At 59.6% G+C, this 56,229-nt stretch carries 55 protein-coding genes, 2 tRNA genes and 1 rRNA gene (1 of these 58 only partly in view); 17 read left to right on the top strand and 41 right to left on the bottom strand.

Annotated features, from left to right (window positions below; all coding sequences use genetic code 11):
• On the bottom strand, positions 1-640 hold the 5' portion of the coding sequence (locus tag GT495_RS06235; RefSeq protein ID WP_161161927.1) for a VirD4-like conjugal transfer protein, CD1115 family. The gene continues 845 nt to the left of window position 1, outside the view; only the first 640 of its 1,485 coding nucleotides appear in the window; it begins with the start codon at positions 638-640; its stop codon lies off the left edge, out of view.
• 37 nt (positions 641-677) lie between these two features.
• Positions 678-1,595, bottom strand: coding sequence for a hypothetical protein (locus tag GT495_RS06230; RefSeq protein ID WP_161161929.1), 918 nt, complete (start codon positions 1,593-1,595; stop codon positions 678-680).
• A 352-nt stretch (positions 1,596-1,947) separates the two neighbouring features.
• On the opposite strand from GT495_RS06230, the gene GT495_RS06225 reads away from it, so the two are divergent.
• Positions 1,948-3,321, top strand: coding sequence for a hypothetical protein (locus tag GT495_RS06225; RefSeq protein WP_161162690.1), 1,374 nt, complete (start codon positions 1,948-1,950; stop codon positions 3,319-3,321).
• A 68-nt stretch (positions 3,322-3,389) separates the two neighbouring features.
• Here the strand turns inward: GT495_RS06225 and GT495_RS06220 are convergent, their stop codons facing one another.
• Together GT495_RS06220 and GT495_RS06215 are read right to left on the bottom strand one after the other, a co-directional pair.
• The gene (locus GT495_RS06220) at positions 3,390-4,277 is read right to left on the bottom strand and encodes a nucleotidyl transferase AbiEii/AbiGii toxin family protein (protein ID WP_161161985.1); all 888 of its coding nucleotides are present in this window, start codon (positions 4,275-4,277) and stop codon (positions 3,390-3,392) included.
• An 18-nt stretch (positions 4,278-4,295) separates the two neighbouring features.
• On the bottom strand, positions 4,296-4,919 hold the full coding sequence (locus tag GT495_RS06215) for a type IV toxin-antitoxin system AbiEi family antitoxin domain-containing protein (RefSeq protein ID WP_161161932.1): 624 nt from the start codon (positions 4,917-4,919) through the stop codon (positions 4,296-4,298).
• Positions 4,920-5,424: 505 nt separating this feature from the next.
• Between GT495_RS06215 and GT495_RS06210 the strand changes: the two genes are divergently transcribed.
• Genes GT495_RS06210 through GT495_RS06200 form a run of 3 tightly spaced genes read left to right on the top strand, consistent with a single transcriptional unit; the run spans position 5,425 to position 8,041 of the window.
• Positions 5,425-5,967 (top strand): DUF4342 domain-containing protein, encoded by a 543-nt coding sequence (locus GT495_RS06210; protein ID WP_161161934.1) that lies wholly within the window; start codon positions 5,425-5,427, stop codon positions 5,965-5,967.
• 18 nt (positions 5,968-5,985) lie between these two features.
• Positions 5,986-6,762, top strand: a complete 777-nt coding sequence (locus GT495_RS06205) for a response regulator transcription factor (RefSeq protein WP_161161936.1) — start codon at positions 5,986-5,988, stop codon at positions 6,760-6,762.
• On the top strand, positions 6,746-8,041 hold the full coding sequence (locus GT495_RS06200) for a cell wall metabolism sensor histidine kinase WalK (RefSeq protein ID WP_161161938.1): 1,296 nt from the start codon (positions 6,746-6,748) through the stop codon (positions 8,039-8,041). Before GT495_RS06205 ends, GT495_RS06200 begins: the two co-directional genes overlap by 17 nt.
• Positions 8,042-8,335: 294 nt before the next feature.
• Here the strand turns inward: GT495_RS06200 and GT495_RS06195 are convergent, their stop codons facing one another.
• Both GT495_RS06195 and GT495_RS06190 read right to left on the bottom strand, forming a co-directional pair.
• Positions 8,336-8,710: a VOC family protein gene (locus GT495_RS06195; RefSeq protein ID WP_117799843.1), complete on the bottom strand. Its 375-nt coding sequence runs from the start codon at positions 8,708-8,710 to the stop codon at positions 8,336-8,338.
• An 11-nt stretch (positions 8,711-8,721) separates the two neighbouring features.
• Positions 8,722-9,009 carry a PTS sugar transporter subunit IIB gene (locus tag GT495_RS06190; RefSeq protein WP_152075000.1) on the bottom strand — a complete coding sequence of 96 codons (288 nt, stop codon included), beginning with the start codon at positions 9,007-9,009 and terminating at the stop codon, positions 8,722-8,724.
• A 163-nt stretch (positions 9,010-9,172) separates the two neighbouring features.
• Here GT495_RS06190 and GT495_RS06185 point away from each other — a divergent pair, with 163 nt between their 5' ends.
• The 3 genes from GT495_RS06185 to GT495_RS06175 all read left to right on the top strand — a co-directional run bounded on the left by GT495_RS06185 (position 9,173) and on the right by GT495_RS06175 (position 11,688).
• Complete coding sequence (locus tag GT495_RS06185) at positions 9,173-9,796, top strand: hypothetical protein (protein ID WP_161161940.1); 624 nt, start codon at positions 9,173-9,175, stop codon at positions 9,794-9,796.
• A 31-nt stretch (positions 9,797-9,827) separates the two neighbouring features.
• A tRNA-Leu gene (locus GT495_RS06180) sits at positions 9,828-9,912 on the top strand.
• A 474-nt stretch (positions 9,913-10,386) separates the two neighbouring features.
• A complete protein-coding gene (locus tag GT495_RS06175) occupies positions 10,387-11,688 on the top strand; it encodes an ATP-binding protein (RefSeq protein ID WP_161161942.1) in 1,302 nt (433 codons plus the stop codon).
• A 155-nt stretch (positions 11,689-11,843) separates the two neighbouring features.
• Here GT495_RS06175 and GT495_RS06170 read toward each other — a convergent pair whose 3' ends face one another.
• The 3 genes from GT495_RS06170 to eno form a co-directional block, all read right to left on the bottom strand.
• Positions 11,844-12,845, bottom strand: a complete 1,002-nt coding sequence (locus tag GT495_RS06170) for a hypothetical protein (protein WP_161161944.1) — start codon at positions 12,843-12,845, stop codon at positions 11,844-11,846.
• Between the two features lie 20 nt (positions 12,846-12,865).
• The gene (locus tag GT495_RS10860; protein WP_240128121.1) at positions 12,866-13,636 is read right to left on the bottom strand and encodes a hypothetical protein; all 771 of its coding nucleotides are present in this window, start codon (positions 13,634-13,636) and stop codon (positions 12,866-12,868) included.
• A gap of 187 nt (positions 13,637-13,823) precedes the next feature.
• On the bottom strand, positions 13,824-15,113 hold the full coding sequence (eno, locus tag GT495_RS06160; protein ID WP_161161946.1) for a phosphopyruvate hydratase: 1,290 nt from the start codon (positions 15,111-15,113) through the stop codon (positions 13,824-13,826).
• Between the two features lie 373 nt (positions 15,114-15,486).
• Here eno and GT495_RS06155 point away from each other — a divergent pair, with 373 nt between their 5' ends.
• Entirely contained in the window at positions 15,487-16,854 is a 1,368-nt protein-coding gene (locus GT495_RS06155) for an ATP-binding protein (protein WP_161161987.1), read from the top strand.
• Between the two features lie 39 nt (positions 16,855-16,893).
• Here GT495_RS06155 and mazG read toward each other — a convergent pair whose 3' ends face one another.
• The 3 genes from mazG to larC form a co-directional block, all read right to left on the bottom strand.
• The gene (gene mazG, locus GT495_RS06150; RefSeq protein ID WP_161161948.1) at positions 16,894-17,754 is read right to left on the bottom strand and encodes a nucleoside triphosphate pyrophosphohydrolase; all 861 of its coding nucleotides are present in this window, start codon (positions 17,752-17,754) and stop codon (positions 16,894-16,896) included.
• A 2-nt stretch (positions 17,755-17,756) separates the two neighbouring features.
• Entirely contained in the window at positions 17,757-18,305 is a 549-nt protein-coding gene (yfcE, locus tag GT495_RS06145) for a phosphodiesterase (protein ID WP_156598065.1), read from the bottom strand.
• Between the two features lie 70 nt (positions 18,306-18,375).
• Positions 18,376-18,861, bottom strand: a complete 486-nt coding sequence (gene larC, locus GT495_RS06140) for a nickel insertion protein (RefSeq protein WP_161161950.1) — start codon at positions 18,859-18,861, stop codon at positions 18,376-18,378.
• A 307-nt stretch (positions 18,862-19,168) separates the two neighbouring features.
• On the opposite strand from larC, the gene GT495_RS06135 reads away from it, so the two are divergent.
• Positions 19,169-20,080, top strand: coding sequence for a PHP domain-containing protein (locus tag GT495_RS06135; RefSeq protein ID WP_161161952.1), 912 nt, complete (start codon positions 19,169-19,171; stop codon positions 20,078-20,080).
• Positions 20,081-20,227: 147 nt separating this feature from the next.
• Here GT495_RS06135 and hisE read toward each other — a convergent pair whose 3' ends face one another.
• The 15 genes from hisE to GT495_RS06060 all read right to left on the bottom strand — a co-directional run bounded on the left by hisE (position 20,228) and on the right by GT495_RS06060 (position 33,322).
• Entirely contained in the window at positions 20,228-20,545 is a 318-nt protein-coding gene (gene hisE / locus GT495_RS06130) for a phosphoribosyl-ATP diphosphatase (protein WP_117757622.1), read from the bottom strand.
• 15 nt (positions 20,546-20,560) lie between these two features.
• On the bottom strand, positions 20,561-20,788 hold the full coding sequence (locus GT495_RS06125; RefSeq protein WP_161161953.1) for a hypothetical protein: 228 nt from the start codon (positions 20,786-20,788) through the stop codon (positions 20,561-20,563).
• Complete coding sequence (hisI, locus tag GT495_RS06120; RefSeq protein WP_161161955.1) at positions 20,785-21,126, bottom strand: phosphoribosyl-AMP cyclohydrolase; 342 nt, start codon at positions 21,124-21,126, stop codon at positions 20,785-20,787. The genes GT495_RS06125 and hisI overlap by 4 nt, the downstream gene beginning before the upstream one ends.
• Complete coding sequence (gene hisF / locus GT495_RS06115; protein WP_161161956.1) at positions 21,127-21,909, bottom strand: imidazole glycerol phosphate synthase subunit HisF; 783 nt, start codon at positions 21,907-21,909, stop codon at positions 21,127-21,129. It abuts the gene before it with no gap.
• A gap of 3 nt (positions 21,910-21,912) precedes the next feature.
• Positions 21,913-22,656: a HisA/HisF-related TIM barrel protein gene (locus GT495_RS06110; protein WP_161161958.1), complete on the bottom strand. Its 744-nt coding sequence runs from the start codon at positions 22,654-22,656 to the stop codon at positions 21,913-21,915.
• Positions 22,653-23,354 (bottom strand): imidazole glycerol phosphate synthase subunit HisH, encoded by a 702-nt coding sequence (hisH, locus tag GT495_RS06105; RefSeq protein ID WP_161161960.1) that lies wholly within the window; start codon positions 23,352-23,354, stop codon positions 22,653-22,655. Before hisH ends, GT495_RS06110 begins: the two co-directional genes overlap by 4 nt.
• 136 nt (positions 23,355-23,490) lie before the next feature.
• Entirely contained in the window at positions 23,491-24,078 is a 588-nt protein-coding gene (hisB, locus tag GT495_RS06100; RefSeq protein ID WP_161161962.1) for an imidazoleglycerol-phosphate dehydratase HisB, read from the bottom strand.
• On the bottom strand, positions 24,079-25,194 hold the full coding sequence (gene hisC, locus GT495_RS06095; RefSeq protein ID WP_192924150.1) for a histidinol-phosphate transaminase: 1,116 nt from the start codon (positions 25,192-25,194) through the stop codon (positions 24,079-24,081). It lies immediately after the preceding gene.
• 1 nt (position 25,195) lies between these two features.
• Positions 25,196-26,632, bottom strand: a complete 1,437-nt coding sequence (hisD, locus tag GT495_RS06090) for a histidinol dehydrogenase (RefSeq protein ID WP_161161964.1) — start codon at positions 26,630-26,632, stop codon at positions 25,196-25,198.
• A gap of 105 nt (positions 26,633-26,737) precedes the next feature.
• Positions 26,738-28,453 (bottom strand): ATP phosphoribosyltransferase, encoded by a 1,716-nt coding sequence (hisG, locus tag GT495_RS06085; RefSeq protein ID WP_161161965.1) that lies wholly within the window; start codon positions 28,451-28,453, stop codon positions 26,738-26,740.
• 262 nt (positions 28,454-28,715) lie between these two features.
• The gene (locus tag GT495_RS06080) at positions 28,716-29,777 is read right to left on the bottom strand and encodes an SIS domain-containing protein (RefSeq protein ID WP_117770657.1); all 1,062 of its coding nucleotides are present in this window, start codon (positions 29,775-29,777) and stop codon (positions 28,716-28,718) included.
• A gap of 275 nt (positions 29,778-30,052) precedes the next feature.
• Positions 30,053-30,766: a GntR family transcriptional regulator gene (locus tag GT495_RS06075; protein ID WP_006235877.1), complete on the bottom strand. Its 714-nt coding sequence runs from the start codon at positions 30,764-30,766 to the stop codon at positions 30,053-30,055.
• Positions 30,751-31,518, bottom strand: a complete 768-nt coding sequence (locus GT495_RS06070; RefSeq protein WP_161161966.1) for a GntR family transcriptional regulator — start codon at positions 31,516-31,518, stop codon at positions 30,751-30,753. Before GT495_RS06070 ends, GT495_RS06075 begins: the two co-directional genes overlap by 16 nt.
• Before the next feature lie 35 nt (positions 31,519-31,553).
• The gene (locus tag GT495_RS06065; protein ID WP_161161967.1) at positions 31,554-32,045 is read right to left on the bottom strand and encodes a hypothetical protein; all 492 of its coding nucleotides are present in this window, start codon (positions 32,043-32,045) and stop codon (positions 31,554-31,556) included.
• Between the two features lie 248 nt (positions 32,046-32,293).
• Positions 32,294-33,322, bottom strand: coding sequence for a LacI family DNA-binding transcriptional regulator (locus GT495_RS06060; RefSeq protein WP_055310491.1), 1,029 nt, complete (start codon positions 33,320-33,322; stop codon positions 32,294-32,296).
• A gap of 183 nt (positions 33,323-33,505) precedes the next feature.
• On the opposite strand from GT495_RS06060, the gene murB reads away from it, so the two are divergent.
• Positions 33,506-34,468 carry a UDP-N-acetylmuramate dehydrogenase gene (murB, locus tag GT495_RS06055; RefSeq protein ID WP_161161969.1) on the top strand — a complete coding sequence of 321 codons (963 nt, stop codon included), beginning with the start codon at positions 33,506-33,508 and terminating at the stop codon, positions 34,466-34,468.
• A 217-nt stretch (positions 34,469-34,685) separates the two neighbouring features.
• Here the strand turns inward: murB and GT495_RS06050 are convergent, their stop codons facing one another.
• Entirely contained in the window at positions 34,686-35,891 is a 1,206-nt protein-coding gene (locus GT495_RS06050) for a hypothetical protein (RefSeq protein WP_161161970.1), read from the bottom strand.
• 268 nt (positions 35,892-36,159) lie between these two features.
• Here GT495_RS06050 and galE point away from each other — a divergent pair, with 268 nt between their 5' ends.
• Entirely contained in the window at positions 36,160-37,221 is a 1,062-nt protein-coding gene (galE, locus tag GT495_RS06045) for a UDP-glucose 4-epimerase GalE (protein ID WP_161161971.1), read from the top strand.
• A 40-nt stretch (positions 37,222-37,261) separates the two neighbouring features.
• Here galE and GT495_RS06040 read toward each other — a convergent pair whose 3' ends face one another.
• From GT495_RS06040 to GT495_RS06030, 3 genes are all read right to left on the bottom strand, one after another.
• Positions 37,262-37,438, bottom strand: coding sequence for a hypothetical protein (locus tag GT495_RS06040; RefSeq protein ID WP_161161972.1), 177 nt, complete (start codon positions 37,436-37,438; stop codon positions 37,262-37,264).
• A gap of 259 nt (positions 37,439-37,697) precedes the next feature.
• Positions 37,698-38,417: a GntR family transcriptional regulator gene (locus GT495_RS06035; protein WP_156600228.1), complete on the bottom strand. Its 720-nt coding sequence runs from the start codon at positions 38,415-38,417 to the stop codon at positions 37,698-37,700.
• A gap of 113 nt (positions 38,418-38,530) precedes the next feature.
• On the bottom strand, positions 38,531-38,740 hold the full coding sequence (locus GT495_RS06030; RefSeq protein WP_161161973.1) for a hypothetical protein: 210 nt from the start codon (positions 38,738-38,740) through the stop codon (positions 38,531-38,533).
• An 85-nt stretch (positions 38,741-38,825) separates the two neighbouring features.
• Here GT495_RS06030 and GT495_RS06025 point away from each other — a divergent pair, with 85 nt between their 5' ends.
• The 4 genes from GT495_RS06025 (at position 38,826) to GT495_RS06010 (ending at position 41,465) form a co-directional block, all read left to right on the top strand.
• On the top strand, positions 38,826-39,338 hold the full coding sequence (locus tag GT495_RS06025; RefSeq protein WP_161161974.1) for an HAD hydrolase family protein: 513 nt from the start codon (positions 38,826-38,828) through the stop codon (positions 39,336-39,338).
• Positions 39,298-40,311, top strand: a complete 1,014-nt coding sequence (locus tag GT495_RS06020) for a polyprenyl synthetase family protein (protein WP_161161975.1) — start codon at positions 39,298-39,300, stop codon at positions 40,309-40,311. The genes GT495_RS06025 and GT495_RS06020 overlap by 41 nt, the downstream gene beginning before the upstream one ends.
• A 139-nt stretch (positions 40,312-40,450) precedes the next feature.
• On the top strand, positions 40,451-41,356 hold the full coding sequence (locus tag GT495_RS06015; protein ID WP_192924148.1) for a peptidoglycan-binding protein: 906 nt from the start codon (positions 40,451-40,453) through the stop codon (positions 41,354-41,356).
• A 37-nt stretch (positions 41,357-41,393) separates the two neighbouring features.
• Positions 41,394-41,465: transfer RNA gene (locus GT495_RS06010), tRNA-Gln, on the top strand.
• Between the two features lie 222 nt (positions 41,466-41,687).
• Here GT495_RS06010 and GT495_RS06005 read toward each other — a convergent pair.
• From GT495_RS06005 to GT495_RS05995, 3 genes are all read right to left on the bottom strand, one after another.
• Entirely contained in the window at positions 41,688-43,058 is a 1,371-nt protein-coding gene (locus tag GT495_RS06005) for an ATP-binding protein (RefSeq protein ID WP_161161976.1), read from the bottom strand.
• Positions 43,059-43,520: 462 nt separating this feature from the next.
• Positions 43,521-45,650 (bottom strand): hypothetical protein, encoded by a 2,130-nt coding sequence (locus GT495_RS06000; protein ID WP_161161977.1) that lies wholly within the window; start codon positions 45,648-45,650, stop codon positions 43,521-43,523.
• A 179-nt stretch (positions 45,651-45,829) separates the two neighbouring features.
• Positions 45,830-47,695 carry a carbon starvation protein A gene (locus GT495_RS05995; RefSeq protein ID WP_161161978.1) on the bottom strand — a complete coding sequence of 622 codons (1,866 nt, stop codon included), beginning with the start codon at positions 47,693-47,695 and terminating at the stop codon, positions 45,830-45,832.
• A 586-nt stretch (positions 47,696-48,281) separates the two neighbouring features.
• Between GT495_RS05995 and GT495_RS05990 the strand changes: the two genes are divergently transcribed.
• Together GT495_RS05990 and GT495_RS11105 are read left to right on the top strand one after the other, a co-directional pair.
• Positions 48,282-48,557: a type II toxin-antitoxin system Phd/YefM family antitoxin gene (locus GT495_RS05990; protein WP_161161979.1), complete on the top strand. Its 276-nt coding sequence runs from the start codon at positions 48,282-48,284 to the stop codon at positions 48,555-48,557.
• The gene (locus GT495_RS11105) at positions 48,448-48,855 is read left to right on the top strand and encodes a type II toxin-antitoxin system RelE/ParE family toxin (protein WP_204987062.1); all 408 of its coding nucleotides are present in this window, start codon (positions 48,448-48,450) and stop codon (positions 48,853-48,855) included. Before GT495_RS05990 ends, GT495_RS11105 begins: the two co-directional genes overlap by 110 nt.
• A 271-nt stretch (positions 48,856-49,126) precedes the next feature.
• Here GT495_RS11105 and tsaD read toward each other — a convergent pair whose 3' ends face one another.
• From tsaD to rrf, 7 genes are all read right to left on the bottom strand, one after another.
• On the bottom strand, positions 49,127-51,511 hold the full coding sequence (tsaD, locus tag GT495_RS05980; RefSeq protein ID WP_161161981.1) for a tRNA (adenosine(37)-N6)-threonylcarbamoyltransferase complex transferase subunit TsaD: 2,385 nt from the start codon (positions 51,509-51,511) through the stop codon (positions 49,127-49,129).
• Positions 51,498-52,004: a tRNA (adenosine(37)-N6)-threonylcarbamoyltransferase complex ATPase subunit type 1 TsaE gene (tsaE, locus tag GT495_RS05975; RefSeq protein ID WP_156600211.1), complete on the bottom strand. Its 507-nt coding sequence runs from the start codon at positions 52,002-52,004 to the stop codon at positions 51,498-51,500. Before tsaE ends, tsaD begins: the two co-directional genes overlap by 14 nt.
• Before the next feature lie 12 nt (positions 52,005-52,016).
• Positions 52,017-52,637, bottom strand: a complete 621-nt coding sequence (locus tag GT495_RS05970) for a uracil-DNA glycosylase (RefSeq protein ID WP_161161982.1) — start codon at positions 52,635-52,637, stop codon at positions 52,017-52,019.
• An 8-nt stretch (positions 52,638-52,645) separates the two neighbouring features.
• Positions 52,646-53,791, bottom strand: coding sequence for an alanine racemase (gene alr / locus GT495_RS05965; protein ID WP_161161983.1), 1,146 nt, complete (start codon positions 53,789-53,791; stop codon positions 52,646-52,648).
• A gap of 2 nt (positions 53,792-53,793) precedes the next feature.
• Positions 53,794-55,410: an NAD(P)H-hydrate dehydratase gene (locus GT495_RS05960; RefSeq protein ID WP_152073284.1), complete on the bottom strand. Its 1,617-nt coding sequence runs from the start codon at positions 55,408-55,410 to the stop codon at positions 53,794-53,796.
• Positions 55,411-55,950, bottom strand: coding sequence for a holo-ACP synthase (gene acpS, locus GT495_RS05955; protein ID WP_161161984.1), 540 nt, complete (start codon positions 55,948-55,950; stop codon positions 55,411-55,413).
• A 170-nt stretch (positions 55,951-56,120) separates the two neighbouring features.
• Positions 56,121-56,229: ribosomal RNA gene (gene rrf, locus GT495_RS05950) — 5S ribosomal RNA — on the bottom strand; the annotation flags it as partial.

Here is a 56,229-nt window from a genome sequence, read left to right as displayed (position 1 = left end):
CAGCCAGTTTAAAGACGTTGTTCATCTTAAGGTAGCGGCGCGGGGCATTGGGGTCCTCACCCGGCGTAAGGGTGCCGGCAAGGGTCTCCAGGAGGAACAGGATTCCAACAATCGCTCGAAGCAGCAGGTCGCTCGCGTTATTCCAGAACGGATCATACCTAAGGCTACGGCCGTCAGGATCGACCCCCTCCATGATTGCCGCCACTGTGGTGGGGATATCCTCGACATCCATCACGTAACGCAGAGGGTCGTATCCGGCCGACTGCTCGGGATTAACAGTATCGAGAACCGTTACCTCGTAGCCGTCCTCTTCAAAGCCTTTCCCCGTACGGCGCAGCAGCTCACCCTTGGTGTCTGTGACCACATAACAGCATTCGTGGTGATTGAGCAGGTTGGGCAAAATGAAACTCGCCGTTTTGCCGCTGCCGGTACCTCCAAAGGCAAAAACATTGTTGGACACACTCGTCTCCCAATGCTTGTCGTCCTCGTAGAACGCCACCGTGGCACCCTGCGCCAGGATCACGTCGCGCTGCTCATCGCCGGGCGACAGCGCCCGCATCTCCTCCTTAGTCGCCCACTTCTTGGTCTGATACTCCGTTTGCTGCGCGGCCTCGTAGCCGTACATCTTGATGACTGGCATGGCGTGACCCCTTTCTTGTCCGTAGTGTTGGTGGTTGTTAGGCAATGCGATCGACGTCTACACCCTCCCCGAGGCTCGTCGCATGCGGAAACTTGCCCGCGCCGTCGATCAGACGCTCGGTCTGCGACAAATAGCTCTCGCGCGCAGCAACTGAGGCCGTTTCATCTCGCAAATACGCAAGCAATGCATTAATCATCAACTTGTCGAGCAGGTCGTACCCTTTCGCCTGAGCGAGGTTGAGGGTGTAGCGCTCCTGGAGTCTCCGCACCTTAGTTGCCAAATCGATTTCCATCTTTTCCTCCATGTAATAAAAAGTGTGTCGTTCGTTCAAAAGTGCCTCAAACGGGCGTTTGACGCATAGCTCAAAGTTGAAACGCGGACTCGTATCGAACACGCGTCGTTGCACCTTGAGGTAGCGCTTGTAAAACATGACGGCATCATCTTCATCCGCCGTAAAGCCACGCGATCCATCGCGGTGCAGCCGGTCGTAAGGCTTTTTGCTATCGATATGGCGCACGAATGGGGACGGAATATAGACATCCTTCTTGACGATGTACTTCATCCCTGTCGCCACCTGCTCAAACAAGAGAACGCCAGTTGATTTAAAAGCCGCATTACATCCATGCCTAAACATGTTCACCACGGCTGCCACGCTGCCCATGCAGCTATCGCGCGGGGAGAAATACAGCGAAAGCAAAGCGAGCGTCGCAGCAGTCAAAAGCTCGCGGGCCTCGTGTACATCGGCTCGATACTGCTCGGGCACCAGCCCGGGAATATCGGGCGAGCGCTCTTCCAGCACGCCAACGAGCGATTTAGCCAGGCGCTCGACGTTCTTCTCGCCGCAGTACGGACACGGCAGTGGCAGCTCTGCCTTCCTGTTCACTTCGCACATGCCGCGAAGATCTTCATCGATTGCATCGAGAAATGCCTCATAGATGTTGTCCCGTTTCTTCATGAATGCTTCTTTCTATCCGGTTCCGGATGTTTGGTGTAAGTCTGTTCTATGTTTTAGAATTCTCTGACGATAGAGCGATGATTGTCGATCTATCCTGTAGTTTCATAAGTAAAATCATCCTGCTCGATTGCTTAGTTTGTCTAAAGACTACAAAGCGGATGCATCAAGCAGTTGGTATTGAGTTGGCTTTGGATTGCTTCGAGGATAGCACAGCATGCTGTTCTCGTCATTAGAAATTTTCAAATTAATCTGCTAATATGTAACCCACTAAGAAGAAAGGGCCCTATACATGCGCGAAACTACCTCATCGTTGCCACGTCTCACCGCCGCCGCCCTCTCGCGCGCGCTTAATTTGGAGCAGGGCAGCCGTCTGCTCACCGTGCGCCTGCCCGGCGCCATTGACTGCGAGGCACTTCGTGAATGCTTCAGCCTGAACGGCAACGGCATACCTAATATTTGCGAACTTGAGCCCGGCAAGCAGAACACGGACAGCGGCGACGCGGCGCCGGTATTTATCGATGCCACAGCTTGCGTTCGCAAACGTTTTCGCGAAATCAACAGCGCATGTGAGGCGCTCATTAATGATCTGGAGCCTGGCTACCTGGGCTTCTGCGATTGGGAGGCCTATCTCTGGTGCCTGTATGCACTAGCCCTCTCCGGTCGAACTCGAGCTGCCGTACTGCTGCCGTTCGAGTCTTTGGACAACGCCGAGCAGGCACGCGCGATTCTGTTGCGCGAGGGGCTCGTCGAAAGCGTCCTATATCACCCGCTCGCCGAATCTCCGATGCACGGCATGTACGCACTTATTGTATTGTCGACGGGAAATCGCAGCGTTTCATTCCGCAATGCCGCCACGCCCATGCCACGTCTTCGGTTTGCCGACGGGGCTCGCCACCCCAATCTTCCCTTGGCTTTCTCCCCTGACTGGAGCGGCATCGAGTGCGACTCACGCAAAACGGTTTCCATTGAAACCATCGCGCTCGAAACGCGCAAGCTACTCCAACACCACGCCGCGCTCTCCAAAGGCAGGGTTGGCCTGATCTCCGTAGCTCAAAACTACAGCGCAACGCTCGGCGACAGCTTTATGCGTGTAGTGCCGTTTATGCCCCGAGAGAGCACCATATCGAATGATATAGAAGCGGTCGAGGTGCGCCGCATTTCGTCCCAGGACTTCCGGAACGGCAACTTGCTGCCCAGGGATGTTGCGGAAAACGCGACGGAGCCAGATTCCGAACCCGTAAAAGTTGATCCGGAGCTCCTGAAGCGTTATGAGCTTCGCCCCGGCGACATTATCATGCCACGCATGCTTGGCCGTTATGGCGCATCCAACCTGCTTGTGGTCGGCGTCGACGACGCAAAGCAACATCTGGTTGCCTCGCACAACACCACCGCCATTCGTCCGGCGATTCAAACGATGACAGACGAGGAACGCACGGTGTATTCGGAAATGGTTGCAGCGTATCTCACCAGTGGCCACGGAGCCAAGATTATGCAAGTTCTTTTTGAAAACCAACTCAGTCGCGCTATTCGTCCTTCCGACCTGTTCGAGATTGAAGTCCCGCCGGCGCTCGACCCGCGCACGCGCGAGTACAGCAAGTCCATCAATCACTTTGCTGAGGTCGTAAGGGCAAAGAAACAAGCCGAGGCTGCTGTCGCCCAAGCCCAGCGCGACCTCAAAGCCGCAAAAAAGGCCGTCACCCAGGTGGTCGACCAAGCCTGCGAGTAGCGCATAGGCGGTAGAAACGACTTAAGCCGGCGACAGGAACAATCCTGCCGCCGGCTTAACTATCTAGACTATTCCCATCCCGTGGTCTGAGGATTCCATTTGCGCAAATTCGCCGAATGATTAAAGCACGGTGCATACAACCGATTGACGATATCTTCTGCTCCAGCAATGTTTCCCGCGAGATCAAGTACCCCCGCCTGCCTCGCCATCTTTACGAACTGCGCAGAACCATTTTGTTTCCACCAGAGAGGCGCCACGAACTCTTCCGGCATTGCCACCTTGCGGGCAGATGCTTCTTTCTCGATCCTCTCGACAAGCGTAGCCCCATCGACGAAGCAAGTTCTCGCGTACACCAAGATGTCGACTATATCCTTGATTCGCGAAGAGGCACGGCCCTCATGCATCTCTATCATCGCGAGCAATTTATCTGCAAGGGCGCTCTCCACTCGGCATACTCGATAGTCGCAGACTGGGAGCCCCTCGATATTCAAACGATCGATCGGCGCAAGAACCTCAGGCTCAAGGCCCCGCACTTCATAAATTACCAAGTCAATTGAAATTGGCTGTAGCTTCTTGGTTCCCATAAAGGGGGTGAACCACACCTTAGCACCGCACCGATACTCATCTTCTTCTTTGATCTGCTCTGCACGATCAAAGACAAACGAAACGAAATCCTCCAGATCAATCGAAGCCGCCTGCACCAGATCGGCAATAGCCTCTTCGAGACTTTCCTCTTGAGCAACCAAGTCAATATCTCTTGTGACACGTGCATCGAGTGTTCGCGCCAGGACGCTTTGGCCACCCTTGAGCACAAAGCTGCCGTCATCTTCTGAAAAAACGCGACATAGGAAGCGATGAAAGTAGAAACCGACGATCGCCCGATTAGTATCCATCGGCGATTCTCTTGCGGCATTCCTAACAGCCATCTCCAATGCGGCAGGCGTTTTGTACTTCACCATGTCCTCCGTTTCGCATTACCCGCTCAGTACCATCAGCAAAGGCCTCATTAGTTCGCGTCGTTTGGCGGTTTTAGAGTTCTCTTCTACAAGATCTTTCAGCCGCTGTATATCGAGCCCTCGCCCAAGCGCGTCGTTATAGGCATCGATAATTAATGAGGGGTCCTCGCAACCGAGGCAAAGATCAACAAGCGTGCGCTCGGGTTTGGTTACCGGCAGGCCGTCGAGCCAAACGATATCCCGCCCGGCAATCTCGCGCTTTACAAAAGAAAGGGATTCGTTTCTTGTATTGATACGCGTAGGCGCGGTCATCCTGTAGGGGGACAGGTAGAAATCGCCCATTTGCTGCAGGTTCGCCGCTGTCGTACCGCTCACTGCAATGCCGTCCCACTGGCCTTTTCTCTCCCACGCGCAAAGGGAGGGATTGGTGAGCTTCCAAAAAGCGTTGAGCTCGTCGGTGTCTCGGCGCTGCGTTCCGGACATCCGGTAGGCGCCGTGGCATATCCGTTCGAGACGCCCCACACGGCATGAGTGTGCCAGTGCATCTCGAGAGATATCCATGCGAGCCGCCTGGGCTGTGGTGAACACGCCCTCACTCTCGGAAAGCTCGCTTATCGCCGTTATGTTGCTAAAGTACTTCATGTTGCAATTGTAGGATATTTTCATACTTTTGCAACGTGATTATGATTTCCGGTAATCCGTTCGCTTTGTTTATCACATTTCTGCCGACGGCTTGTTACCGGCTCAACATCAACCGCTATCGATCTCTAGTACTTTTCCGCAAAGTGAACGGCTGTTTTTGCACCCCTGGAACATCCGCATCTTTCGACGGCAAAAACGCAGGATTCCAGGGTCAAAACCGCAGGAAACGGCGCCCTCAAAGTGTCGATGCTTCGGGAGTCCGATTTAGCTCATTCACTTCTCAGAAAAGTAATAGACCTCGCCGTGGGCCACTAATAATAACCCCCTATACACACCCAAAAACTCATCCAACATTAATCTTGGCTCAAGAATCGCTTAATCTATAACCTGCACTATAGAGTTCGACCAAGGGCGGGGCGGCGCCGCGCAACGCAGGCCGCTGAACGCAACGCTCGCGCCCGGGCAGATCGCCCGGCGTCGCGCCCATCGAACGAAAGGACAGGTCATGGACGACCTCGAAAAAGTTGAAACCATCCGCACCAAGTGCGACGTGAGCTACACCGATGCCAAGGCCGCGCTCGACGCCACCGACGGCAACGTTCTGGATGCCATCATTTGGCTCGAGTCGCAGGGCAAGACCCAGACCACGTCGGCGCACGCCGCCACCGAGTCCGCGCCGGCCGACGAACCCTCGGCCGAGATGGTCGCCGCGCAGGCTGCCTACGAAAAGTCGAGCGAAAAGACCGACTTCTCCAAGAAGATGGACAGTGTGTGGGAGTACCTCAAAAAGCTCTTCCGCCTGAGCCTGGACACCAAGTTTATCGCCACGCGCCGCGACGCCATCATCCTCAACATCCCCATCCTGATCCCCATCATCGCCCTGTTTGCCTGGGGTGCCACGATCTGGCTGATGCTGATTGGCCTGTTCTTTGGCATGCGCTACCGCATCGACAGCGACGGCGACGTGCCCGGCAGCATCAACAACTTGATGGACAGCGCTGCCAATGCCGCGGACGACATCAAGCAAAATCTGAACGACGACAAGTAATCGCAGACGGGGGCACGCATGGCACGGATCCTTATCGTAGAGGACGAGGAGAAAATCGCCCGCTTTGTGACGCTCGAGCTGGAGCACGAGGGTTACCAGGTGGAGCACGCCGCCGACGGCCGCACCGCCGTGGACCTGGCGTTGGAGCGCGACTACGACTTGATTCTGCTCGATGTACTGCTGCCGCAGCTCAACGGCATGGAGGTCCTGCGGCGCGTCCGCAAGCACAAGGGTGTGCCGGTGATTATGGTCACCGCACGCGATGCCGTGATGGACAAGGTGGCAGGGCTCGACGCCGGCGCCGACGACTACCTGACCAAGCCATTTGCGATTGAGGAGCTGTTCGCACGGATCCGCGTGGCGTTGAAGCGAGCGGAGGCCGCGCGGGCGGCTTCTGGCGTTGGCGGCGTTGAGGCCGGGGAGGGCGCTACGGGTGCCGGTACCGCCGCGACGTCCCCGGCTAGTGACTCGGCCAAGACCTCTGCCGTGCCCTCCCCCGCCACGCTCACCGTGGGCTCGGTCGCGCTCGATCCCGACCGCCGCGAAGTCACGGTCGGCGGCTCGCCCATCGTGCTGACCGCCCGCGAGTTCGATGTCCTCGCCTTGCTTATGGCACATGCCGGCACTGTGCTCACGCGCGAGCGCATCGCGCACGAGGCGCTGGGCTACGAATACGTGGGCGACACCAACAACGTCGACGTGCACATCGCGCACCTGCGTGCCAAGATCGAAGACGCCGGCGGCGCCCGCATCATCCAGACCGTGCGCGGGGTGGGCTATGTCTGCCGCGCGTAACGACGAGGCCAAGCGCGTCACCTCCATCGCCCGCGCCATCAACTGGAGCTATATGTGGCGCCGCTTGGTGAGCTACGTCTGGCTGGATCTGTTACTGCTACTTGTTGCGGCGGCAATCCTCGTCTATGGCTACAACCAGACGCTGCCCGACGGCGCGTTTACCGCGGGATGGATCCCCGGCGCCGCCGTTCACGGCATGTCGCTGGCGCCCGCGCGCGGCTGGGACCCGACCACGCTCACCTATACCGTCGAGCTTGCGCGTAGCACCAAGACCTTCCCCTTCGCACAGGACCTCGTCACGCTATGGCCCCTCTACCTTGTCGTTGCGGGCTGGCAGGTTATCAGCGTGCTCGATATGCTCGGCGGCGCCCGCCGCGTGCGCCGCACTATGGCGCCGCTCAACGACCTGGCCCTGCGCGTTGACGAGCTCGGCCGCATGCAGCTCGCCGGCGGCAAGATGGAAACATTGGAACAGGCCATCGAACGCGCGAGCGTCGACTCGCCGAGCGTCACCACCGGCGACGCCGATCTGGCGAGTATCGAGGTCGCGCTCAACCGCCTGCTGCGCCAGATGCAAGAGGCCAAGCTGCAGCAGATGCGCTTTGTCAACGATGCGAGTCACGAGCTACGCACGCCCATCGCGGTGATTCAGGGCTATGTGAACATGCTTGACCGCTGGGGCAAAGACGACCCGGACGTGCTGGCAGAGTCCATCGCATCGCTCAAGGCCGAAAGCGAGCATATGCAAGAGCTCGTGGAGCAGCTGCTGTTTTTGGCGCGTGGCGATGCCGGACGCACGGTCCTGCGGCGTGCGTATGCCAACCTGGCAGCACTGGTCGGCGAGGTGTGCGAGGAATCGCAGATGATTGATACCGCGCACGCGTATCGGCTGGCTTTTGACCCTGCGTTTGCCAGCGATCCGCGCTGCGACGCATCTGTCGACGTGGCGCTTGTGAAGCAGGCCCTGCGCGTGATCGTGCAAAACGCCGCCAAGTACTCGGATGCGGGAACGACCGTCACGTTTGGTATAACGCCCGATGCGGGCACGGGCACCATCGAGATAGCCGTTGAGGACGAGGGTATCGGCATGAACCAGGAATCCGCAGCTCACGCGTTTGAACGGTTCTACCGTGCCGACAACGCGCGCGATGCCGGCGCGCAGGGCTCGGGCCTGGGGCTCGCTATCGCCAAGTGGATCGTCGACAACCACGGCGGCGTCATCGGTGTGACCTCAGTCGAGGGCGTCGGCAGCCGCTTTACGATTCGCCTGCCGCGGTAGGGGCGTCTCTCATAAATCGAAGGTGAATGCTTTTCCGCGAAGTGAACGACCTATTTTGGGCGCCCGAAGCATCCGCACTTTTTGGCGCCAAAACCGCAGGAAACACCTGACAAAACCGCAGGAAACAGTGCCTACAAAGTGTCGATGCTCCAGGGGTTCGATTTCACTCGTTCACTTCGCAAAAAGTCATTCACCTTCGATTTACGGCAGCCCGTCAGTCACCCTCTTGGTATTAAAAATGGGGCAAGGCCACACGCCTTACCCCATTTTTTGCTAACTATAGCAACTTGTGCGCTACTCGCGGCACAGGTGCACAGCAAAGCCGGCGAACTCGCGCTTAAAGTACACGAGCTTGGTGCCACCGTCGGGCAGCAGCACGCGCGACTCCTCGTTGACCTCGAGTCCGCGCTCGGCAAACCACTTCTCGGCCGCATCGATGTCGTTGACGGCAAAGCCGATGTGACCCTTGGCGCCACGACCATTCTGCTTCATGACCTCGACCAGTGAATCATTGAAGTACGAAACCGGGGTCTCGATGACGGGCAGGCCCATCATCGTCGAGAACAGCTCCGCGATCTCCAGGGCATCGGCCGGGTCGGTGGCGTTGATACCCACATGGGCGACGCGCATGCCAAAGAGCTCTACCGGGTTGGCATTCTGCTCACTCATACAGTCAGCGCCTACTGAGCCATGACGTCAAGAACGGCCTTCTCGGCAGCGACGCGGTTCATGCCGGTCATGAAGGGCACGCCGCTCACGTACGGGCAGGTGAGGCCCTCGGGGGCAACGGTAGTGGCGATCAGCAGGTCGGCGCCCTCGTCGCAAGTATCCTTGGCCTCGGAGATGGCGCACTGCACGATCTCGTACTTGTCGGCGTAACCGTTGGCGTCGAGCAGGGTGGCGACCTTCTGGGCAACAAGCGTGGAAGTGGCAGCGCCAGCGCCGCAAGCCAAAACGATTTTCTTCATAGGTAATGTCTCCCTTCATGGTTTACTTTTGCTAAGTGTACCGCAGCGAGCGATGGCACTCGGCCTCGATGCGCTTTTATGCCAGTTTGCTTGCGCACTGCGTATAATACATCTAGTACGTGTTGTCATACCACTCGCCTTATGAGCGATTAAGGACCCTAATATGCCCGATTCCCGCACCCTCTGGACCGCCGTCGTCGTCATCTGTATCGCCGTGTCGGTATTCTTTAGCGTCAAAAAACGTACCACGTTTAAGCGCCTGCAACAGCTTATGGCTGCCAAACAGTGGGACGAGTTCGATCGTTTGCTCGACGGCAAACTCACCAGCATGTTGTATCCACGCTACAACCGCGACTACCTGCGCCTGAACTCCTATCTGCTGCGCGAGGACCACGAGCGCGCCGACGAGATGTTCGACCTGCTGCTGAGCCTCAACCTACCCAAGATGCAGCGCGTCGACCTGGTGATCAAGGCCTTTAACTACTACGTTGGCCAGGAGAACCGCGAAAAGTCCAAGGAGTTGCTGCACGAGATCAAGGGGTTCGAGGGCGGTCAGGCCGAGGCAGTCGCACACGAGTGCCAGCTGATGTACGACACGATGATCCTCAAGCGCCACAACGACATTCCCGAGCTGGAGCGCATGCTCAAGGAGGCCGGTGACGATCCGGTCAAGAGCTGCCGCCTGGAATACCTGCTGGCCCTGCAGTACAAGAACAAGGGCGACGAGGCCAAGTTTGCCGAGTACTTGGAAAAGTCGGGCCAGCACTCGATGGCCGTCAACGCGTAACGGACGGCTTGTGCTAGACTTCTAGACTTACGGGGGCGTGGCGGAATTGGCATACGCAGGAGACTTAAAATCTCTCGCCGCAAGGATTGTGGGTTCGAGTCCCACCGCCCCTACCACGCATTGTCTACGAGCCCGTATCCCCCGGAGATGCGGGCTCGTTTCTTTCGGACGCCGGTGGGACTCGAACCCGCGAGGGGGCGAGCGTCAAGCGGACGCGCAGCGTCCGCAGCGAGCCGGCGAGGGCGCCGGCAGGCGACCGAAGCCGGTGCGTATTTGCACAGCAAATACGCAGACGTCCCACCGCCCCTACCACGTATTGTTTACGAGCCCGCGTCCCCCAGGGATGCGGGCTCGTTTCTTTTAGATGCCAGTACAGATGGTGAGTTGCGGTGGAATAGTTCTTGTTTATGCCGTTTACCAGCCTATTTAGGAACTATTTCACCGCAGCTTAGGTTGAAACTCGCACATTTTTCGATGGAAAAACGTGTTTGTCTCCCACATTTTTTGATTGAAAGATGTGGTTGTCTCGCACATTTTCCAAGGGAAATGCGCATATGGCCTTATACTATCCGAAAGGGTTGGGAGGCAATATGCAGCGACAGCTTATGAGTGAACTTATCGCTTGGAAATCAAGAGCGAATCGCAAACCCCTCTTGCTTAAGGGGGCCCGCCAGACAGGTAAGACTTGGCTTCTTAACGAATTTGCAAGCCAGCAGTATCAACACGCCATTCGTTTTGACTTTATGCTCGAGCCGAGCGCACGCTCGCTGTTCGATGGGGACCTCGACCCCAAGCGCATCATCTCCCAGATTGAACTCCTGCGCGGCCAAACCGTAACGCCGGCAGACACGCTCGTCATCTTCGACGAGATCCAAGAGGCACCACGCGGAATCACCTCGCTCAAGTACTTCAACGAGCTTGCACCCGAATACCACATCGTGGCAGCCGGTTCCTATATGGGCCTCGCGCTCCGACGCGAAAACGAGTCATTTCCCGTCGGCAAAATTGACCAGCTCACCATGCGTCCCATGGGGTTTGTCGAGTTCGTTCGCGCCGTCGACGGCAACCCGCTCGCCGACGCCATCCTTGCCGCAGACATGAACCTTCTAGCAAACGTTACCGAAAAGCTCGAGCACCTGCTCAAGGAATACCTTGTTGTCGGCGGCATGCCCGAAGTTGTCTCCGCTTTCGCCGAGACACGCGACTTCATCGAAGCCCGAAGGCTTCAGCAGCAAATCATCGAGGCTTACGAATCCGATTTTGGCAAACATGCACCCGCCCGCATCGTCGAACGCATGAGGTTGGTTTGGAAAACCCTTCCCGGCCAGCTTGCCAAGGAGAACAAGAAGTTTGTCTATGGCGCCCTTCGCCCCGGGGCGCGCGCACGCGATTTCGAGGAAAGCCTCCAGTGGCTTACGGACTACGGAATCGTTCATAAGGTGCCACGTGTTTCCGCTCTCAAGGCGCCGCTCTCGAGCTACGAAGACCTCTCGGGCTTCAAACTGTTCTGCATCGACACCGGCATCCTCGGAGCGCTCTCCGGCCTCTCTCCGGCCATCGTTCTTAACGGATCCGCTGTTTTTACTGAGTTCAAAGGTTCGCTGACCGAACAATATGTCGCGCAGGAGCTTTTGCTCCAGAACAAAACTCCCGCGTATTGGTCCTCTACCTCAGGCAATGCCGAAACCGACTTTGCCATTGACCATGCGGGAACCGTGCTTCCGCTTGAGGTCAAGGCGGCAGAGAACCTTAAAGCGAAGAGTCCGAAAATAGCCTGCGAAAAATTCAAACTCGAACGTTGTGTGAGAAGCTCCCTAGCGGCATATAGAGACGAGAGCACGCTCGTCAATATTCCGCTTTGGGAGATTGGGCAAATCGACAAGCTGGCATAGGCGCTGTGGGGACGCCCCGCAAGGACTGTCCCCAGGTGCCGGCAGAAAAGGAACGTCCCCAGGTGCCGGCTGTTGAGTTGCGGTGGAATAGGGACTGTTTGGTGCCCGAAAGGGCCATTTTGGTCCGTATTTCACCGCAACTTATGAGGGGATGGTTAAAGGGTGCTGAGAGTGGGGGGCCAGACGATGGTGGGGGTCGCGCCGTCGAGAACCTCGTTGATGGTGGCGGCCATACCGGCGAGCAGGCTGTTCTCGCTCACGGTAAGCGCCCTGTAGTCACCGGCGCGCATGAGCTCGCGAATCACCACGGCACCGGCCAAGATCACGCCCGCGCGTTTGGGCTGCACGCCTGGCAACGCGGCAATGCCTGCAACATCCAGCGCAGACATGCGCTCGATAGCGGCCGAAACCTGATCCAGCGAAAGCTCGCGTAGGTGCACAAAGCTCGAATCATACGGCTCCAGCTCGTGTACCAGCGCCACGAGCGTGGTGACGGTGCCACCCACCGCGACCAGGCGCTCGGCACGCTCAAAATCGCTGGGCAGGCCTTCAAAATAGGCGGCGAACTGCTCGCCTGCCCACACGGCAGCGGCAGCAAGCTCACTGTCCGTTGGCGGCAGTGCCGAGAAAAACCGCTCGGTCACACGGCGGCAACCGATGTCCAGCGAGCACGTCCCTTCCAGCGCAAAGACGCCACGCTCCGGTGCATAGACGCCCGTCGCGAGCTCCGTGGATCCGCCGCCCGAATCGGCGACGATAATCCGTTCGCCGGCAAAGTCGTGCGCCACGCCAAAAAATGTCAGGCGTGCCTCGACCTCGCCCGGAATCACCTGTGGCTCAAGCCCCAGATCGCGCAGGCCGTCCAGCAGCAGCGCGGCATTGGACGCATCGCGCGCGGCACTCGTGCACGTGGTGCAGATGCACACGGCCCCAAAGGCACGCGCCTCGTCCACAAACATGCGGCATGCGGCGAGCACGCGCTCGACCGCCGCCTCGCAAAAGCGCCCCGTCGCGTCGACGCCCTCGCCCAAGTCGGTAATCTCGGTATGCTTGGACGATTCCACGATCGCCCCGGCCTCGACCTGCGCCAGCACCAGTCGCGACGACACCGTTCCCAGGTCGATCGCGGCCACCTTATAGCGTTTGCAATTTGTCATTGCGGGCTCCCCTCCGGGCGCTATTTGCCGTTGGACACGACTGTCTGGCCCTCGACGCCGTTAAAACCAAACAGCATGTCGAGCGTCTGAATGTACCACGGCGCGTCCTTGCCGACTTCCTCAATCTCCTTGGCCACTTCGCTGGCCTTTTTGGCGTTCGAGGACTTTTTGCTCGAAGACGAATCCGAATCGCCGTCCAGGCCCTGCACTTCAATCCTCTTCTCGCCGGGCATCACCAGGCCCAGATCCTCGGATGCCGCATCCTTGATACCCTGCTCCGAGAGCAACTTGTCGACGCTTTTTTGCAGCTCGTCGTTGTACTGTTGGCGAATCTCGACCTGTTTGGCCAAGATATCGCTCGAGCGTTTGGCAACGTAGAGGTCGCGAACGGGAAAGTACAGGCTCACGAGCGCCAGGGCGACGACAATGCCAACAAACAGCCCGCGCTGGGGCCCATGGGTAAAGTCGTAGATTGCCTTGACCAACGCGTTATCGTTGGCGTAGTGCATGAAGTCCGAGCCCAAAAGACGGTTCGAGGGCCTGGTCGACTTTTCGTGCGCTTGAGCCGAGGGGCGCTGCGTACGCGAAGCATGCGTCGCGCGCGCCGAACGTGGCGGGCGGTCCGCCGACGTATTCATTTGAGCACGGGGACGCGAGGTGTTTGTCGGACGTTGCGCGGGGCGGTCAGCACCAGTGTAGCCGGACCCACCGAGCTGCACCGTACGTGCACGACGAGACGACGGTTCGTGCGAACCGGCGGAATAATACCTGTTGTCGTAAATCTGATCCATGTGCGCCTTGTGCGGTTGAGGTTTGTTTGCGCTAAGTCCTTTAGTTATAGCACGAGCGCCCGCACCTCCTTCGCCAGCCTTTGCTCGACATAAAAAAGGCGCTGAGCCATACGGCCCAGCGCCCAATGGCAGCCATCAGAAGTGGAGCGGAGCCGAGTCAACCCCGCCCCCCGCGAGCACCACCTGTTTAGCGAATGTTGTAGAACGCAGACCTGCCGGCGTAGCGCGCGCTGTCCTCGAGCTCGTCCTCGATGCGGATGAGCTGGTTGTACTTGGCGATACGGTCGCTGCGGCACGGGGCGCCCGACTTGATCTGACCGGCGTTGACGCCCACGACCAGGTCGGCGATCGTGGAGTCCTCGGTCTCGCCGGAGCGGTGGCTCACGATGCAAGCGTAACCCGCCTCCTTGGCGGTCTCGATAGCCTCGAGCGACTCGGTGAGCGTGCCAATCTGGTTGACCTTGACCAGGATCGCGTTGGCGGCGCCCAGCTCGATGCCCTTCTTGAGGCGCTCGGTGTTGGTGACGAACAGGTCATCGCCCACCAGCTGTACCTTGTTGCCAATGCGCCGAGTGAGCTCGACCCAGCCGTCCCAGTCCTCCTCGGCCATGCCGTCCTCGATGGAGATGATGGGATAGGTGTCGACGAGCTTCTCCCAGTAATCGACCATCTGGGCGCTCGTGTACTCAACGCCCTCGCCCTTGAGCTCGTACATGCCGGTCTCGGCGTTGTAAAACTCGGTCGAGGCCGGATCCATGGCGTACATGAAGTCGACGCCGGGCGTAAAGCCGGCCTTCTCCACGGCCTTGGTGATGTACTCGAACGGCTCGGCGTTGGTCTTGAGGTTGGGCGCAAAGCCGCCCTCGTCGCCCACACCGCCGCCCAGGCCTGCCTCGTGCAGCACGCCCTTGAGGGTGTGGTAGACCTCAGCGCACCAACGCAGGCCCTCGGCAAAGCTCGGGGCGCCTACCGGCATAATCATGAACTCCTGGAAGTCAACGTTGTTGTCGGCATGCACGCCGCCGTTGAGGATGTTCATCATGGGCGTGGGCAGCAGGTGGGCGTTGACGCCACCCAGGTACTGATACAGCGACAGGCCCGCCGACTCGGCAGCGGCGCGGGCGGCGGCCAGCGACACGCCCAGGATAGCGTTGGCGCCGAGCTTGGTCTTGTTGGGCGTACCGTCGGCGGCAATCAGTGCGGCATCGACGGCACGCTGGTCGAAGGCATCGAGGCCCACGACGGCGTTGGCGCACTCGTTGTTGACGTGCTCGACGGCCTGCGAGACGCCCTTGCCCAGGTAGCGGCCCTTGTCGCCGTCGCGCAGCTCGCAAGCCTCGAAAGCGCCGGTCGAAGCGCCTGAAGGCACCATCGCGCGACCGAAGCTGCCGTCCTCGAGCACGACCTCGACCTCGACGGTGGGGTTGCCGCGGCTGTCGAGCACTTCACGACCGTAGACGTCCAAAATGTCACTCATGTTGTCTCCCTCTCACTTGGAAACGGGTTGAATGCTTGGCGACACGGCATTGCGCCAATGTGGCGCTTTGGTTTGCAAGTTAGCCTTGTCGCACTTTTTGCATTATGCCCTAAGTTAGCCAATGGATACATATGAATTGGAGAAATCATTCTTTAGGGCCCTTGTTTTTACACCAGGCATTCATCTCTAGAGGTCCTCTCCATTAAAATCTCCAATCCGCATTCCGTTTTTACCCGACTTGCGAATGTAAGAGCCAATAATGTGCTTCGCATCGTGCAAAGTTCTGGATATCGTGCAAATCTAAGGGTCTGAAGTTCTGGATATCGTGCATAATCAGGTTATAAAAGTTCTGGATATCGTGCACGAGGTAGCCATGCTTAAACGAAAAGCCTATGACACACTACTAAAATGGAAGCATGAAAGCGCTGGTAAAACAGCACTTCTTATTGAAGGAGCTCGCCGCGTCGGCAAGAGCACGCTTGCCCGCACGTTTGGAGAAGCCGAATACAAGTCCTGCCTTGTCATTGATTTCTTTCAAGCACCTGCCGAAGTTAAGCAATATTTTGAGGACTATCGCACTGACTTCGACTCGCTCTTCCTCTATCTCTCGGTTTTCTATAACGTCAAACTCTATGAACACGAGACGCTTATCGTCTTTGACGAGGTCCAGATGTACCCGCAAGCACGCGGACTCATCAAGTATCTCGTTGCAGACGGACGTTACGACTACATCGAAACTGGATCCCTGTTCAGCATCAAGCAGAACATTAAAGATATCGTCATCCCGTCCGAGGAAGAGTCTTTGGAACTTGAGCCCCTCGACTTTGAGGAGTTCCTCTGGGGCATGGACGAAAAGGGGCTGGCCGATCTCATTCGCATGAGCTTTAGCAAAATGAAGCCGCTCCCTGATGCCCTACATCGCAGAGCGCTCTCCCTTATGCGCGAATACATGCTCGTAGGCGGCATGCCTGAGCCGGTATCCATCTATGTTGAACAGCGCGCTTTTGCGCCCGTCGACGCATCGAAACGCCGAATCGTCCAGCTCTATCGCAACGATATCTCTCGTTTTGCAACCGGTTACGAATTCAAAGTCGTCTCCGTACTCGATGGCATCCCGGGTCAACTCTCTAGGCACGAAAAGCGATTCAAGCTTTCCTCACTTGATAAAAACGCGCGCATGCGCACCTACGAAGAAGCCTTCTTTTGTCTGGCAGACGCGCGAATTGCCAATATCTGCTATGCCGCAAGCGAGCCGAGCGTGGGCCTTTCACTCAGCATGGAGCAAACAGCACTCAAGTGCTACATGGCAGACACCGGCCTGCTTGTAACGCTTGCCTTCTCTGACAACAACGATACCGATGAAGACGTTTACAGGGCCGTGCTTCGCGGCGACATCGGATTGAACGAAGGAATGCTTACCGAAAACTACGTTGCCCAATCTCTAAAGGCCAATGGACACAGGCTCTTCTTTTATTCCCAAAGTGGAAAGAAGGAGGGGGAGGAGCGCATGGAAATCGACTTCCTCGTTACCCGACCCTATGTCAATGCCGCCGGAAAGCCGCGCATCAGCCCCATCGAAGTTAAGTCGCCACGCAGATACGGAACCATCTCCCTCGACCGATTCCGCGCGCGCTTTAACAAGAAAATTTGGACGGCTTACGTGTTGCACCCTAAACAACTCGAGTGGGATGCCGAAGCGCAGCTGGCACATCTTCCGTTGTATATGGCTTTTTGCTTGTAGAGACCTCTCTGCGAATGGATGCCGTGAGAGACGCAGGTCTCACTCGCTTGCTTTTGCTTGGTCCCACAGGTCGTTGAGTTGAGCGGTTGAGCAGGCGGCGAGGTCATCGCCCGCCTCGCGCGCAGCAGCCTCCATCGCGGCCCAGCGGCGGCGGAACTTGGCCGTGCTCGCGCGCAGGGCGCTCTCGGCATCGATGCCCTCTTTGCGCGCAACGTTGACCAGGGCAAAGAGCAGGTCGCCAAACTCCATCTCGCGCTCGGGCGAGCCAGGCTCCTCGGCCTCAAACTCAGAGCGCTCCTCGGCGACCTCGTCCCACACATCCTGGACCGTCTCCCACTCAAAGCCCACGGCAGCCGCCTTGCGCGACACCTTCTGCGCCTGCATCAGCGCCGGCAGATGCGTGGGCACGCCGTCGAGCAGGCCCTCGGGCGCAGCCTCGCCTGCCGCCACGGCCTTGTCCTTGGCAGCCTTCTCGGCAAGCTTGACCTCGTCCCAAATCTTGAGTACCTCGTCGGAGCTGTCGGCATCCACATCGCCAAACACGTGCGGATGACGACGAATGAGCTTGGCGTCGATATCGCGTGCCACATCGGCCAGCGTAAACTCACCGGCGTCCGCCGCAATCTGCGCATGCAGCACGACCTGCATGAGCACGTCGCCGAGTTCCTCGCGCAGATGCGCCACGTCGTCCGCCTCGATGCAATCGAGCGCCTCGTAGGCTTCCTCGATCATGTTCTTGCCGATGCTCTGATGCGTCTGCTCGCGATCCCACGGGCAACCGTCGGGCTGACGCAGGCGCCAGATGGTCTGCACCAGATGCTGCAGCTCGGCCGACGCGTCGACCAGCGTGGACAGATCGCGCGAGCCCTCAGCATTTTGCTGAGCCATATGCTGCGCCATGGTTATTCCTCCTCCATGACCACGTGACGGAACGCGCCGCCCTCGTAGATGCCGTAGCTGTGCGTACCGTCCTTGGGAATGCTCACACTGCCGGGGTTGAAGAGCCGCAGGCCCGGGTGCGCGGCGCTCTCCTCGTTAACCTTGATGTGCGTGTGGCCGTAGACGAGCGCGGAGCCCTCGGGCAGCGCGGGCGCATGGTCGACGCTGTTGTGCATGCCGGCGCCAAAGACGTGGCCGTGTGTCAGGAACAGCTCGCGGCCGGCCTCGTCGAACAGCGTGGCGTAGTCGGCCATGACGGGGAAGTCGAGCACCATCTGGTCGACCTCGGCGTCGCAGTTGCCGCGCACCGCGATGATGCGGTCGGCCAGGGCGTTGAGCAGCGGAATCACGCGCTTGGGGGCGTAGTCGCGCGGCAGGTCGTTGCGCGGGCCGTGGTAGAGCAGGTCGCCCAGCAGCACGATGCGGTCGGGCTGCTCGGATTCGATGGCGGAGCAGAGGCGCTCGGTCCAGTATGCCGAGCCGTGGATATCGGAGGCGATGAGGTATTTCATGGTGGTCCTTTCGGGTGGGGTTGATGGGGCTGAATACGGGGTCCGGCGGATGTGGGGCCCATCTACCGTGTTACTCGAATCGCAGCGCCACGCTCTGGGCCGCCTGCATCACGCGCTGGAGCGGCACATTGTGCTCACGGGCAAGACGGGCGCAATCCTCGTACTCAGGAGCCGCGCGCTCGCTGCCGTCGGGCAGGGTGGCTACTTTGACGGCCACCTCTCCCCAAGGCGTCGCCACCTGCTCAAAGCGGCGTGGCAGGCAGACGCGTTCCATCACCTGGCGTCGGATACCGTTGGTCGTGGTTTCCAAAAAGATGATTGTCTGCAGACGGTCAATGTCCTCGCGGGCGCAGATTACCTGCAGCTGCCAGCCGGGACGGCCCTTCTTGCAGTAAAGGGGCAGCCAGTGCGCCTCGCGCGCGCCTGCCTCGCGCAGGCGGTCGGCGGCATAGGCGAGTACCTCGGGCGACGCATCGTCGATGTCGCACTCCAGCTTGACGATGGTTTCGGGCGCATCGGTCTCGCGGGATAGCGGAGATGTACTTCCACGTTGCATACGGTCCGGATCCTTTCCGCACGGGCTCGTTTTATTCACCCAAACGCTAGCACATCGGACGTGGCACAGGCGTGACTTTCGTCCATAGCCGCCCTCGCTCCTATCCAAACGTGTACGTCAGCCTCCAAACATGTCACTTTTTGTCGGTTTTGGAGGCTGACGTACATGTTTTGACGCGGGGCCGATGCCGCGTGGCGACCCTCGCACGCAACCCACCTTTCCAGTCGATTTCGGCCGCAGCGCGCTCGTCGCATCGGGGGCCGCGCCATTACAATGGAGCGGATTCACCAAATGCAAAGGAGTCGCCATGCCCGCATGCCCGCTGGTCGATTGCCACACCCATACCTCGTTTTCGGACGGCCATGCCACGTTTGAGGACAACGTTCGCGCCGCCGCGGCGGCCGGATGCCGTGTCATGGTCTCGACCGACCACCTCACCCTGCCTGCCAGCATGGATGCTAACTGCGAGGTGCAGGTCGTCGAGGGCGACTTGCCAGCACATCGTCTGGCCTTTGAGGACGCCCGCAAGCTCGCCGCGCAGATTGCGCCGGAGCTCGCCTTTATCTACGGTTTTGAGTGCGATTGGTACGAAGGTTGCGAGCCTTTGGTTGAGCGCTGGTCCGCGGGTGCCATTGTGCGCTTGGGCAGCGTGCACTGGATTGGCGACCCGGGCGATATTGCGGCAGGCGCTGCGGGCACGGCAGAGACAGAGGACGTCGCGCGCCCCGATACGCCCGATTCCCTTTGCGGCTGGATCGACGACGATACCAACCTGCACGTTTGGGAAAACTTAGGCGTGCGCGGTGTGTGGGAGCGCTACGTCGACGACTGGTGCCGTGCTTGCGAAAGCTCACTCAACTTTGACGTGATGGCCCATCCCGACCTGGTCATGCGCTTTTCGAAGGAGGGCTTTGCACCCGACTTTGACCCCGCGCCGTTTTGGCAGCAGATGGCCGAATGCGCCCACGATACAGGTCGCCGCGTTGAGGTCTCGACCGCCGCACCGCGCAAGGGCCTCGACGACTACTATCCCGCGACCGGGCTGTTGCGTTGCTTCGCCCACGCCGAGGTGCCGATTACTTTTGGCTCGGACGCACACCGCGCCTGCGACATCTGCTGGAATATCCGCGAGGCTCAGGCCCATGCCTACGACTGCGGTTATCGAACCTTCGACATCCCCCACCCCACCGGCGAATGGGAGTCCACGCCCCTCGCCTAGACATCCCTTCATGAGTTGCGGTGAAATAGTTCCTGTTTATGGCCCTAAGACCGTCAAACAAGAACTATTCCACCGCAACTTCTATTTCATTGGCAACTCCCGAAAGACTGTCCCTAACGACTAGTCGTTTAAGAACGTCCCCAATGACTAGTGGCGGCGAGCGTTGAGTTCGCCGGCCAGCTCATCGAGGGTGATGCCGTAGCGTTCGAGCGTCACGAGCAGGTGGTAGACCAGATCGCCGGCTTCGTAGCGGATGTGGTCGTGGTCGTTGTCCTTGCAGGCCATGATGACCTCGCTCGCCTCCTCGGCAAGCTTCTTGAGCAGTTCGTCCTCGACGTCGGTCAGCAGACGGGCGGTATAGCTCTCCTCCGGCGACGCATCGCGACGACCGTGAATCACCTCGGCCAGTCCCGTCAGCGTCTCGCCGATATTTCCCGGCTGCACGTTAGCTGTTCTGACTCCCATGGTTATTTCCTCTCGTTACTGCAGCGTAAAGTAATTACCGGTCTCATCGAACCGAGGCTTTGCACCCTTTTTCTCAAAGAACTCGACGATGACGGCATGGGCCTCATCGAGCCTTTCCTTCTCGGCCTCGAGCCAAAGCGACTGCGCCCCGCAGGCATCAGTCAGGTGCACGCGGCATGGCACGCCCACGCGGAGGAGCTCGGTGTTGCAGTCGGCGACCTCGAACGGCGTCACGACTTTCATCGCACGCCCCCTTCCACGCGCTTAAAGAAGCAGGTACGGTTGCCGGTATGGCAGGCCGGACCCGGCGAGTCGACCTTGACCAGCAGCGTATCGCTATCGCAGTCGGCCCAGAGCTCCTTGACCTCCTGTATGTTGCCGCTCGTCGCGCCCTTGTTCCAGAGCTCCTGGCGGCTGCGGCTCCAAAACCACGTGGTACCGGTCTTGAGCGTCAGCCCCACTGACTCCTCGTTCATCCAAGCAACCATAAGCACCTCACCGGTGTCATACTGCTGAACCACACAAGGAATCAACCCGCGGGCGTCGTATTTGAGCTCGGACGCAGTTATCACTTGCTCCATTTAAAAATCCAATCTCACGGGAATACCTTGAGAGGCCATGTATTCCTTCACCTGGCGAATGCTGAAGGTTCCAAAGTGAAAGACGCTGGCAGCCAGCACGGCGTCGGCTTCTCCCTCGATCACGCCCTCGGCAAAATGCTCGAGCGTGCCCACGCCGCCGCTCGCGATGACGGGAATCGGCACCGCGCGCGCCACGGCACGGGTGAGCGCCAGGTCGAAGCCAGCCTTGGTGCCGTCGCGATCCATGCTGGTGAGCAAGATCTCGCCGGCGCCGCGACGAGCCGCCTCCTCGGCCCACGCCACTGCATCGATGCCCGTGGCGTTGCGACCGCCCGCCGTGAAGACCTCCCACTTGTCGGCCCCCGGCTCACCGGGCAAGCCGACGCGCTTGGCATCGATCGCCACGACCACGGCCTGGCTGCCAAACGCCGCGGCGGCCTGGCTGATCAACGACGGATCGCGCACGGCAGCAGAGTTAAGCGACACCTTGTCGGCGCCGGCGGCAACCATGGTCCGCATGCCCGCCAAGTCGCGAAAACCGCCGCCCACGGTATAGGGGATAGCGAGCTCTTCGGCCGCATGCGCCGCCATCTCGATGGTCGTCGCGCGGTTGTCGCTCGTCGCGGTAATGTCCAAAAATACGACCTCGTCCGCACCCTCGCAGTCATAGGCGCGGGCCAGCTCCACCGGGTCGCCCGCATCGCGCAGGCTCACAAAGTTGACGCCCTTGACCACGCGGCCGTCCTTAACATCCAGACAGGGAATCACGCGTTTGGTAAGCATGGGCTACTCCTCCCCTCGGGCGGCTGCCAGCGCCTGTGCCAGCGTAAAGTTGTCCTCGTAGAGCGCACGGCCGGTAATGGCACCTTCAATCGTGCCCTCACCCACCGCGGCCAGCGCGCGGATATCGTCGAGCGTCGAGATACCGCCCGAAGCCACGACGGGAAAGCCCGCGACCTCGGCCACATGGCGATACGCCGCCACATCGATGCCCGTCTGCATGCCGTCGCGCGCGATATCGGTATAGACCAGGTGTTTAAAGCCCAGCTCGGAAAGCTGCGCCACGGCATCGTCGAGCACCACGCCCGCGCCGTCACGCCAGCCGTTCACCTTGACCTGGCCGTCGCGCGCGGCGATATCTGCCACCAGCAGCTCGCCAAAGCCGCGAGCCGCCACCTCGGCAAATCCCGGCTCGGTCACGAGCACCGTGCCGAGTGCGATGCGACGCGCGCCGTAGCCGGCCAGCTCGTCGATGCGTGCAAGCGAGCGAACGCCGCCGCCCACGTCCACGGACAGACCGTCGACGCCGCAGATGGCCTCGATCGCAGCCGAGTTGGCAGCGCACGCGTCCTCGTCCTCACCAAAGGCAGCGGACAGGTCAACGACGTGCACCCAGCTCGCGCCCTGCTCGGCAAACGAGCGGGCAACGGCCACGGGGTCGTCGGAATATACCTTGCAGCGGCTGCGGTCGCCGCGCTCCAGGCGCACGACCTTGCCGCCGATCAAATCGATTGCGGGAAACAGAATCATCGGCTGGCCCCCTCGACGATGCTCACGAAGTTCTTAAGAATGCGCTGACCTAGCGCAGAGGATTTCTCGGGATGGAACTGACAGCCCCACACGTTGCCGTGGCGCACGATGCACGGAAAGCTCCGCGTATAGTGCGTGCGCGCCAGCACGTCGGCGGCATCGGCGTCGTCTGCCACCGCGTAGCTGTGGGTGAAGTACATGTTGGCACCCTCGGCAAAACCGGCGAGCAGCGGGTCAGCCGCACCGGCAGGCGTCATGTGCACCTGGTCCCAGCCCACGTGCGGTACCTTCAGGCGGCTCGACTCCAAGTGCGTGCACGAACCGCGCATAATGCCCAGGCCATCGACCCAGGGGGCGCCGGCCCGCTCGGGGGCGTTGCCGTCGGCGACCACGCTCTCGTCCGCAGGCACGCCCTCGTTGCCGCGCTCAAAAAACAGTTGAAGGCCCAGGCAGATGCCGAGCAGCGGAGTTCCAGCGGCAACGGCGTCGAGCACCGCGTCCGCCTCGCCGCTCTGGCGCATAAAAGTGATCGCGTCATAGAACGCGCCCACGCCCGGGATGACCAGACCATCGGCGTTGCGGATCTGCTCCGAATCGTCCGACGTGCAGGCGACGGCACCAGCGCGCGCAAGCCCGCGCACAACGCTCGACAAGTTGCCCTTGTGGTAGTCGACCACCACGATCTTCGGTTCGCCCACGCGACCCTCCTTTTCCCCATTCAAAACCTGCCAAAAAGGGACAAGTTTTTTGGTCGGTTAAACGTTCACCCACTACATGAGACGGCATTTCCGCAGATAAAACCTGCCAAAATAAACCTGTCCCTTTTTTGGCAGGTTACAGCGAGCCCTTGGTGCTGGGGATGCCCTGCACGCGGGGATCCAGCTCACAGGCGTGGCGCATCGTGCGGCCCACAGCCTTAAAGGCGGCCTCGATAATGTGATGCGAGTTGCCGCCCGCCAGCTCGCGCACGTGCAGCGTGAGCTTGGCGTCGCGCGCAAAGGCATAGAAGAACTCGACGGCCAGCTCGGTATCGAAGCTGCCCACACGCTCGGTCGGCACTGGCAGCTCGCAGTAGGCCTGGCCGCGGCCCGAAATATCCACGGCGGCCATCACGAGCGTCTCGTCCATGGCAATCGCCGCGTCGGCAAAGCGCGTAATGCCCGCCTTGTCACCCAGCGCCTGGCAAAACGCCTCGCCCAGCACAATGCCCGTGTCCTCGACGGTGTGGTGCGCATCGACCTCCACGTCGCCCACCGCGTGCACCGTCAAATCGAACAGGCCATGGCGGCCAAAAGCGTTGAGCATGTGGTCGAAAAACGGTACGCCGGTCGAGATATCACACACGCCGCATCCGTCCAGGTCGAGCTTTACGACAATGTCGGTCTCCCCCGTCTTGCGGGTCACCTCGGCATAGCGGTCCATCTACATCTCCTCCTTCACCAGCACGGCAAACGCGGCCAGCACCTCGTCGTTTTCCTGCGGGGTGCCTACGGTAATGCGCAGACAGTCCGCGAGCCCCGGCGCGTAACTAAAGTCGCGCACCAAAATCGAATACTCGTCGCGCAGACGCTCGCGCACGCGCGTGGCATGCGACGTGCGCACGAGCACAAAGTTCGCCGCGCTCGGCCATGCCTCCACGGGCATGCCCTCGGCAGCCATTGCACGCAGGGCGCACAACTCGCGCTCGCGCTCGGATGCGACCTGTGCCACCACAGGCGCATACGCATCACGGGCACGCACGCAGGCAAGCGCGGCGGCCTGGCTTAGCACGTTAACCGAGTAGATTTGGCGAATCGCCGCAAACACATCGATGGCCTCGGGCGCCGCGATCACATAGCCCAGACGCGTGCCGGCGGCGCCAAACGCCTTGGACAGCGTATGCAGAATCACCAGGTTGGGATGCTCGGCGATAAGCCCCTGCGCCGTGGTAGCCGCGCCAAACGAATCGTCCGCAAACTCAACGTAGGCCTCGTCGACCATGACCATGCCGGGGCATGCATCGCACAGGGCCGCGACAAAGTCGAGCGGCGCCACGTCGCCCGTGGGGTTATTGGGCGAGGTCACGATGGCCAAGTTGCACTCCGGCGCCGCGGCGAGCATGGCTGCCTGGTCGAGCTCAAAGCTCGTCGGATCACGCCACACGTCGCGCACCTCGGTCTGGCACAGAGACGCAAAGAACGCATACTCGCTAAAGCACGGCGGGCAGTTGAGCAGGGTCCGTCCCGCGCCGCCAAACGCCAGCAGGTAGTTATAGAGCAGCTCGTCGCCGCCGTTGCCCACGCAAATATTCTCACGTGCCACGCCATGCCAGGCAGCAAGCTCATCGCGCAGGTCGTTGGACATGGGGTCGGGATAGCGGTTGAGCGGCGTGGCAGCCAGGGCCGCGTCGACCGCCTTGCGCACGCCAGCCGGCACGGGATAGGTGTTCTCGTTGGCCGAAAGATTGATGCGCGTGGGCGCAAAGTCGGGATCGTAGGGTTCGATACCGGCCAAGTAGGGCTGGACGAGCTCCTTCATGCGCGGCGTGAGTTCGGCCATGTTAGGCCTCCTCGCCAGCCACGCCAGCGCCATCTGCGCCTGCTGCCGCCAGGTCCACGCCCTCGGCAACCGTCGCGGTCGTATCACCCGGCCAGGCAACCTTGGTCAGGTCGGCCGCGGCCAGCGACTCGACGCTCACGGCATCCTCGCCTTGTTCCAGCACGCGGCGACGCAGAGCGGCGGAAAGCGCGTGTGCCCACAGACCCTCGGCCTCGGCTAAACGCTGTGTGGCGGGAGCGTCGGAGAGCAGGCCCTCGGGTGTATAGCAAATGATACTCGAGCGCTTAACGAACTCTTCGACCGAAAGCGGGTTGGAGAACATGGCCGTGCCGCCGGTCGGCAGCGTGTGGTTGGGGCCGGCAACATAATCGCCAAGCGGCTCGGAGCTCCAAGCGCCCACAAAGATGGCGCCGGCGTTGCGAATGCCGCCAAGCAGGCCCATCGCATCCTTGCAGTGCAGCTCCAGGTGCTCGGGCGCCACGGTGTTCACGGCCTCGACGGCGGCAGCCATATCGGCGGCCACCACGATGGTGCCCTCGTTGTCGAGCGAGGCGCGCGTGATTTCGGCGCGTGGCGACTGCGCCACCAGAATGTCGATGCCAGCCTCGACCTCGCGCGCAAACTGCCCATCGCAGGTCACCAGATAACAGGCGGCCAGCGGATCGTGCTCGGCCTGAGCCATCAGGTCTGCCGCGACCACCATGGGCTTGGCCGTAGCATCGGCCAGCACGCAGACCTCGGAGGGACCGGCGACCATATCGATACCCACGTCACCCGAGACAATCTGTTTGGCAGCGGCGACAAAGGCGTTGCCCGGGCCGGTGATCTTGTCGACACGCGGAATGGTCTCGGTGCCGTACGCCAGCGCGGCCACGGCCTGGGCGCCGCCCACCATATAGATCTCGTCCACGCCTCCAAGCTTGGCAGCCGCAAGCGTATACGGGCTGATCAGGCCATCTTTTTGCGGCGGGGTCACCATGACCACGCGCTTGACGCCGGCCACCTTGGCGGGAATGGCGTTCATGAGCACGGTGGAGGGATACTGCGCGCGACCGCCCGGCACGTAGATGCCGGCCGCAGCAAGCGGGGTCACTTTAACGCCGAGCATTGTGCCGTCCGGGCGCGTGGTAAACCAGCTCTGCTCGACCTCGCGCTGGTGGAACTCGCGAATCTGGCGCGCGGCCTTCTCAAGTGCGGCGACAAAGGCCGGATCGAGGCCTTCGAGCGCGGCATCGATCTGTTCTTGCGGCAAGCGGAAGCTCTGCAGCTCAACGCCATCAAAACGCTGGCAATAATCGCGCACCGCGGCATCGCCGTTGGCGCGCACGTTGGCCACGATATCGCGGGCGGCGTCGACGATGTTTTGCGGCAGCACGCCCTTGCGGTTGAGTTGGTTGGTAACGAGGCGCTCACCGGGAGCAAGCTTGATGGTCTTCATATCGGTATCCCCTATCGGTCGAGGTTGTATTCGAAAAACGAAAGGCCGGGCGGCGGCGCCAATCGGCCCGCAGCCCGTACGTTGGGGCGCCCGTGCGTGCTCGCGCTATTGTGCCGAGCCCGCGACGGGCTCAAAATGCTTGTCCTTCACGGCAGCGGCCAGGCGATCTGCCAGATTGCGTACGCGCGGATCCAGGCGCGCGGCACCCGGGTTGACAAAGAAGCGGGCCGTGCAGTCCATGATGCGACCGGTGATGACCAGGTCGTTGTCGCGCAGGGTGGCACCCGTGGCGGTAATGTCCACGATGCGGTCGGTCATGCCGACGATGGGGCCCAGCTCGATGTTACCGTGCAGCGAAACGATGTCGGCATTCACGCCGTGCTCGGCATACCAAGCGCTCGCGATGCGCGGGTACTTGGTGGCCACGCGAAGCGACCCGCGGCGGGCATAGTTGCGCTCGGCCTGGCCGGCGCGCCATGCGGGCTCCGCCTCGATAAAGGCGCACAGGCCGTAGCCCAGATCAACCAGCTGCAGCAGGTTGAGGTCGGCCTCGATAAGCGAGTCCCAGCCGCAGATGCCGCAGTCGGCGCCGCCGCAGCCCACAAAGGCGGGCGCATCGCTGGGGCGCACAATGACAAACTCGATATCGCCGACCGCGCCCTCACCGGCACGCGTGTCGCGTCCGCGCACGATCAGGTGACGGCCGGGGTCGCGCAGCTCAGAGACGTCCAGGCCCGCGGCCTCGAGCACGTCGAGCGTGTCGGCCTTAAGCGAGCCCTTGGGCACGGCGATGCGCAGCGGACCCTCGGCGCCACGGCCCGCGGCGTGATTGCCGTCGGAAGCGGCATCCTCGGCCGAGGTGCGCGCGGCCTCCAGACGCTCGAGCGAAAAGGCGAAGCCCGCCGCCGGCACCTCGATACCGTCGCCAAAAGCGCCGGTAAAGATGGAGTCGTAGCGTCCGCCCGAACCGACTGGATCGGGCAGGCCGCCGGCATAGGCCTTAAAAACCAGGCCCGTGTAGTAATCGAAAGAGTTCATGATGGAGAAGTCGAATGACAGTACCTGGGCGTCCTCGGGTGTCAGGCCCTCGACCAGAGCACGCAGCTCGCGCGTCAGCGGCGCGACGATACCGGCGGCCTCCAGCAGCGCGTCCACGCGGTCGAGCACCTCGGCACCGCCGTGCAGACGCGGCAGCTCGCTAATGGCGGCCTTGACGGCATCGGACTCGACGCTTGCCGCCACGCGGGCATCGAGGCCCACAAAGTCGTTGGCGTGCACGCAGCACAGGGCCTCGGCGGCCAGCTCGCGATCCTCGCACGCCGCGAGCAGTTCCTTAAACGGACGCACACTGCCCGCGATAATGCGTGCATCGGGCAGCGCCAGCTTGCGCACGGCCTCGGCCACCAGCGAGACGATCTCGACATCGCCCGCGGTGTCGCCCGCACCGATGAGCTCAGAGCCCAGCTGCGTAAACTGACGCGAGCCACCGGCATTGCGCTGGCACTCGCGGACCACCGGCGCCTCGTAGCGCAGGCGCAGCGGCAGATCGGCCGCGCGCATGCGGGTCGAAACCAGGCGCACAATCGGCAGTGTGTTGTCGGGACGGACCACCAGCAGGCGACCGTCATCATCAAAGAGCTTAAACGGCGTGTCCGCAATGCGGCCGCCCTCCTCGAGCGAACCCTTGTCCTCGAGTAGCGGCGTCTCGACCGGCAGGTAATGATGCTCCCTAAAGCAGCCCTTCACCGTCAGCGCAATCTCCTCGCGCGCCTGAGCCTCCTCGGGCAATATGTCCCGGAATCCCCACGGTGTGGCCGTCATCTGGTGAGCCTCCTCATGCTGTGTTTCATATAGAGCAGAAGACCGGCATAGCTCCGCCGGTCTTCTGGGTACTTTAGCATACTAGAGTGTTTGCGGGGAGAATCGTCCTCCTCGGCTCACACCGTATTCATTTGGAAACATAGGGCGAGCGGTTAGCAGCAGTCTCTTGTCGCAACGCAAAAAGGGCGCCCGCGCAAATGCGGACGCCCTTGTGCAGGGTCGAGATATCAACCAGCCAAGATATCGGACCCGTGACCAGCTCTTAGTAGTCGAACTGGTGGTAGTAGCGGCGGTACTTGAGGTTGTGCTTGGTGACCAGCTCGTAGTTGCGCGCGAGGCGGTCGGTGGTCAGCACGGACAGGATCCAGGGGGACACGATGACGCGGAAGTCGTCGTCCAGGCCCGGGATCGCGTACTCGGCGGTGTCGATGATGACGTAGTCCTCGTCGCCGGTCACGCCGCTGGTGAGGAAGGCGCGGACGCGCTCGTCGAGGGCGCGGCACTCGTCCTCTCCCATGAACAGGAACACCGGGACGCCGGGCTCGAGCAGCTCGAGCGTGCCGTGGAAGAAGTCGTGCGAGGTGATGTGGCGGATGCGCTTCCACTGCATCTCCTCGAGCAGGCACATGGAGTACAGGATGGTCTCGCCCCACAGCGCGCCCGAGCCGATGAACATGGTGTAGTCGGCCAGCGCGTACTTCCTGGCGAGCTCCTCGGCGCGCGGCTCGAAGCGCTTGCGGATGTCGAGCATGTCCTTCCAGACGTCCTTCGTCTGCTCGATGAACAGGTCGAACTTGGGGAAGCAGCCGCGGCGGTTGAGCAGGCGCAGGCCGAAGCAGTCGGCGAGGTAGTAGCCCTTCTCGCAGCCGCCGGCGCCGTGGTCGGAGGCCATCATGACGCAGTTCTCGGCGCCCACGGCCTGCCCGATCTTGCCCTCGGGGTTGGTCATGGCGAAGACGCGCACGCCCATCTCCCTCATCTTGCCGACGGCCTCGAGCACCTCGGGGGTGGTGCCGGACTCGGAGGCGGTCAGCACGACGGACCTGTCGGTCATGCGCTTGTGGCCCATGACGTTCCACTCGGCGGCGTGGATCAGGTAGACCTCGAGGTCGCGGTCGCCGAACTTGTTCATGAGGTACTCGAGCTGCATGAACTCGTCCCAGGTGCCGCCGACGCCCATCAGGAAGACGGCGTCGTAGCCCTCCTCGTGCACGCGGTCGGCCAGGGCGGTCATCTTCTTGCCGGCCTCGTAGACGTTCCTGCCGTCCTCGAGGTAGCCCTCCTGGTCGAAGTGCATGATCTCGATCTTCTCGGTCTCCTTCATTCCCGCTCCTTTCACGAGCAGTTTGAATTGTCGCACGGAATGAACGGGCTTGCCGCCCCGTCGCACCGCTTAACCTTGTGGACATCTTGGCCCCAAGCTCAACAATTCAAAGGTTCTTAATACCAGTGAACGATTACAGGTTAGCCGTTTTTAATACCGATTTTATGATTTCATCCTCCCCTCTCGGTAGACGGTCAGTTTTTGCCGCTCATCGGTCAAGCGACATATATCCGTAAAAACGAGCGCCCCCGCCATGCGCAGGGACGCTCTAGACGCTAATAGTTGTAGGTATATCCGCCGGCGTCGCCGCGGGTAAAAGACTTGGCATGCTCGATTGCCTGCCCACTCGAGTCATAGGTCAGGCCTTCCAGCACGAGCGCCAGATCGCCCGGCTCAAGATTGAGCAAACTCGCATCGCGTGCGCCCAGCGCCTCGATATCGAGTTTCTCTACCGACTGATCTGGCTTGCGTCCCAACATATCGTAGGTCTCGAACAGGCTGAAGACCGAAATGTCCACGTCTTCGATGCCCGGAAACAGCAGGCACGGAATCAGTGTCATCTCGATCGATACGGGCTCACCATCGATGCAGTTGAGGCGGCGCACCGAGTAAAGCAGATCGTCCTCGGCGATGCCAAACAAGTCGGCATAATACGGGCCGGCGTAGCGTTTGGAGCGCGCCAGGATGCGCACCGACGGCGTCGCGCCCGATGCCAAAACCGACTGGCGGAAGCCGCCCTTGCGTTCGTGCTCGTCAAACCACTTGTGTCCCACAAAGGCGCCTTTGCCCTGCACGCGACGAATCTGGCCACTTTTGACCAGCTCGTCCATGGCGCTTCGGATTGTCAGGCGTGTCGTGCCAAACTCCTCGGCCAGCTCGTTTTCGGACGGAATCATCGAGCCCGTCGGGTAGTCGCCGCGCTCGATTCGCTCCGCAATGCAGCGGCGAATTTGCTTGTAAACCGGCAAGTCTTCTACTGCATCAGCCATTCGACACCTACCTTCGTCGCAACGCCGTCTGCCTCGCCGTTATCGGCAAAACGATACTTGGTCGGCAAAATCACGGACTTGCAATACTCGACAAAGCCATCGTTCTCGTCACGCTCGTGCGAAGCTTTGTAAAACACCGGCGTGCCCTCCTGAGCGCCCAGCAACTTGGCCTCGTCGGCGTTCAGACGGCTGATGGAAATATGCTCCTTGCCGTGCGCCACATGGACATTCCCCTCTTTGAGCAAAACGTCGTAGAGGCTTTCCTGCTCAAAATCGTGATCGGGAAGCGAGGGGCACAAAGACAGATTGACGTGAGCCGTCTCAATCGACGCCGGGGAACCATTAACCACGCGCACACGTCGAATGCAGAAGAGCGGTGTACCCAGGTCGATCTGGGCTTTTTGGGCCAGATCGATATCGGCGTACACGACCTTGGACCAAACCAAGCGTGCGGTCGACTTTGAGCCAACCCTCTCCACCGCCTGCGTATAGTTCCATGTTTCCTGAAAGATATTCAGCGGTTTGGGAGGACACACATAGGTGCCCGAACCGCGGCGGCTTTCCAAAGTTCCGCACGAAATAAGACGCGTGATCGCAGCGCGCAACGCCGTGCGCGACACGCCCAGCTCTTCACAGAGCACACGCTCGGCGGGCAGCCGGTCACCACCCTGCAGGTCATAATGTTTGATATACCAAAGAATGCCCTCAAAGGCGCGATCTTTGGGCGGAATCGCATACGGTTCACTCGACATGGGCAAGGCTCCTCAACCGCTTGATGCTGCGGGCATCATTGCTCCGGACGCCCCATGGCGTCGAAGGCTTCTTTGATCTGCTCCGCAACGTTCCGATACGATCGATATAGGCCGGAGTCTCGCTTGACTTCGCCCGCGGTCACCGGAATCTCAAGCTTCGAAATCTCATCCTTGCCGGTTTGCACGGCAACGATGACACCCATACCAAGGCACATATTACGCTTGGCAGCGTTGTTTTTGGTAGCCTGAGCTGGATTAATCAAAATCTGCTGAGCTAGTTCGCGCTTGCTAACCTCCGGCACATCCTCGGGATTTCCGGTCTCGACAATCTCGCACTGCAGCACGTCCGCATAGTCAAAAATCTTCGGCTCGCCGCCGCGCTGATGTACGGCCCATTTGCGATGCGTGGCATCCTGGTAGATAGCCGGCAAAAACGTAAACCGCGGCGGGTCCAAAATCGTATCCGTGATGGTAAACACATCGGGATCAAAGGCATCCTGCGGGTTTTTCTTCTTGAACAGCCCCATATCAGCCTCCCGTACTAGCATTAAACAACTCAACCTGAATATAGCACCAATTTCAAGCCGCCGCCTTACCCTATCGGTGCGCGGCGTCTATAGCTCGCCCAGCGGAAGAGTTCACGGACGAGGGCCGGGGTGCCTGCCTTGTTTTGAGAAGTGGACTCCGCGAACTTCTCAAAACAAGGCAGGCACCCCGGCCCCGCCGGCAAATAGCGGACACTCCGCATGCAATCTATGCAAACAAACAAGTACGCTTAGCTACATTCGGTAAGATCGAGCACGCTGCCCTTCACGATAAGCGCCGGCTCCAGAACGACTTCTTCGGCACGTCTACCGCCCCTACCGGCAAGGCGCTTGGACATGCAGCCAAAAGCATGCTCCGCGAGGATACCAGGATCCTGCTCAATCGCGGTCAGCGCCGGCTCAAAGAGAACGTCGGCGGCCGAGTTGTCGTAACTCACCACCGAAATGTCGCCCGGAATGCTCTTCCCCATCTCGTGTAAGCGCTTGAGCAGACCAAGGGCAATGTTGTCCGAGCTTGCAAATACGGCGGTGGCGTCGGTCGCGAGCACCGCCTCCGAGGCCTCGTAGGCACTCGGAATGTAGTACTCGCTCTCAAACTCCAAACGCGCGTCGATAGGCAAGCCAACCTCGCGCAGCGCGCGCTCATAGCCGGCAAGTCGCTTACGCCCCGTATTGGAACGGCGCGCGTTAACCAAGCAGGCAATGCGACGGTGGCCCTGCTCGATCAGATAGCGAGTGGCCATGTAGCCACCCATCTCGTGGTCGAACATCACCTTGTCGCACTCGAGCCCCTCAATGGCACGGTCGACCATTACGGCCGGGATGGGCAGGTGGCTGACTTCTTCGCGCAGGGCGCGGTCGTCGGAGAACTCGTCGCCCACGACCAGGAAGACGCCATCAACGCCGCGCGTCACCAGCTGGCGCAGCAGCTCCAGATCGTCATCGGCGCTTCCACCCGAGCTGGTAATGAAGAGTGCATAGCCATCCTCGCGGCAGCGCTTTTCCAGGCTACCGGCGAGCGAGGCAAAAAAGCGGCTCTCGATGTTAGGGACGATAAGGCCCAGCGTGCGCGACTCGCGCATGACCAAACTACGCGCAATCTGGTTAGGAACATAGTGGTTGCGCGCCGCGACCTCCTTGATGAGTTTGCGGTTTTCTTCCGAGATGCGACAGGGCCGATTATTGAGCACAAGCGAGACCGACGAGGGGGAAAGCCCCACCTCCTGGGCGATCTGCTTGAGGGTGACTTTGTTGGCCATCTCGCTCCTTCCGGGTTTACGCGCAATCTCTTGAAAGTATAGCGACTACCCCTCTACCTCGGTGATAAACACTTTACCAATCCGGTAGACGGCTGTTTTATCGCCGTCAGCGCACCAAATCCGTCCGGGTGGGGTATATTGCAATCGATTGATGACGACGACCACCAAAAGGCGGATATTCATATGCACGAGAACGACTTTTTTAACGAGGACCTGCTGTGCGCGCTCGCTGGCGTTGCCGGCGAGGACAACGTGTTGATGAGCGAGCCCATGCGCGAGCACACCACGTTTAAGATCGGCGGCCCGGCCGACGTCTTTGTCACGCCCGATACCGAGCAGGGCCTCGTCGCCACGCTCGATACCTGCTATCGCTGCGACCTGCCGCTTACCATCGTGGGCAACGGCTCCGACCTGCTTGTCGGCGACAAGGGCATCCGCGGCGTCGTCGTGGCGCTGGGCGAAGGCCTCTCCGACATTACGGTCGACGGCACGCACGTCACGGCGGCAGCCGGCGCCTTGCTTTCCGATGTCGCCGCGGCGGCAGCCGAGGCCGGCCTCACCGGCATGGAGCCCATCTCGGGCATCCCCGGATCGGTCGGCGGCGCCTGCTACATGAACGCCGGTGCCTACGGTGCCTGCATGGCCGATGTGCTAGAGTCCGTGCGCGTCTACAAACCCGCTCGCCAGCTCGACGACGGCACCCGCGGCAGCGGCAACATCATCGAATTCGATGCCGACGAACTCAACCTGGGCTATCGCAAGAGCCGCATCGCCGACGACGGCTTTATCGTGCTTTCGGCCACTTTCAATCTCGCCCCGGGCAACGCCGCGATGATCAAGGCCGACATGGACGACTACCGCCAGCGCCGCGAGGACAAGCAGCCGCTCGACATGCCGAGTGCCGGCTCCACCTTCAAGCGCCCCGAGGGCCACTTTGCCGGTAAGCTCATCATGGACGCCGGCCTGCGCGGTCACGCTGTCGGCGGCGCCCAGGTGAGCGAGAAACACTGCGGCTTCATCGTCAACGCCGACCACGCCACCGCCACCGACGTCGACGAACTCATCCGCGACATCCAAGCCAAAGTCAAAGAGCAGTTCGACGTAGACCTAGAACCCGAAGTCCACCGAGTAGGCGAATTTTTATAAAAAGAAGGCCCCGAAAGGGGCCTTCACCATATTTATTCAGATAACCCAGTCCGGTGTGTCGCGCTCAGGACCCGAGAGGGCCGGGACAGTCCGAGGGGCATAAGGTTGATCGCGAGTTCCGCACGAGCCGGAGAGCACTTAATGTGCTCTCCGTGCGAGCAGGACTGCCCGAGCAGGCAACCTTATGCCTCTCGGACTGTCCCGGACCAAGCCGCAGCTACGACAGCGCAATACCGCCGAGCCAGCCCCAACGCACGCCAGAGCCAGTACCATAGAAGCTAATAAACGAATCAAGCGACTTAGACGTAATGGCGCCCTCGTTGCTCATAACGATGCCGCCGCCAACGTAAATACCCACATGACCGTAGATAAGGCCCGGAGCACCCGTGCCGCTATGCGATGAGTCGGCCACGATCATGCCCACCTGCAGCGCCGAGCGGTCGGAGCTATAGCACCATGCGTTAAACATATCGCACGCGTTACCGCCAAAGTAACCAACGCCGGCATTACGGAAGACATTGGTAACCCACGCCGCGCACCAGTTCTGACCCGGCGAAGGCGTGGAGTAGCACGCGTTGACGACAGCCTGCTGCTTGCCCGAGCCGGCGTTCTGTTGCGGAGTTCCGGGCGCATACGATCCGCCGCCCGAGCTTGAACCACCCGAGTAGGAATTGTTCTTGTTTGCGGCGGCCGCGGCAGCGGCAGCCTTCTTGGCAGCCTCCTCGGCCTGGGCGGCAGCGAGAATCTCGGAATCGCGCTGGGCCATGAGCTCCTTGACATCGTCGGAGAGGCCGTTCAGAACCGTCTGGACCTCCTGCTGCTTGGCCTGCATGTCCTGCATCTGAGCAGTCTGCTGGTCCTTGAGCTTCTCCAAGTCGGCCTTTTGCGACTCGAGCTCGGACTTCTGTGTATCGAGCTCTTTCTGAATGGTCTGGATGTCCTCGATGGCGTCACGGTCGCTCTTGTTGATCTTCTCGACGTAATGCGCGTTGGCGACGAGCTCCTCAAACGAGCCAGAAGCGAGCAGCAACGACAGGATATTGGTACCGCCCGACTTGTAGCTTGCCGCCACGCGATCGGAAAGGTCGTTACGCTTCCTCTTGAGCTCCGACTTTTTGGTGTCGATCTGCTCCTGGGTGTCGTCGATCTGACCCTGCACGCCTTCGATATCGTTGAGGGTCTGGGCATTCTTGTTGGCGAGCGTCGCGTACTCATTAGCGATGCTGTCGAGCTGAGCCTGGACCTCGTCGAGCTGGGCCTGGGCGGCATTCAGTTTGTCGGTGGTTTCTTGGCTGGCCTCAGCCGCATGGGCGCGGGCGGGCAGGCCAAAAAGAACAGCCGCGGAAGCGGCGCCGAAAAGAGCCTTAAGGGCAGTGCGGCGCGAAAGCTCCTGCGTAAAAATGGAATCGTTGTTCGGTGACATATGTACTCCGTTACATGCTTATTTATATGTCGCTCAACTCAAACATATTAACGCACATCGCGCTTGTCCCAACTATTTCCACGAACGGCTGGAAAAGCATGGTCAGCGGCTCGCAAATACGTCCCACACCAAAGGTAAGGATTATGCAAATAACACCCTATGAGTACGTTAACATCAATCCTCTGGTTTTCCTGACCCGCGTGTTTTGGGCGCGCCCAGCTGCGCTATACTCCCCTCAAGAAGTGTTCCTGATTCGATAGGAGACTACATGTCCAAAGCACTCGACCCCAAAGACACCTGCGTCCTCGTTACCGGCGGCGCCGGCTTTATCGGCTCGCACACCGTCGTTCAGCTGCTCGAGGGTGGCTACCAGGTTGTCGTCGTCGATGACCTCTCCAACTCCAGCGCCGTTGCCATCGACCGCGTCAAGACCATCGTGGGCGACGAGGCCGCCAAGAACCTCACCTTCTACGAGGCCAACGTGCTCGACCGCGATGCAATGGACAAGATCTTCGATACCCACCAGATCGACCGTGTCATCCACTTCGCCGGCTTTAAGGCCGTTGGCGAGTCGGTGAGCAAGCCCGTCGAGTACTACCACAACAATATCGAGAACACCCTGGTGCTCATTGACGTCATGCGCAACCATGGCTGCAAGTCCATCATCTTCTCGAGCTCCTCGACCGTCTACGGCGATCCGGACAATCCGCCCGTCACCGAGGAAGACCCCAAGAAGCCCGCGACCAACCCCTACGGTTGGACCAAGTGGATGATCGAGCAGATCCTTATGGACGTCCACACCGCCGACCCCGAGTGGGACGTCGTGCTGCTCCGTTATTTCAATCCCATCGGCGCCCATCCGTCGGGTCTGATCGGCGAGGATCCCAAGGGTATCCCCAACAACCTGGTGCCTTACGTCGCCCAGGTCGCCGTCGGTAAGCTCGAGGCCGTTCAGGTCTTTGGCAACGATTACCCCACCCCCGACGGCACCGGTGTTCGCGACTACATCCACGTGTGCGACCTGGCATCTGGTCACGTGGCCGCCCTCAACTGGATGAACGGCAAGACCGGCGTCGAGATCTTTAACCTGGGCACCGGCACCGGCACCTCGGTACTCGAGGTCGTCGCCGCCTTCTCCAAGGCCTGCGGCAAGGAGCTGCCCTACGTGATCCGCGAGCGCCGCGCCGGCGACATCGCCGCCAACTGGTGCGATGCCTCCAAGGCCGAGCGCATGATGGGTTGGAAGGCCCAGTACGACATCGCGGATATGTGCCGCGACAGCTGGAATTGGCAGAGCCATAACCCCAACGGCTTCGCCGACGCCGAGTAGCCGATCTGCCGCGGTAGATTTTAAGGCGTGTCCCAGAAATCTACTGGCCCTGGTCTCCAATACGAGACCAGGGCCTTTTTTCAATGCGCGCACGTAGTTTTTTGATACCGGCAAAATGCGTGTTGTTGATGGTAATAAACAGACAGAGCGAGAGATAGAAGCCCTGGATAAAGGGAATCGCGAACCCGGTCATAAACGTCAGGTACGTAGGCAGCATAAAGAGCGGCCACCAGCGCTTGAATACTTTGCCCTTTTACTGACTTGCCCAATACGCTAATTAGCTAGTCGTTTGAACAAGTATTTACTAGAGTGTTAGAAAATAATCAGTGAATGACGATTGTAATTCATTGCTTGACAATTATTGCCTAAACAATCATAAAGAAAGTTTTACAGAAAAAGCACCTTCTCAAGCCGATTTGACATCGATTTGAGAAGGTGCTTTCGCGTTGAGCGGACGACCCGTGCGAGCCGGTTACCTATCGCTTGGAATTGACGCGGTAATGGAAGATCTCGGGGTGCGTACGGGCGTGTGTCACCTCAAACAAGATGCCATCCGAGGTGTACGACTGGCTCTCCATGACGGCAACGCAGTTGTATTTGCCAAGGTCAAGATAGCTGCAGTCCTCATCGTTGGCGAGCTCGACACTCACCGTACGACGGCTCGCCATCACTTTGACGCCGCACTTGTGCTCCAGATAGCTGTAGAGAGAATCCGCCGCGATCTCGGGGGTCAGACCCTTGGCGATCGACGCCAAAAAATAGCCATGGTCCACTTGACGCGCGCTGCCGTTGAGGCTTCGGACACGCACTACGCGAATCAGCTCCTCACCCACCTTAAAACCCAAGCGACGAGAGAGTTGCTCGGTGCAAATTAGATGTTCAAAGGACTTAACGTCCGTCGAAGCAACGGCATGGTTGCGCTTTGCAAACTCACCAAACGACTCGACTTCTTCGAGCGTGCCCAGCATGTCGGTTTCGCCCTTGAGCCAAATAACGCGCACGCCCTTGCCGTGTATGGGCTGCACAAACATCTCATCGGCCAGCATGCTCAAAGCGCGACGGACGGTATTGCGCGTGCAGCCAAACTCAGCGGTTAGCTCGGCCTCGGTTGGCAGCATCTCCTGAAACGCATAGGCCCCATTAATGATGCGCGAGCGAATTTCTCGGTAGATTCCCTCGTATATCGCTTTCGGCATTGTTTCACCTCTATTTTTTCATTTCTGGATAGGCACGATAACATTTCTCAAAGTTGTTCAAACCGATTATCGGTAAAGCGACAGCATTTAACCGTTGACGGTTTCTGCCGTGCCTAAATCGGTTCGCTCAAAACTGCCGGCACGACCATCGTCCCCTCGACGAGCTTGCGCCCTGGGCCGGTTTCACCGCCACCGGCTGGATCAAGCTCTTTGGCCTTCTTGCTATCGCCGTGGCCATGAACTTCTTGGGCGTCGTCGGCATCTTCTCGTGCGGCTTTATGGAAATGGCCGCCTTCAGGTTTATCCCGCTCATGCAGACTCATGCCGGCCCCTACCTTTTGGCGCTCGGAATCGGACTCATCTTTAGCGCCATCTTCTTTCTGGGCTTTCGAGGTCTTAGCCTGCCCTTTGACCTTAAACCCCGGGGCCGAGGACCATATTGCCAGCAACACGGCGCTCTCGCGCTTGACGGGAGACGACGTCGCCAAAAAGCATGGCGATATCTGCTTCTCCGACATCGACGGCACACTCGCCTGGCAAGATCCCAAACTTGTCCAAGAGCTCCACGAGGGAGAGCAAGACCTTTCTCCCTATCCCAACGAGACGGTTGCACAGGCAATTCGCACGTTTGTCGCCAACGGCAACAAAGCCCTTATCTGCACGGGGCGCACCCGCCGCTGCATCCATCCCAAGCTGCTCGAGCTGCCGTGGGCTGGCGTCGTGTGCCTCGCGGGCGGTTACGCCGATCTCGAGGTCACTGAAGTCTCGCCTCGCAAGTGCACCAAACGGGCCGGAATCAGGGCCGTACTTGACGCCCCAATGTGGCAATATGTTGTCTGCATAATGCAACGATGCGATCTAAGAAAGAATGCGAGAGCCTGTGTCCAGTCCGTTTACCAGCTTTTTAGCCCAGCATTTTGACCAGATTAACGACTATCTGGCCACGTTCTTTGACGGACAGGCGACCTCTGCCGATATCGAGCGCTACCTGTATACCCCACTCTCGGCATTTACGGCCAATGCCGGCAAGCGTCACCGCCCGCTTATCTGCATGCTCGCCGCCACCGCGGTAGGTGGCAGCTTTGAGAGCGCCCGCAGCGCCGCGGCGGCCATCGAGCATTTCCAGTCGGGTGCGCTTATCCACGACGACATCGCCGATAACGGGCAGCTGCGCCGCGGCAAGCCCTGCATACACCTCACCGAGGGCACGGGGCTTGCCATCAACTGCGGCGACCTCGCGCTCACCATGGTCACCAAGACGGTTCTCGACGATCCCACGCTTGAGCCCAGCATAAAGCTACGCGTACTCCACGAGCTTACCGAGATGATCGTCCGCACCATCGAGGGCCAGGCGCTCGACTTGGGCTGGGTCCGTGACGCACGCTTCGACATCTCGGTCGACGATTACCTGGACATGGCAACGCACAAGACCGCGTATTACAGCGGAGCCACGCCGCTTGCCACCGGAGCCATCATTGGCGGAGGCAGCGAGGAGCAAATTGAGGCGCTGCGCGCCTTTGGCCTGCACACCGGCCTTGCCTTCCAAATTCAAGACGACCTGCTCAACCTTGTCGGCACCAAGGAGGCCGCCAACAAGGACTTCCGCACCGACATCACCGAGGGTAAGCGCACGCTCGTTGCCGTGCACGCCCTGTCTGATGAGTGCTATCACGACGAGATTGAAGCGATTCTCTCCTCGGGCACCGAGGACCCCGCGCAGCTCGCGCGCGCCGTGGAAATCTTCCAGGAGACCGGCTCTATCGATTACGCCCACGCCTACGCGCTGGACCTGACCGCCAAAGCCAAGGCCGCCATCGAGGACGTTTCGCTCGACCCGCATGCACGCGAACTGTTCCTCTCCATGGCAGATTTCTTTGTGGAGCGGCTCAACTAGCGAGGGGGTGCAAAACCTGTCGGCAGCGCATTTGGGTACAAGTTGCTACACTGTTGAATGTATGTTTATGCATCCCTTTGCGTCGTCTATCCGACAGGCGCTCAAATAATACGAATGATACGCCGAAAGGGGTTCGTTCATGGAACCTATTACAACGGGCATGCAGGGAGCAGCCGTCGAGGACGTGCAGTCTCGTCTCCTGCAGCTCGGCTACACGATTGATGCCACCGAGGTCGCCGACAAGCACTTTGGTGCTACCACCGAGCAGGCCGTTAGCACCTTTAGGCTCGACAGCGGTCTTGCCGCCGGTCACGCCGTCGATATCCCCTGTTGGAGCGCCCTTGTAGACGCTTCGTATAAGCTGGGCGACCGCACTCTCTACCTGCGTATGCCCAATTTCCATGGCGCCGACGTGCAGGCCCTGCAGAGGGCGCTCAACGTTTTGGGCTTTGCCTGCGGCGAGGACGATGGCTACTTTGGCCCTCACACCGAGGCGGCCCTTCATCAGTTTCAGGAAAATGTCGGTCTGTTTGCCGACGGAATGGCGTTCCAGGATACCTACGCCTATATCAACCGCCTGCACCACGTGTGGGAGGGTAAACCTTCGGTGACCGAGGCCGAATCGCGCATCGGCTTTGCCCGCGCGGCCAACGTGCTCGAGCGTTTCCAGATTGCCGTCATTGGCGAGGACCCCATCGCGCGCAGCGTAGCATCGCGCATGTGGAACATCGCCACGGCGACGACCGACAGCAGCGGTATGATGCTTTGCGACTCCGAGATTCCGACCGATGTCGACCTGGTGCTCGAGATCGCAAGCGATGAGCTACCCGCCGACACTGCTCCGCGCGCCACGATTGCCCTCGCCGAGTGCCACAACCTGGCCCAGCGCATCCGCACCGCCAATGTCGCCGCGCAGCAAAAGCCGGCACGCATCCGTATTGAGCTCACCGGCATGACGCGCTACAACGGCACCTTCACTGCCAGCGACGCCCAGACGCTCGCGGTACGTCTGCTCGATGGCGTTTGCGATGCCTTCGCAGATTAGGTAAACTAGACGAGTTGCTTTTGGCAACATCACACATTGGGACGTAGTTCAACGGTAGAACTCCGGTTTTTGGTGCCGGCTGTTGGGGGTTCGAATCCCTCCGTCCCAGCCCCAATAACATAGCGCTCCAGGCTCTTATGAACCCGGAGCGCTTTTTCGTTGGCATGCGGAGGGATGCGAACCCGCAGGGGTGCGGCCGCCGAAAAGGCGGACGCGGAATCCAGCCAAACCGGCACTTAGGGACGTTCCTAAACTGCCGGCACTAAAGGGACGTCCCTAAGTGCCGGCCATCAACATCGTGCCGTGCGTCTCCGTCGGGCCGGGCATCACATTACAGACCAAGCGACCATTTCCATGCGGGAATGACCTCGATGACGCCATGCTCCGTTTCAATCTGGGTCGCCTCGCGCAGCGTGATGATATTGGCATCCTTGATACCGGTTTTTGCCATAGCAACCTCAAGGGAACCGACTTCACGCCTGCGCGTCTTCTCTGCCGTCATATCGACTGTCACCTGGTAGAGCGCGTATGGTTCCGATGCCAAAGCGTCGCCGACCAAGAAATCGACTTTTTCTCGCGCTTGCGTTGGAGCCGTAAACGAAGTCACCGTTTCCAACCGGCCGTTTGCCGTGCGGCGCATGAGTTCAGCATAAATCGCTGTCTCCAAGCGCTTTCCTAAATCCTGTTGATTGGCGCGCGATGTTGCATATGCCATTCCCTGATCGACGGCATAGACTTTATCCGTCGTCGTTGTCTTAGGAGCCAAAGAAGTTGAATACTCCGGAAGCAATCCAATGAGATGAGCCTGCTGAAACAAGCGAACGAGCTCGTTGATTTTTTCCCATGACGCTCGATATCCGACAGACTTTAAGGCATCCAATAAGCTGTTGACCGAAAGGCCGCAACCCGTGTTTCGAAGGCAGAAGAGCCCTACTTGGTTGGCAAGAGCGATATCCGTGCGCCCGCTCCGCTCGAGAATATCTCGTGCAACAACATCTCGCAAATAGGCTTGAAGCATCTGAATACGCGAACCGGCATCAAGCTCCTGAACCCCAGGAAAGCCACCCTCTATAAGATAACGGTCGTATGCCGAATCCAGATCAGTTCGCTGCCGCGGAGAAACAGCTGGAACCCCAGCACCGGCAGACATATCCGGTGTTTCAATGCGATGAAACGCACAATACTCGCGAAATGAAAGCGGATGCATAGCGTGCTCTTGCGAGCGACCGCGAAACTGCGTCGCTATTTCATCGGCAGATAGTTTTGAAGACGATCCGGTAATAACAAGCGTTACGCTCTCGTGCTCCGCCAAACGCTGGCAAACGCCCTGCCAGCCATCAGTCTCCTGCACCTCATCCAGAAAGAGATAACAGCCTTTCATTCGCGCCGAGGGAACCTGCCGCCAATACTCTTCTAAAATGTCGCTCATGAGCGTGTCCGGCGCCGGTCGAAGACGGTCATCAGCAAAATTGAAATAGAAGATACGCTCGGCATCGACACCGCGATCGATAAGGCGACGAATCCATTGAAACGCATAGAACGTTTTGCCGCAGCGCCTGATACCCGTGATGATATGAACAAGATTGAACGGCTTTGGATCGGGAAGATTTCCGATGACATCATCGCGATGAATGACATGAGGAATCTCAAAGGCACGAGCCTCAGCAACCATCTCCGCAATACTCAAAGCAGTAGGGGCCATCATATACTCCTTTCGGTAGCTTGAGTATATAACTTCTCGTCCTGTACGAGAAGTTACAGCCAAAACTTCTCGTACAGGACGAGAAGTTAAGCAGATTTTCAGGCATATCCCAAAAATCTATCTTCAAAAGAGCGGCGCCCCAGGCCCATAACGACCAAGAGCGCCTTACATCAACAAATTCAGCCCCGTTCCGAAAAGCGAGCCGCATGTAACAACCAAGTGACCACAGGCCCCGGGAGAGCGGGGACACCGGCTTAGGTTTATCGCGAGTTCCGCACGAACAGGAGGCCACGTGACCTCGATGTTTTGGACGTGGCAGCGAGAGGGGTCCTGGTATGGCAAGGTGACGTGAAACAAGGCGGCGCTGACCTTCTGGTCGCGCCGCCGAAGTTGAACGTCAGATTGCCGTGCCAGGGCCCCTCGCAGCGTCAAGAAGACCGCCGTTCGGTAGAACGGCGGAATTCAGTTGTTCAGCATGCGGTCGAAGCTTCCCGAGTCGCCATCCCGATAGTCGGCGGTCATCAGAATCTCCTGCGGAATTCGTCCGCCCTCACGCAGCACGTTGCGGAACTGCACGCGCGTAACCATGGGCAGATCCTTAATCGTCGCCGCCAGGTTCTGCGGCACGCCTTGGTTGGCAGCCGCGGGCTCGCACGCGCCGCCGGCCTTCATGCGGCGCTTATGCTCGGCAAGCATGGCGCGATACATGCCGGCATGCAGGCGAATCTCAACGACGTTGGCGTTGCGGGCCTGCTCGACGATGCGCGCGCCCTCTCGGTCGATGTCGCCCACGTAGTAGATGTAGGTAAAGCGGTAGCCGATCTCGGCCAGATAATCATCCAGCGCATGAGAGACGCTCGCCTTGCACCCGCCGCCAAAGATCACGCCGCCCACCTTAGTGCCAAATAGCTTGGCATGTTTGCGGCCACGCAGAAGCTTGACGATTTCGTCGTAGGTATCCAGGTTCTCGACCATAATGAACGGCTTGTCGGCGCCCAGCGTAAAGAAACCCGTAAAGTGCACCGGACGGTTGGGGGCGACCTTGATCGCCTGCATGCTGATGCCCTTTTCGGTCATACGCCTGATCAGGCGCTCGCCATGCTTGCCGTCAAAAGCTTTTTCGTCATTGAAGATCTGGTAGGCGCGCTGACGGCGCGAGGCAACCGGAGTATCGGCACCGCGGTTTTGCTCGATCCAAGCCTGAATGATCGCGATTTCCTCGGCAATCTTGCGATTGGACATCTCGTTGTGCTGGGCACGCTGTGGAGCTTTCTTACCGTCCTTGCCCTCGACCTTAACGATCTGGGTCTGCTGTTCCTTAATTGTGGAGAGCGCCGTGGGCGTGGGGACGACCTTGAGCAGCCGCCTGCCCAGAACGCGAGCCAGGGCAAACGCCGAAACCTCGCCATGGGTGGTCGACTCAGCCTGCTGGGCAGTCGCATCTGCTGCGGCAGACTCGGGCTTCTTCTGAGACTTGCGCTTAGAATCGCCTTGGACATTGTGCTCACGTTTCGAAGTTGACGTCTGCTTCTGCGAACGCTTGGGCTGCTCCATCGGAGCATCCACCTTCGCATCTTCGTCGCGCGGCGCTACATTCTCGGCGGCATCCTGAGCGTTAGAGCCGCGACCGCCACGATGACGACGACGGCGAGGCTTACTCGAAGTACTATCCCCCGCCTGTTCAACCGCAGGTTGCTGGCCCTGAGTCTCCGTATCGGACGCAGCCTGCTCATCAACGGAATTCTGTTCACGAACTTCCGACTCGGCAGGCTTCACGGCTTTCTCGGCCCGCACCTCCGAAACCTGATTAACCTGCTCCTGACGCTTTACGGGGTACGCGCGACCTGCAAAGCCGCGACCGGGACGACACGAGTCTGAGGCCTTCTTGGCCGGCTTCTCGGAATCGTCCGCAACCTCGGCGGCATCTTCGGCCTCGCGCACAACATCCTGCTGTTCGGCCTTAAAATGCGCACCGCGACGACGCTTGGGTTCCTGAGGCTCAGCGGACTTTTGCTCTTTCACTGGCTCCTGCGGCTCGACGACAGGCTCGTTCTCGACAACCTCGGTAACGGCCCCATCCTTTTGAGCCACAGCACGACGGAAGCGTTCCTGTTGGGCGCGGCGCTGCGCATCACGCTTTCCGCCTCCGCCAAAGACGCCTCGGCCCGCCTTGGCGGTAAAGGCACGCACGACATGCTCATCGAGCAGCTCGTCGGTATCGATATGCTCACGCGGGGCAGCTTCTTCCGCAGCGGGCATCTCAACGGAATCCTCAACAGGCTGCTCCTGAGCATCATGCATCTCGGCATTGATGGCATAGAATGCCGGGCGGCCGTTAATGCCGCTGCCCTCGATCTTGGTCACAATCTTTGCCGCGATAAGCTCATCGCGCATCGCCTTGGTATCGCACTCCTTATCCACGGAGCGGAAGATTTGCGCCAGCGCGCTCGACTTGATCTTGAGCGCCTTGCGACAGAGCAGGTCGTAGGCAACCAGCTTGGCCCGCTCGGCAGAAAGCGACGTTTGTCCGCTCAGACGCTCAGCCAGAGCATCGACATTTTGTTGGTTATCGGAATATACCGTCTTGGCCACGGGGCCCCTTTCATATGCACACATATACGTCTATATGGTACAACGCGCGCCGCCCTTCACGCAAAACATCTGAGAGAACACCCCGGCATCACCCTTCTTTACAAAAAAGACCGGGCCCGCGTTCTGCGGACCCGGTCTTTCCGAGTCATAGAGATGGAGGATTCAATCCGTCCGATCGGCTAAGCCTTGGCGGCCTCAGCATCGGCAGGAGCCTCAGCAGCAGCGCGACCGTACTCGGCCTTGCCCATCTCGGACCACTCGGGCTCCTCGTCGGGCATGGAGCCGGCCTCCTTGCCGAAGAACTCCTTGAGGCAGTTGACGGCAACGATGAGGCCCAGGACCATCAGCAGGATGGCAAAGACAAGCTGCAGGCCCTTGGTGGCGGCGACGGAGACGGCAGCCGTGGTGGCGGTAGCCGGGATGGTACCGAAGAAGCCAAACTGCTGGACAGCGGTCATGCAGCCCATGGCGCTCTGGACCAGCGAGGTGAAGGTGCAGCAGAGCAGGAAGGCGACGGGCACGTAGAGCATCCAACCCTTGCGGCCGGTGCACCTGCAGAACACGGCGAGGGTGATCATGGTCATACCGCCGAGCAGCTGGTTGGAAGCACCAAAGAGCGGCCAGATGTTGGCATAACCGCCAAAGGCGAGGGCGAGACCGGGAAGCAGGGTGACGACCGTGGCGAACCAGGGGTTGCCGAGGACCTTCATGTAGCCGGCCTTGGAGTCGACGGCCAGAGCGTCGTTGGTCTGGGCAAAGAACTCAGAGAACGAAGTGCGGGCGATGCGAGCGACGGCGTCGAGCGAGGTCAGGGCCAGAGCGGAGACGTTCATAGTCATGAAGACCGTGGCAACAGTGCCGTCAATGCCAAAGGCCTGCATACCGCGAGCAACACCAGCGGCAAAGATCTGGAACGGGGTACCCACGGCAGCGCCATTAGCACCAGTGGTGTTCATGGTGGAGAACATGATGCCGGCGACGATGATGGCAAGGATGCCGACGAAGGACTCGACGATCATAGCGCCGAAACCGACCTTGACGGCGTCCTGCTCCTTCTCAACCTGCTTAGAGGAGGTACCGGAAGAAACGAGGCTGTGGAAACCGGAGAGAGCGCCGCAAGCAACGGAGACAAACAGGACCGGGAACATCATGCCGGAAGCACCAGAGAAGTTGGTGAAGACCGGAGCGGTCATCGTAGCCTGGCCGTTAACACCCAGGACAACGATGCCGAGGACAGCGCAGGCGATCATGACGATCATCATGATCGAAGTAAGGTAGTCACGCGGGGTCTTGAGCATCTGGATGGGCATAGCACCAGCGAAGACCAGATAGACCATGACGACGGCGAACCACTGGAACTTGGTCAGATAAACCGGGAACTGCATACCAACGGCGAACATGAGAACCATGAGCACCACGCCGGTGACGAACTCGGCAGCGCCGGTGAGGTTGAACTTCCTCTGGGCCCAACCAAAGACGATGGCAACGAACGTGAACAGGATGGAGATGGTACCAGCGCAGCCAGCGGCGTAGGACTTAGCCTCGTTGACAGCGCCGGTGGCGGCATCGAGGACGGGAGCGGCAAACGTACCGCAGACCATATCGGTGAAAGCGGCGATGACGATGATGCAGAACAGCCAGCAGAACAGCAGGAACAGGCGACGGCCAGTCTTGCCGATGTACTTCTCGATGAGCTGAGCGAGCGACTTGCCGTTGTTCTTCATCGAAGCGTACAGGGCACCAAAGTCGTGGACGGCGCCAAAGAAGATGCCGCCGACGAGGACCCAGAGCACGACGGGCAGCCAGCCAAAGGCCATGGCGACGATCGTACCCGTGACAGGGCCGGCACCGCAAATCGAGCTGAACTGGTGCGAGAACGCGGTGAAGGCGGAGACGGGCGAGAAGCTATTGCCGTCCTTCATGCGCTTGGCCGGCGTGAGGGCCTCTTTGTCAATGCCCCACTTGTTGGCCAGCCATCGGCCGTAGCCCAGATAGCCGCAGGCGAGCACCGCCGCGGCCACAACCATGAGCAAAACTCCGTTCATTACATTTCCTCCTCTAAAAAGAACTACTCAGACATAAAAAAATGAGGGCCGTCGGTTGCGCTCGACGGCCCTCATCTTCATCAGCCGCCCGTTATCGTACGGGCTAGCTGTATGTGCTAACCCGCATCAGATAATTACTACGCTGATAATGTCTAGCTGATGCGTGAACATGTCTAAGAAATCCTCTTCAATCATGATGCGAACGATCCGTGCGTGTTCACATCCCCCAGTGGATGAAAAGCAGTATGAAACTTTAGTTACCTAAAGTCAACGCAAATATGTAATGAATTTTCAACTTTTTTGAAATTCTCGGTATAAAACGCCACTGACCTCGGACTTTATCTGACAAAAGTCTTTGCATGAGAGATGCCCCTGAGAGCCGCGGGAGCCGGGCGTCGCATATGAACTTTCCTGCTCTACAGTCCTGCGCAAGACGGAAAGCACATTAAGTGCTTTCCTTTGCGTGCGGAACTCGCGATAAAGTTCATATGCGCGCCCGGCCCCCGCCGCTCTCAGGGGCTCCCATCCCAAATCTAAACTCTGTTATCATAATTACGATAATATCCTGATAGCTCAGGAGGTAGCTGTGAATATTAGGCCAGTCTCAGATCTTAGAAATCACTACCCGGACGTTGAACGCGAAGTCGAACAAGAGGGTCCGGTTTTTCTAACTAAAAACGGGCGGGGCTCTATGGTCGTCATGAGCTTTGAGCAGTACAAGTCGCTGAGCAATACAATCGAGAGCGCCCTTGATGCCGCTGATCGTCAGGCCGCCAGCATGCAACTTCGCTATACACACGACCATGTCTTTGGCTCTGTCAGAAAAATGCTCAACGGCGGTCTCGATGAACAGACCCTATAAGCTCCGCTACCTTCCCCTATTTTGGGAGGACCTCAGCCAAGCAGCGTCATATATCGCCTTTGATCTCAATAACCCCGCTGCAGCAAATAGGCTTGTCGACAATGTTGAAGCAGGCATACTCGAACATCTCAAAAATCCAACCATGTCACCAACATACCCTTCGACAAGAAGGCGGTTGCACCCGTATTACCGCTTCTACGTTGGTAACTACATGGTTTTTTATGTCGTCATCGACGACGTTATGGAAGTCCGCCGACTGCTATATAAGAGCCGAGATATTGAGTCGATTATCAGGTAGGTTTCTTTCAGCTAAAGAATGCCGGAAATTCGACGCTGGCTTGTTAGCCTTGCTGGACGTTGTCGACGCCAAACCAGCTCAGAAGCTATATCGATACAGAAAGGTCCCCGGCGCTGCCCGGGAGCCAACGGCCGCATATGAACTTTATCGCGAGTTCCGCACGAACAGGAGGCCACTTAATGTGGCCTCCGTCGTGAGCAGGACTGTAGAGCAGGAAAGTTCATATGCGGCCGTTGGCTCCCGGGCAGCGCCGGGGACCGCACCCATACGACTACAGCGTCATGTTCGGATCGGCGTCGACGTCGAACGGCGAGATTTCTCCTCGGTCGAATTTACGGCGGGCGACCTCCGCGATCATGGCAGCGTTGTCGGTGCATGCCGAGAGAGGCGGCACCGTCACGCGGATGCCCTGGCGCCCGAGCTTCTTGATCATCATCTCGCGCAGATGCGGATTAGCCGAGACGCCGCCGCCGATGCAGTATTCCTTGCATCCGGTGGCATGCAGCGCGTTCTTGGCCTTCTTGTACTGAACGTCAAAGACTGCGGCCTCAAACGAAGCCGCCAGGTCGGGCAGATGAATCGTGCGCCCGGCCTTGGTCTCCTGCTCGATGTAGAGCGTCACCGCCGTCTTAAGGCCCGAAAGCGAGAATCGATAGTCTCCCCTACTATTGAGCGCACGGGGGAAGTCAATCGCGCGGGGATTGCCCGTCTCGGCCAGTTTGGAGATGATGGGGCCGCCGGGATAGCCCAGACCCAGCGCCTTAGCCACCTTGTCGAAGGCCTCACCCACGGCGTCGTCGAGCGTCTCGCCGAGCACCTCGTAGTCGCCCCACGCCTTGACGTGAACAAGCATGGTATGACCACCCGAGACGAGCGTGAAGATAAACGGCGGCTTGAGATCGGGCTGCGTCAGCAGGTTGGCGAACAGATGACCCTCCAGATGGTTGACGCACACGAGCGGTTTACCGGCGGCATAGGCAAAGCCCTTGGCGAAGGCGACGCCCACCACCAGAGCACCCACCAGGCCCGGACCCTGTGTCACGCCAACAGCGGCGAGTTCACTCGGCGCGATGGCTCCGCCCTCAAGACCAAGCGATGCCGCGGCATCCTCGAGCGCCGCGTCCACGACGCTCACGATAACCTCAACGTGCTTGCGCGAAGCGATCTCGGGCACAACGCCGCCAAAACGGGCATGAAAATCGATCTGCGTCGAAACCTGATTGGCCAGCATATTACCGTCCGCATCGATAATCGCCACAGCCGTCTCATCGCACGAACTTTCGATGGCAAGCACCAGGCGACGGCGCTCAATTTCGGCGCGCTCCTCAACGGTACGCTCGGGTGCAGATAGTGGCCATCCACGCTGCTCAGCCGCCGTCGGCTCGGGCGAAGCGTTGTCGACCGGGAGCACCAAGGGCAGCGGCGCCGTCATGACGATGGCATTTTTGCCACCACCGTAGTAACCGCGGCGGCAGCCCGCCTCGGTAAAGCCCAGGGAGGCATAGAGCGCAATAGCGCCCTCGTTGCCATCCTCAACCTCGAGCGAGGCGGTCGTACAGCCGAGCATCTGGGCATCGTAGCTCACGTGCGACAGCAGCTTGCGGGCAATACCCTCACGGCGATGCTTCGGGTCGACGGCAACATCCAGAATCTGCACGTCACCGTCTACGACCATGCCACCGGCAAGCCCCAGCAGCTGACCGTCGTCGTGCGCCACCCACCAGCTGCGTGGCGCCGCAACATCCTCGCCCAGCTCGGACAGGAACATGCCCGGCGTCCACGCCTCGTGCCCAGCGCCTTCAAAGCAGGCGGCCTCCAGCGCGCTCGCACCCTCGGCGTCCGCCGCACCCATGGGGCGGAATTGCAGATGGCGACCGGCGAGCTCATCGGCGACGCCCGTAATTTCGCTCTGCGCGCTCTCGGCAAGACCCAGGCGTTTGCGCTCGTTTTCCTCGGCGTCAGAAAGGCGCGTATAGATCGGTAGGACGCGGGCCGGGTCGCCGTCACCCGCGGCATGCGCAAGGAGGAGACCCTCGCCCGAAGGCCACCACAAGTCGCGCTCTACGCAGCGAGCGGCCTCATCCTCGCCCAGCAGCTTGCCATAGCGCACGAGACCGTCGCCAATCAGCTGAACCTGGTCCCAGTCCGCGGCTTGGCGCCACTCATCAAGCGCCACGGCGGCCTTGACCACGTGCTCGCGCTCAAACTGACGCTCGGGGCCCTCGTCGCTCAGCACATACAAAGCCGGATACACCTCGCCGCGCATGGCATCGGCCAGAATGCCGAGCTTGCCGCGCACGCCAGCCTTCCACGCGGTCCATGCGCAGGCATCGAGCGTCGACACGCCCAACAGCGGCACGTTGGCACCGCGCGCCAAGCCCTTGGCGGTGGAAATGCCGATACGCACACCGGTAAACGAACCCGGACCGCGACCGACGACGTAACTGCCCACGTCAGCACGGTCCATGCCAGCCTGAGCAAGCACGCTGTCGACGGTATTCACGAGCTCCACATTGGCATGGCGACGACACATATGGTCGCCACTCACCAGCTTCGCCTCGCCCGTCTGTCCATCAGTCCAGCTTGCCGCGCAGGCAAGCATATCGGTCGAAGTATCGAGCGCCACCACCAGCGCGTAATCGTTATGCAAGCTCATCTTGTACAGCCTTATCAATCAAATCGGAAAGCTCCGCTGCGCGCCCGCCGTGCGCCTCGAGCGTTATCGTTCGCACGTCGCTATCGTTCTCATCACGCTTAAGCGTTACCGAAAGATACTCGTCCGTCAGTTCGTCCTGGAACTGTTCGCCCCACTCCAACAGACAGGCGCCCTCATAGCCCAGTACATCGAAAATGCCCGTATCCTCGAGCTCGTAAGCATGCTCCAGACGGTACAGGTCAAAGTGGAACAGCGGAATACGCCCCTGATCATGAACGGCCATGAGTGCGAATGTGGGGCTCGTGACCATATGACCGTCGCCCAGACCACGCGAAACGCCCTTGGTAAAGTGGGTTTTGCCCACCCCGAGGCCGCCGGTCAAGATCAGCACATCACCATCTTCCAGGCACGGCGCAACCAGCTCGCCAAAATGCTCCGTATCGGCAGAGCAAGCCGTTTTATAAATACCTACCCCCAGGCGCTCCAGGGACATATATGCTCCTTATTATTCCGAGGCACCCTCTGGCGCGGGATGCCGCTCCAGATAGTCGCCCAGCATCTTAAAGTCTTCCTCCAGCAGCTCCTGCCACGCCGGATTACGCAGCGCCGCCGCCGGATGGAACGTGGGCATCACCACAAAATGCCCCATCTGATGGAACCTGCCGCGCAGCTTGGTGATGCCGATCTCGGTCTTAAGCACAAAGTGCGTTGCGGGGTTACCGAGCGTCACGATGATATCGGGCCAAATGCTTCGAATCTGCTCACGCAAAAACGGTGAACAGGCCAGCACTTCCTCGGGCCGAGGATTGCGATTTCCCGGTGGGCGGCACTTAAGCACGTTGGCAATGTAGACGTCTTCGCGCTTGAGGCCAGCCAGCGACAGGATGCCGTTGAGGTCCTCGCCCGCCGCCCCCACAAACGGCTCGCCTTGCAGATCCTCGTTACGCCCCGGTGCCTCGCCGATAAACATGACGCGGGCGTGGGGGTTTCCCACGCCAAACACGATGTTATGGCGCGACTGATAGAGTTGGCAGAGATGGCAGTCGCCTAAAACAGCCTCAATCTCCTCGAGCGCAACCTCGCGCGGCGCCTGGCGACTATGTCCGGGGATGTGCATGACACCCATGGCGGCTCCTACACGTAGATCTTGTCGAGACGCATGCCAAAGCCGCAGGCGACCTCGTAGTTAATCGTGCCGCGCAGGCGCGCCATCTCGTCCATAGTAATCTCGGCATCGCCATCGCGGCCGACAATAATCATCTCGTCGCCATACTCGGCCTCGGGAATCTCATGCGCCGGGTTGGACTGGATGGCGACCATAAACTGGTCCATGCAGATGTTACCCACCTGACGCACACGTTCACCGCGATACAGCACGTCCATACGATTGGAGAGCGTGCGCGAAAGACCGTCGGCATATCCAATCGGCAGCGTGCAGATCTGAACGCGCGTACGCGGCACGCGATAGGTAAATCCGTAGCCCACGCCCTCGCCCATCGCAGGATGCGCCACGCGTGTCACGCGCGCGTGAACGCTCATAACGGGATCGAGCTGCATCACGCGGCTGCTCAGCTCGCAGGGCTGCATGCCGTACAAGCCAACGCCGGCGCGAATCATATCAAAATGCATCGAGGGATCAAACATCGAGGACGGCGTGTTGGCACAGTGCACGATACCGCACTCAAAACCCGCGTCCTTAATGGCCTGAACGGCCTCGGTAAAGCGTTGGCACTGCAGTTTGTAGTCCCAACCCGAAGGTTCATCGGCCGTGGCGAAGTGCGTAAAGACGCCATCACACTGGATACCGCGATGGAAGCTAATACCACGAACAAAGTCGAGCACCTGCGTGTAGTGAACACCGATGCGGTTCATGCCCGTCTCGATGGCTAGATGGTACTTGCCCACTTTGCCTGCCGCGACAGCGCACTCGCCATAGGCAAGGGCGAAATCGGACGTATAGACCGAAGGCATAATGTCAAACTCAAGCAGGGTGGGGATAGCCTCGATAGGCGGCTCGCTCAAGATCAGGATGGGCTTGGTAATTCCGCCCCGGCGCAGCTCAACACCCTCGCTGACCGTCGCCACCGCGAACATGTCGGCTCCGGCCGAGTACATGATTTTAGCGCACTCGACGGCACCATGCCCATAGGCATCGGCCTTGACCACGCAGCACAGTCGCTGACGTGGATTGAGCAGGTTCTTGTAAGCCCTCGTGTTGCGGCGAAGCGCCCCGCGGTCAATCTCAACCCAGGACCAGCGCGTCAAATCGGCTTTATTCATGATTAGTCATCCGACCCTTCGTCCATGATTCCCAGATCATCGAGTGCGTCCTTTGCCGCCAATTCCATGGCAGGACCGATTAAGTCGATCAGATCGGTCGCAATAACACTCTTCTCACCGTACTCCGTCGCCGCGGCAAAACCCGCGTAACTGTGAAGCGCGACGGCATACGAATACAGCAGCTCCCAGCGATCCATCTCATCACGCATGGTAGCCAGTGTGCCAGCCAAAATGCCCGCAAGAACATCGCCCGAACCGGCAGTCGCCAACGACGCCGGACCCGAGAGCGGCAAAAGCACGCGCTCAACGCCACAGATAGCCGTCGTCGGCCCCTTGGCAATAACCACGAGATTGTCGGAACCAGCAGCCCAGACAACCTTCTGCGCGGCCGCGATTGCAGTCCCCAGATCGTTAACCTCGTCACCGGCAACCAAACGCGAAAGCTCGCGATAGTGCGGCGTCATGACGAGCGGCTGCTCACGGCGGTACATCTCAGGATTGCTATCGATACCGTCGATAGCAATCTTAGAAAGACAGTTGAGCGCATCGGCATCAAGGATCAGCGGCACATCAAGTTCCAACAAACCCGAAACCACCTGCATGGCACCGGCAGACGTTGTCATGCCGGGACCGCACAGTACGCAGCTGTACTTCTTTGCAATCTCGCACACGGTCATACGCGCAGCGGCACCAAAAGAGCCGCGGGAATCGGACGGAATAGCAAAAACCGGAATCGAAGGAAGCGCCATACGAATAAGATTGGCACACGCATCGGGCGTCGCGACAGCCACATAGCCGGCGCCCGCGCGGGCAGCAGACTTGGCGGCCATAATGGCAGCGCCGGGATACTGCGCCGAACCGGCAACAATAAGGACGGAACCGCGAGAATACTTATCGATATTCGTGGGCAGCGGAGCAAAGAAATCCACCAGGTCACCGGGCTCGACTATCTCGGCGGCATGGTCAACATCATTGATGACCTCATCAAGGCGATCATAGAGGCTACCGCATACCAGATCACCGGCGTACTCTGGGCCATCAGCGCTGTAGAGGCCAATCTTGGGCGTGATCATCGTGACCGTGCGCTCGGCACGGATGCAGTCGTCATCGACAACACCGGTCTCGGCATTCAGACCCGAAGGAACATCGATGGACACCACATGGTCGGCGCAGTCGTTAACCGTCGGAATCCAGATGGAGAACGGTGCACGCAAGTCACCGTGGAAACCGGTACCAAAGATAGCGTCAACGACAACGTCGGCCTTATCGATCAAAACCTCAAGCTCATCTCGCGAGGGACCGACGCACACATGTACATCACGACCGGCGGTACGACGGGCAACATGGCGAGCCAGAGCGGCAGGAATCTCATCCGGCTCAACCGGAGACACGATATCCACGTCAACGCCTTTATGACTCAAGATATCAGCCGCGACCCAGCCGTCACCACCGTTGTTGCCAAAACCGACCAGAACAAGGACGCGATCGGGATTGAGTTTTAGAATTTCACTAGCAGCAAACTCACCCGCCAGTTCCATAAGCTCGGCCTTCGAAGTTCCTTCGCGTTCGATAATATCCTCGAGGCGAACGACTTCCTCGGTACTCAAAACCGGTTTCATCTATGCTCCTAGCGTATCTTGCGAAGCATCGCCCTGGTGCTCCGTCAAAGCTGAATGTTGCAGTTGCTCAAGCTCATCTAAAACCGAGCGAGCCTCTTTAAATGTTTGTGCAACGCGTTCCTTGGTGCTCACCTTTTCTTCCTTAGGCTTAGGTCGAGCATCCTCGGTGATCGCAATGGCATTGGCTACGGCCAAATCACCCGTCAAGGTAATGGAAAGCGCAACTTCAACGACACCCAACTCTTGAGCAATCTCGAGCGCTCGACCCGAAAGCACTGCTTTAGGCTTTCCAAGCTTATCACGCGTTACCGAAACGTCTTTGCGGCCGACGCCCTGACTAAAGCCAGTACCAAGAGCCTTGAGAACCGCTTCACGAGAAGCAAAACGGCTCGCATAGTGCGCCGAAGGACGCGATGAAGCGTCGCAATATGCGCACTCTTCTTCGGTAAACACACGCCGAGCAAACGACGGCGTCTTTTCAAGGATTGATTTCATGCGGGAAATCTCGACGATATCAACGCCGATACCAGCTTCAGCCATGTTCACCTCCATATTGCACAGACTAAGTTATTGTAGCCCGTTAACGGAAGATGCGACAAACGAGGGTTATAAAACACAGCGAGTTTGTTAGATCTGGCTTTAAACGCAAAAAGGGGGAGGCCGCGAGGCCTCCCCCTTCTAAGTTCGATGACGGCTCGGTGCCGTCCACCGGTCAGCGGCGCCCTGGCCTCCCACGGGCTGGCCCCGCAGTACTCTCGGCGCGATGGGGCTTAGCTTCCGGGTTCGGAACGGGACCGGGCGTGCCCCCCATGCTCTGGC

The organism is Collinsella sp. BIOML-A6 (genome assembly GCF_009875845.1).
Classification (GTDB): domain Bacteria; phylum Actinomycetota; class Coriobacteriia; order Coriobacteriales; family Coriobacteriaceae; genus Collinsella; species Collinsella aerofaciens_H.
This window is presented reverse-complemented; position numbering and strand designations above follow the sequence as displayed.

Excerpts from the sequence above, each read along its gene's own strand:
- GT495_RS06230 (WP_161161929.1), bottom strand. The coding sequence starts at position 1,595 with ATGAAGAAACGGGACAACATCTATGAGGCATTTCTCGATGCAATCGAT.
- GT495_RS06215 (WP_161161932.1), bottom strand. The coding sequence starts at position 4,919 with ATGAAGTACTTTAGCAACATAACGGCGATAAGCGAGCTTTCCGAGAGT.
- GT495_RS06210 (WP_161161934.1), top strand. The coding sequence starts at position 5,425 with ATGGACGACCTCGAAAAAGTTGAAACCATCCGCACCAAGTGCGACGTG.
- GT495_RS06205 (WP_161161936.1), top strand. The coding sequence starts at position 5,986 with ATGGCACGGATCCTTATCGTAGAGGACGAGGAGAAAATCGCCCGCTTT.
- GT495_RS06200 (WP_161161938.1), top strand. The coding sequence starts at position 6,746 with ATGTCTGCCGCGCGTAACGACGAGGCCAAGCGCGTCACCTCCATCGCC.
- GT495_RS06195 (WP_117799843.1), bottom strand. The coding sequence starts at position 8,710 with ATGAGTGAGCAGAATGCCAACCCGGTAGAGCTCTTTGGCATGCGCGTC.
- GT495_RS06190 (WP_152075000.1), bottom strand. The coding sequence starts at position 9,009 with ATGAAGAAAATCGTTTTGGCTTGCGGCGCTGGCGCTGCCACTTCCACG.
- GT495_RS06185 (WP_161161940.1), top strand. The coding sequence starts at position 9,173 with ATGCCCGATTCCCGCACCCTCTGGACCGCCGTCGTCGTCATCTGTATC.
- GT495_RS06175 (WP_161161942.1), top strand. The coding sequence starts at position 10,387 with ATGCAGCGACAGCTTATGAGTGAACTTATCGCTTGGAAATCAAGAGCG.
- GT495_RS06170 (WP_161161944.1), bottom strand. The coding sequence starts at position 12,845 with ATGACAAATTGCAAACGCTATAAGGTGGCCGCGATCGACCTGGGAACG.
- GT495_RS10860 (WP_240128121.1), bottom strand. The coding sequence starts at position 13,636 with ATGGATCAGATTTACGACAACAGGTATTATTCCGCCGGTTCGCACGAA.
- eno (WP_161161946.1), bottom strand. The coding sequence starts at position 15,113 with ATGAGTGACATTTTGGACGTCTACGGTCGTGAAGTGCTCGACAGCCGC.
- GT495_RS06155 (WP_161161987.1), top strand. The coding sequence starts at position 15,487 with ATGCTTAAACGAAAAGCCTATGACACACTACTAAAATGGAAGCATGAA.
- mazG (WP_161161948.1), bottom strand. The coding sequence starts at position 17,754 with ATGGCGCAGCATATGGCTCAGCAAAATGCTGAGGGCTCGCGCGATCTG.
- yfcE (WP_156598065.1), bottom strand. The coding sequence starts at position 18,305 with ATGAAATACCTCATCGCCTCCGATATCCACGGCTCGGCATACTGGACC.
- larC (WP_161161950.1), bottom strand. The coding sequence starts at position 18,861 with ATGCAACGTGGAAGTACATCTCCGCTATCCCGCGAGACCGATGCGCCC.
- GT495_RS06135 (WP_161161952.1), top strand. The coding sequence starts at position 19,169 with ATGCCCGCATGCCCGCTGGTCGATTGCCACACCCATACCTCGTTTTCG.
- hisE (WP_117757622.1), bottom strand. The coding sequence starts at position 20,545 with ATGGGAGTCAGAACAGCTAACGTGCAGCCGGGAAATATCGGCGAGACG.
- GT495_RS06125 (WP_161161953.1), bottom strand. The coding sequence starts at position 20,788 with ATGAAAGTCGTGACGCCGTTCGAGGTCGCCGACTGCAACACCGAGCTC.
- hisI (WP_161161955.1), bottom strand. The coding sequence starts at position 21,126 with ATGGAGCAAGTGATAACTGCGTCCGAGCTCAAATACGACGCCCGCGGG.
- hisF (WP_161161956.1), bottom strand. The coding sequence starts at position 21,909 with ATGCTTACCAAACGCGTGATTCCCTGTCTGGATGTTAAGGACGGCCGC.
- GT495_RS06110 (WP_161161958.1), bottom strand. The coding sequence starts at position 22,656 with ATGATTCTGTTTCCCGCAATCGATTTGATCGGCGGCAAGGTCGTGCGC.
- hisB (WP_161161962.1), bottom strand. The coding sequence starts at position 24,078 with ATGGACCGCTATGCCGAGGTGACCCGCAAGACGGGGGAGACCGACATT.
- hisC (WP_192924150.1), bottom strand. The coding sequence starts at position 25,194 with ATGGCCGAACTCACGCCGCGCATGAAGGAGCTCGTCCAGCCCTACTTG.
- hisD (WP_161161964.1), bottom strand. The coding sequence starts at position 26,632 with ATGAAGACCATCAAGCTTGCTCCCGGTGAGCGCCTCGTTACCAACCAA.
- hisG (WP_161161965.1), bottom strand. The coding sequence starts at position 28,453 with ATGACGGCCACACCGTGGGGATTCCGGGACATATTGCCCGAGGAGGCT.
- GT495_RS06080 (WP_117770657.1), bottom strand. The coding sequence starts at position 29,777 with ATGAAGGAGACCGAGAAGATCGAGATCATGCACTTCGACCAGGAGGGC.
- GT495_RS06075 (WP_006235877.1), bottom strand. The coding sequence starts at position 30,766 with ATGGCTGATGCAGTAGAAGACTTGCCGGTTTACAAGCAAATTCGCCGC.
- GT495_RS06070 (WP_161161966.1), bottom strand. The coding sequence starts at position 31,518 with ATGTCGAGTGAACCGTATGCGATTCCGCCCAAAGATCGCGCCTTTGAG.
- GT495_RS06065 (WP_161161967.1), bottom strand. The coding sequence starts at position 32,045 with ATGGGGCTGTTCAAGAAGAAAAACCCGCAGGATGCCTTTGATCCCGAT.
- GT495_RS06060 (WP_055310491.1), bottom strand. The coding sequence starts at position 33,322 with ATGGCCAACAAAGTCACCCTCAAGCAGATCGCCCAGGAGGTGGGGCTT.
- murB (WP_161161969.1), top strand. The coding sequence starts at position 33,506 with ATGCACGAGAACGACTTTTTTAACGAGGACCTGCTGTGCGCGCTCGCT.
- GT495_RS06050 (WP_161161970.1), bottom strand. The coding sequence starts at position 35,891 with ATGTCACCGAACAACGATTCCATTTTTACGCAGGAGCTTTCGCGCCGC.
- galE (WP_161161971.1), top strand. The coding sequence starts at position 36,160 with ATGTCCAAAGCACTCGACCCCAAAGACACCTGCGTCCTCGTTACCGGC.
- GT495_RS06040 (WP_161161972.1), bottom strand. The coding sequence starts at position 37,438 with ATGCTGCCTACGTACCTGACGTTTATGACCGGGTTCGCGATTCCCTTT.
- GT495_RS06035 (WP_156600228.1), bottom strand. The coding sequence starts at position 38,417 with ATGCCGAAAGCGATATACGAGGGAATCTACCGAGAAATTCGCTCGCGC.
- GT495_RS06030 (WP_161161973.1), bottom strand. The coding sequence starts at position 38,740 with ATGAGTCTGCATGAGCGGGATAAACCTGAAGGCGGCCATTTCCATAAA.
- GT495_RS06015 (WP_192924148.1), top strand. The coding sequence starts at position 40,451 with ATGGAACCTATTACAACGGGCATGCAGGGAGCAGCCGTCGAGGACGTG.
- GT495_RS06005 (WP_161161976.1), bottom strand. The coding sequence starts at position 43,058 with ATGGCCCCTACTGCTTTGAGTATTGCGGAGATGGTTGCTGAGGCTCGT.
- GT495_RS05995 (WP_161161978.1), bottom strand. The coding sequence starts at position 47,695 with ATGAACGGAGTTTTGCTCATGGTTGTGGCCGCGGCGGTGCTCGCCTGC.
- GT495_RS11105 (WP_204987062.1), top strand. The coding sequence starts at position 48,448 with ATGCCGCTGATCGTCAGGCCGCCAGCATGCAACTTCGCTATACACACG.
- tsaD (WP_161161981.1), bottom strand. The coding sequence starts at position 51,511 with ATGAGCTTGCATAACGATTACGCGCTGGTGGTGGCGCTCGATACTTCG.
- tsaE (WP_156600211.1), bottom strand. The coding sequence starts at position 52,004 with ATGTCCCTGGAGCGCCTGGGGGTAGGTATTTATAAAACGGCTTGCTCT.
- GT495_RS05970 (WP_161161982.1), bottom strand. The coding sequence starts at position 52,637 with ATGGGTGTCATGCACATCCCCGGACATAGTCGCCAGGCGCCGCGCGAG.
- alr (WP_161161983.1), bottom strand. The coding sequence starts at position 53,791 with ATGAATAAAGCCGATTTGACGCGCTGGTCCTGGGTTGAGATTGACCGC.
- GT495_RS05960 (WP_152073284.1), bottom strand. The coding sequence starts at position 55,410 with ATGAAACCGGTTTTGAGTACCGAGGAAGTCGTTCGCCTCGAGGATATT.
- acpS (WP_161161984.1), bottom strand. The coding sequence starts at position 55,950 with ATGGCTGAAGCTGGTATCGGCGTTGATATCGTCGAGATTTCCCGCATG.